This is a genomic window from Lacticaseibacillus zeae subsp. silagei, from assembly GCF_030770335.1.
GTDB classification, from domain to species: domain Bacteria; phylum Bacillota; class Bacilli; order Lactobacillales; family Lactobacillaceae; genus Lacticaseibacillus; species Lacticaseibacillus zeae.
This window is the reverse complement of sequence record NZ_CP132484.1, coordinates 2,363,913-2,420,792: the sequence shown is the minus strand read 5'-3', so window position 1 is coordinate 2,420,792 and position 56,880 is coordinate 2,363,913. Positions and strand designations below refer to the sequence as shown.

Sequence of the window (56,880 nt, the reverse complement as noted above, 5' to 3'; positions counted from 1 at the left end):
CGGTGATCATCAGCACCTTCCTTGAATCAACCACGCTGCTCACCCAAACCGTGACGAGTTTTACAACTAAGCTGGTAGCTCAGCTGGCCGTGAATGCGCCACGGATGAAAGCACTGGTGGCGCACTCGCTGATGACAGTAACCGCCCTCACGCCACACATTGGGTATGAAAAAAGCGCCAAAATTGCGCAGCTAGCCGAACGCGAAGGAACCGATCTCAAAACCGCCGCGCTTAAATCCGGCTATGTCACCAGCGCCCAGTTTGATGCTTGGGTGGATCCGGCAAAAATGACGGGCATCTGACACGCGTCATGACGATTGCAACGATTATTAGCGGCACATACGGAGGACAATATGAAAAATCAAAAAATGGGTTGCGCAGGTCTTTTTGCCATTCTAGTTGTCATCGCCATTCTGATTCAATTTTGGTATATTGTTTTGGCCATTGTTGTCTTGGGCATCGCGCTTTACTTGTACTACCACCGCAAGCAGCAGGAAGCGGCGGCCCAGGCAGCCAAAACTGCCCAGGAACAAGCAGATGAGCAGGCAACGATCGCTAAGTTGAAAGCGTATAAGGACCTGCTTGACACTGGGGCGATTACGCAAGACGAATACAACAAGAAAAAAGCCGAGCTATTACGGCTCGACTCGCATGATGAACTTAAATTTTAAATTGCAACGGCTTAGTGGTCGTCAGCTAGTGCGGTCGTCAAAGGAACACCCTTGGCGCCGCCGGAAATACTTTCGATGAAGTCAAGGAAAGTCGGGGCAATCCCTAATTCATCAAGATCTTCAGGGGCGATCTGGTAACGGATCGCCTTTTCGTCGTGGGCCAACACTTTTTGAACCCAGTGTGGCTCGCGGATCAGCTCGTGGCCGATAGCGACAAGATCAAATGCCTGCGTAGCTTTTTCGGCATCAGCAGGGGTTTTGACATCGCCGACCACGATGATCGGGAAGGCGCCGGCAACGTGATCCCGAATCACTTCGTTCACAATCGCCGGGTTATTCGGTTGACGCAGCGAAGTTCGCCAGACGTCGGATTGCGAAACATGCAGATAGTCAATCTTGGTGGCTTTCAAGGCGTCAATCAGCGCTAGCGTATCATCCAGCGTAATGCCCGGCTCTTCCAATTCCTCAGGTGAAATCCGGTAACCGAGCAAAAATGGCCGATTAGCGGTTGCCGCAATCACTTTTTCCGCTTCGTGGACAACGGCCAGCGGGAAGCGCATCCGCTTGTCGCGATCGCCGCCCCATTCATCGGTTCGGCGGTTAGAGTGCGGGGAAAAGAATTGCTGAATCAGATACGTATTGGCGCCATGCAATTCCACGCCGTCAAATCCGGCAAGAATCGCGCGCCGCACCGCCTGACCGAAATCATGAATGGTTGCTTCGATCTCGTCGGTCGTGAGTGCGCGCGGGGTTTCATAACCGGGACGCGGGGCGGCGACGGCACTGGCGCTGACAGGTTGTTCACCGCGCAGGATCTTGCTGCTGCTCATGCGGCCGGCACTGAAAATCTGCAGAATCGCCTTGGTGCCCCCGGTTTTCATGGCAGCGGCCAGTTTACTGAGACCGGGGATAAACCGATCGTCCGCAACACTTAATTCACCTTCAAAGCCCTTACCCAGCGGATTAACGTTGGCGGTTCCGGTAATAAAAAGCCCCACACCGCCAGCACGTTCTTGATAGTAGCGAATTTCATCGCTGGTGACCGTGCCATCTTCAAACGACAGACGCGTGGTCATCGGTGGGATCACAATCCGATTTTTCAACTGGATTGCTTGATGTTTAAAAGTGAATGGTTTCAAAAAAGAATACTCTGACATTTAAAGCTCCTTTTGCAAAAGACAAGGGTACAGGTTAACGCTGTTGGGTAACCGGACGCATCAGAACCTCATTAACGGCAACGTTGGCCGGCTGATCAATGGCATACAAGACAGCATTGGCGACATCGGTTGCGCTCAGGCCGTTATTCTTTTCGTCGGATTCAACTGCTTCGCGCCGTTTGGGGTCACTGATGGTGCTGAATAACTCGGTGTTAACAGCACCTGGGGAGATCATCGTGGTTTTGATATGGTTGGCCGCCTGTTCTTGCCGCAAGCCGTCCATAATCGCCTGAATGGCCCACTTGGTCCCGGAATAAACCGCGGTTCCGGGATGAACGATGTGGCCGGCAACCGAATCAGTCGTAATAATCTGGCCGCTATGTTGGGCGATCATATGTGGCAAGACGGCGGCGATCCCGTAAAGGACGCCTTTGATATTGACGTCGATCATCCGCTCCCATTCGTTGACCTTCAACTCAGAAAGTTCCGACAGCGGCATGAGGCCGGCGTTGTTATACAGCACATCAACGTGGCCGAAGGTGTTGATGGCCAAATCAACTAAGGCTTTAACTTGTTGCTGATCGGTGACATCGGTTGCTTGATAACGAACCTGATCGCCAAAAGGCTTAGCTAATTCGGCGAGCCGCTCCGTGCGCCGTGCCCCAATCACCAATTTGGCACCGGCTTGCGCCAATACTTGAGTGGTCGCGGCACCAATACCGCTGGATGCACCGGTAATAACAACGACTTTATCTTTAACAGTCATGAAATTAACCTCCTAATAAGGAACTTTTGCTGATAAAAAATAAGTGACTATATATTTAAATTACCGCGTGAAAAAGATGATGACAAGTCGTTATATTGAAATTCTAATAATGGCTTGACCTCAAGTGGACTTTAGGGGCTAAACTAGAGGCGGTTCTGGTTGTGATGGATGATATCACAATGGTTAAGTTTGCATTGAAAGGGGTTTTTAAGACATGAAACAAGTGCGATTAGGCGGTTCTAACTGGCAGGCTTCAAGCGTGGCGCTGGGTATCATGCGCATGAATGTACTTTCGCCGGAAAAAGCTGCGGTCGTTTTAGACAGTGCGTACAATGACGGCATCAACTTTATTGATTCCGCGGATATTTATGGTCAAGGCAAGTCGGAAGAAGTTTTCGGTGAAGCCTTGAAGCAATCCGGCGTTAACCGCGATCAACTATATATTCAGTCGAAGATCGGTATCGTGGTTGACCCAGACCGTTCACATGGCAGTCTTGTCTTTGGCCGGCGCTATGACTTTTCAAAGGAACACTTGCTGGGCGCAGTTGATAAGATCTTAGAGCGCCTGCAAATCGACTATCTCGATTCAGTGTTGTTGCACCGGCCGGATCCGTTAATGGAAGTGGACGATGTTGCGGCAGCATTTGACGAGTTGCAGCAAAGCGGCAAAGTTCGTCATTTCGGCGTTTCAAACTTTAATCCCGAGCAAATTGCCTTACTACAAAGCGGCATTCACCAGCATCTATTAATCGACCAAGTGCAATTCTCGGTCGCCCATACTGGCATGGTCAACGCAGGCATGCATACGAATATGGAAGACGACCGGTCCATCGACCATGATGGCAGTCTGTTGCCTTATCTCCAGCGCAAACAGATGACCTTGCAGGCATGGTCACCGTTCCAATACAGGATGTTTGAAGGCACCTTCATCGACAGTCCGAAGTTCAAGGATCTGAACGATGAACTGCAAAAAGTCGCTGACCACTACCACACCAATAAAAATGCCATCGCCGTTGCCTGGCTCTTGCGCCATCCAGTCGGTGTCCAGGTTATCCTCGGCTCCATGAACCCTGAGCATATTAAGGAAAGTGCAGCCGGCGCGGATATTACACTGACGCGGCAGGAGTGGTACAACATTTACTTTGCGGCAGGCAATGATTTGCCGTAAGCATCAGCCAGCGTGTCAAGGCGCGTAACTGAAGTATTTTAATTTTATGTGGCTTGTTAAAAAGTCCGACAAGATTTGACTGAGTGTCAAAATCTTGTCGGACTTTTTGGTTCGTTGGAATCCCTTAGCAAAAAGAAAACTTGCAGCCGTACACCAATTTTTAAACGTCAAGTAACTGTGTGCTGATTTTTATCATTCTTCATCGATTGATGAGGCAAAATACGAAATCAGGGTCGATAACGATAGCATCGGGACGACCAACTCAGCTGAAGGCAACAATTTGAAGGCAGCAGCAACAATATACAGAACCAAGGCAATGGCGCTGATCCATGTAATCACTCTTAGTACCATATCTGCGGTTATGATCATTTTAAAGTTCCTCCAGACTTCTTTACACCCAGTATACGATGTCAGCTTGATTTCGGGGATCAAAAAATTTTAACGTAGGTAATTTGGCAATTTTCGTCGTGTGAAGTCTTTAAAATGTCAATTGACGACGAAAAAAGAAGATTTTGCTGCGTTTAAAATTAATATCTCGCGCCTGTTTAACAACGCTGAGTTTGTACTTGCAATTATTAACCTCTCGGCGCATCCTATGAGTACTTGGAAAGTATACAAGATTTCAGAAAAGTGAAACTACGCAAGCCGATTTTCGTGAGGAAGTGCAAGATGCCAGACAAACGTGAAACCTTATTAGACTTGTTAAGCAAGGCCTATTCGAGTCCAACGATCAAAGCACAGGCAGATTTACAGGCGCTAATCAAAATCAATGCCAAGAAACTTGATGAAGGCGATGATGACAAAGCTTATGTGACTGCGGTGACCCAGTTGTCCCACGATATTTCAAAGTATTATCTCGTTCATCATAAGATGCCAAAAGAGCTGGTGGACATTTTCAACTTCATTAAGAAAGATGTCGCCATAAGCGAGGTTGATGCCGCCCGTTATCGAAAACAGGCGCTAGCAGCGGGATTAGGTGCCATGCCAATTGTTTGGGGTGGCCATTAGTATCGACACGAAATGATGGAGTGCGATCGGCCAAACCCGCTGATCTGGCTAAGGATTCAGACCACGTTTAATCGAAACAAATCGTTACAAATAACCACTTTATTCAAACCCAGCGCACAGGTTGGGTTTGGATGAAGTGGCTTTTTGATCTTATGGTAAATTTATGAATTGAAGATGGTGAATCTACTTTTCAATGAAGGCTGTTTAGGCGGAATTTGATGAACCGCTTAGAAGCCGAGTTTCAGGAAAGAGGGTGCCTTAACAGCGGACGAGGCAAAACAGTTAAAAGAAAAAACGTGGCGTGATACAATGGTAGTCCAAGTAGTTAACCCCATTGCCTAAGTAGACAAGGAGTAAGGCCATGAAGTTTTTCGCTAAAATCGCACTGATTTTTTTCATGATGACGGCTGGTTGGTTTGGACTTCAAATAAATCGCCAATCTTCAGTCGCACAAGGTCAAACAGGTAAGACCAATCAAGTGCCGACTTTATTTGTCCATGGTTTTGGCGGCAGCTATGCCTCGGAAAAAGGAATGATTGACGGGCTTAGTCAGTATGCCGGCTATCAGGAAGTGCTTTATTATCTGATTAAGAGAGATGGCAGGTTGGCGGTCAAGGGAAAATGGCGGCCAAACGTGAAGCATCCATTAATTGCGGTTGTTTTTGAGAGTGGCAATCCGGAAGATGCCTCTGCACTAGGCAAAATTCTCAAACAACTGAAGGCTCGTTATGGTGTCAGGCAGTTTAACGCGGTTGGCCATTCTGCCGGTTCATTGGCATGGACATACTGGGCAACGCAAGCGAATAAGACGGGTATGCCGAAATTGAAAAGATTCGCGGCCGTAGGTGGCCCGTTCAATGCCATTCCGGGAATGGGAGCCAATAGCGGTAAGACAGTTACCAAAAATTCGAAGGGGCAGCTTCAAAAGATGTCGAAGCAGTACGCAGATTTTTACCGCAACCGCCAGTTTTTCCCAAAAACAGCCAAGGTGCTCAATCTCTTTGGCAATCTTGGTGACGGCTCCGATGGCCGAGTGCCAATTGGCTCGGCCAAGTCACTAAGGTACCTTGTGGCTGATCGGGTCAGAGAATACACGGAACATGAAATAGGATATCGAGCGCAGCATAGTCAGTTGCATCAGCGGAATAAAGTTGTGAATGGGCATCTTTATGAATTTTTAAGTCAGAAATAGTGTTATGGTTTGTGTTTTGAGTTGAGCTGTTAATGCGACATGAAGGGTCAAGCTTTTCATGCTGTGTTTATTATTTTCGAAGCCGGTTGTTAACCAACTGCAACAAAGAGAAGTCAATAGTTTTGGGCAAGATTTCAAGAGACTGACACCGGTCAAAAATAAACGTAGTAAAAATCGCTTTTTTCGTCGTATTTTGGGCTTTTTTTAAAAAAAGAACTACGAAAAGTTGGAATTTTCTATCGTTTAAAATTTAAAAACCTATAGGTACTTATGGTGCATTATATTGTGTGTAGGGTAGCTAGCACCCATATGTTTTAACTAAGGTAAAGGAAGCAGTGGCTTTGGTGAAGAAAGGAGTTTCGTGATGAAACAATTAACAACGGAAGAGCTCTCAAATGTAACGGGTGGAGGCAACATTTTTTATGAGGCTGGCAAGATTATCGGAACAGGACTGTACTGGTTTTGCAAAGGTGCTTCTGCCATCAAGGGATAGGAGAAAAAGATGAACAATTTTCAGAGTATTGACACACAGGAGTTAATGGAAATTTCCGGGGGTGGGAAGCTTCCTGGTTGGCTTGGCTTGCTTCAACCTGCCGCTGATTTGGTTGGTGGCATTGCAAAGGGTTTTACAGACGGAATTAAGAACCACGGCTAGTTACAATATCCGTCAATTAAGTTACGGAAAAGCGTTCTGCATGTGGGCATGTAGACGCTTTTTTATAGAAGGGGAAGTTTCGTTGAATTCAAGAATAGATTATCATGGCGCGGTATACAGTTTAAAATTCCCAATATATTTTGGGGTAATTATGCCTCAAATAGCGCTGGGGTTCATTGGATTTATTCGTCCGAATAATCAGATCTTTTTGGTTATTTGGTATGTGCTCACTTTCTTTTATATGGTCGTTTCATTTAAGTATCTCACTGCAGCATCTTATTTAAGGCCTTCGCTCTCGAAAATATTCATCGGATTGCTTAGCGGTATACTCGTCTTAATCCTGGAGGTGATCTTTGCTGAACTTTTTCCGAATATCCAAGGCTCGCAACTGGATCCCAACATGACACCGTTTATTCCGCTGTTTGCATGTATTTGTGGACCGGTTTGGGAAGAAGTTCTGTTTAGAGGTATTTTGAACAAAAGGATCTTTCACGGATCAATTTTTGGACTGGTCGTGTCATCGCTTGGCTTTTCCCTGCTACATGGCTATCTTTCTCCGCTCATCATCTTGTATTTTTTAATGGCTTTGATTTTCAGTTTCTGTAATCGCGGTAAGACAGATGTCAGCGCATCGATTGTTGCCCACATAGTTGTCAACACAGTCGTATTTTTCCTTAATTTTTAGGCATATATAGGAGTTGCCTACCTGAAAAAGTTAAGTGAATCGTTATTGCCATGGCAAACTTGGCTGTCGATAGTGTCTAATTCCTGATGGTTCTGTTGTGCTACGGCGCATTATACCAACAGCATATTCGTTGAAAGTGGCGATTAATTCCAGCAAGGCGTTATCTGGTTGTCGAATTAATCGCCGCTTTTTTTAATACTCTGGTGGCGACTAAAGATGATCCAGCCAAAAAATAAACGTCGCAAAATCGGCTTTTTTCGTTGAATTTTGTCGTCTTTGGTTAAAGTCATTACGAAAGGTTCAAAAATACCGACGTTTAAAATTAATTAATCAGATGACCTCAAACCTATCGTATATTGTGTTTAGGGAAGCTAGTACCCTAAAAAGTTTAAATATATCGGCTGTGAATAAGTCGCAGAAATGGAGGAAACGCCATGCAACAATTCGTGACGTTGGATGATAGCCGCTTGGAACGGATCAGTGGTGGCAGCACTGATAATTTTTGGACTTACATTGGCATGGGACTTGGCGCGATCGCTCGAAGCTGGGCTCAAGGTGGTTTTGTGGCACCTGCAATGAGCCTTAGCATCGATGTTCTCAACGAGCTCAAACGAAAAGAAAACCTGCCATAGGATGAGTCAAAAGAAAGGATGAGCGTCATGACCAACTTAAAAGATTCCGAACTTTGCCAGATTACAGGTGGCTTCTTACCGTTCGCGATTCCGGTAGCAACGATTCTAGGTATTCTGGCAACAGATGCATTTAATCATGCTGACCAGCTGATTGACGGGTTTAAAAAAGGATGGGAGAGACCATAGCAAGCTCATGATAAATGTGCTTTTCAGGGAGACAGGGTGTAGCCGTTTAGGAAAACGTAGCTCTACCACTGCAGAAGCAGTAGCTGTTAGCTTTTCCCTTCCGGTGAATCTCTCGGTCTCTCTTTAGGTTTGTGGGCACTGTTGCACGAGCAGTTATTGGCGAAATCGAAGGTGAATTCACTTATATGCGAGAAATGGCTGTATTTGATCATAAGCGACTTAGACAGCCGCTTTTTATGTGGATAGTCCAGATTTGTTTGTTCACACTACTGTGGATCATGTCTGATGATGCGAGTTGGCAGGTGCATGCGATTATCCTCATTGCAATTCTATCCAATTCGTACGATTTTTTGAGAAAACTGTTCACATTGACAAGCGCGTATGATCGACAACGAAACGACAAGGAATGACCATATTTAAAAGTGTGTTTATAAAGGCAGAAGAATCACGCAACTGCGTGTAGGAGCAGAAAAATGCCATCTAAAGATGAGATAATTGTTGCAATGGAGAAGCTGGCCATTAAGTTGAGTATGTGTCACAAAAAACTCTGAAACAGCACTGTTTGTTAACCGAGAATTAGAAGTGTTGAAAACGTGCGATGGTCTTGCATTCCACAACAAGCTCCAATACTTCTTTAACACCGCACCGGTTATCAAATTGTCTGACGGTATTTCTTTCAGTGAGGCAGAAAAAACACTTTGGGATGCTGTCTTTGAGTACAAACAATTAGGCAACTATAATTGGATCGCAAGTGAATGAACGGCTGTTGCATTCCTTAATATGCTTTTTCAGCTGTTCTTTGAATCAGCGACCAATAGCCCGAGAATCAGCGAAAAGTCAGCTTAAATCAACAAGCTTTCTAAAGGCCCAGAAATTCCTTCTAAAACGGGAAAACTTTTGGGCCTTTTTTGCACTTGCTGCGAGGGTGACGGGCGTTTTTTAAGCGTCATCCGCCAGATTGTTAGCCTCAGCATGTGAACGATTAGCCGCTCCCATGAGTCTACGTAAAGCTGAAACCTTACGAATGCTGACGTCAAGCTTATCCTGATTGTCCATGTAAACAAACCGACCAGAGGCGTTTAATTTGTGAACGTGAAGGGGGTTAAGCAGGAAACTTCGATGGCATCGAAATAAGGTTGGATATCGACTTGTAACTTCTTTTAAGTTCCCCGGGAAAGTCGTGGTTTCATGTTTGGCGTGCAATTCGAGCGTGCTAGGTGTGCCAAGCACGGTTTGAATGTACAGCACGTCGTCTAGCGGAAGTGAAAAGAGATTGGCTCCGATCTGGTAGCTGAATAGCCGTGGAGATTCGAGTTGACGTGACCGTAATCGCTTTATCCCTTGAACAAGATTGGTACGCAGTCGCGTTTCAACTTCTGCAGGCACACTTTTATCCACTAAGTCTAAAGGCAGAATCTTCTGGGACAGAATGGTCAGTGCTTGTTCGGTGTGGCTGGTAATGAACATGATGTCTGCATATAGGGAATGTTTCCGGACAATGTTGGCAATATCAATACTATTGATAGAGGATCCGGGAATATCAATGTCCAGCAGAAAGAAGCTGTCATTAATTTGCTGCAGATCAATGGCGTTTAACAGATCCGTAGCAGATTGGGTAGCGATTTTAATTTCCGCATGCAATTCTTCAATCATGATGTAGTTGATTAGTGTCTTTTCGATGAACCTCAGGAAAGTAGCATCGTCTTCCAAGATGAAGATTTTCAAGGTCGTACGGTTAGTGATCATATTATGAGTCTCCTATGAATAAAGTGATTTTCAGCTGTTGGTTAATAACAGATTTTTTGATAAGGATATTTTTGTTTTGTTGCATGAGCTCATTGATGATGGACAAGCCATTGCCATGTCCGTCGCCCTTAGTCGTAAAGTCCTTCTTTTCGAGATTTGCCAGATTGAAATCAGAACCGACGTCGTTCATGACACTGACTTCTAGACCTTGCTCCAAGGCAATTAACGTGACGTTGAAGCGATGATGTTTAATTCTGACCGTTTCCTCTAGAGCATTGTCGATCAGAATGCCAAGCGCCCTGATAATGGCAAAGCCAAGACTGCTTTCTAGGGGATGAATGATTCCTTCAGTTTGGACATTCATGATGACATTGTGGTTCATTGATTCGGCCCATTTTAAATAAAGCAAGCTTCTTAAGGGATCACTTTTAATTGATGTAAAGGAACTTTTGCCTAATTCTGCCTGATTTAGCGATGCCTGGGCTCGCGAAAGGATGGCTTGGGTATCCGGTGAAATGGCCGCAGATGATTGCTGCAGAGACAGTTGAAGCGATGCTAACAGATTTTTGTAGTCGTGTAGAAGTTTGTTCGTGTTTTTTTGCTGTTGGCTCAACGTGGTGTAGTACGCCCGCTGAGAGGCCTCGGCCCGCTTGATCCAGGTGAGTTCGACGTAGTAGCTAAACGACTTCAGAATCAAGAAAAGTGAATATAGGTTGATGATGACTGACAGTGTAAAGATACCAAGAATAAGCAAGTCTAACATGATGCCTATGTTGACTAGATTAGATATCGCCTCAAAACAATATAGCGAGACACAGGTCGCACCTGTATAGATAATAATTGATTTCTGGAGATGGTTTTGCTCCTTGATGAGCGTTCGCAGCTGATCAAGTTGACTTCGCTTTTTTACTAGTAGCGAGATTACAATCGCTGCTAATGTTGAAGTGAGAATAAGTGTGGTGCCTACACTAATTAAAGTCAGTTGTTTCGTACCTGCCGCGGCAAAAATTCTTATGATACAGGTTTGAATCGTGATGATGATAAGGTTAACTTGCATAAAAATAAAGACCCAAAACTTGTCAGAACTCGCATTGGTTCTGGATATATACCAAGCGTATATTAAACAAAAACCAATTTCTCCGTAAGTCGACAGGAACAAAGAAAGTGATGTTCCAATAATTGACCATGAAGCAACGTGCAGCGGACGGATGAGGCCAAAGAAGATATACGAAAGAAATCCAACGCCAAAAAAGAAGATTGGCCAATTTATAAAAAAGTATATATGACTCGGCAGACTAACCATATCAAAAACTCCCACTTTCTTGAGGATGGGCCAAGTTATTTCTTGCATTTGTGTTATCACACGACGTTAATTGGCCAAAACACGACGTTAATTTTTTGTTGAACAACAATTGTGCCATACATGCTAGGCTGGTGGTATCAAATAAATTGTCTAGGAGGAATTTACCATGAATGACAAAATGAGTGGTCAGAAAGAGGCAATCATATCGGATTACAGCCTTTCACAAGTACGTGCAGGTGCTAATCGTGTCATAAGCCAACCATTTGAAGGTTTAAAAAACTGGATAGGCGAACTTTTTCGAGGAAGACATTAGGAAGTGCAAGAAAGAGAATTGCGTGAAGACATAATATCCTTGGAAGAGATGTGTGAATTAGGTAGTGGATAAATAAGCCTTTATTAAATAAAAAGTAAGCTTGAACTTTTATTTAATATTAAATTCTCTATTTTAAGATGCTGTTAACTCTCAACAGAGTCATATTACCATAGATTTGTTTTCACGGCAGTTAAGATGCTTAACCTTAATATCTATGATAAAAGGCTAAGCTCCGGGCCAACTTGTCGCGCCTGCTTCTGCGAAATGTTGACGTTGCATGCTTTACAATCTGAAATCCAATAAGGGGAGGCCGTGGATGTTCAAATACAAATTCAAACTAGGTCAAGCAACATACTACAAACGCTATTACACGCCTCAGGTAGATGAGCGTGATTGCGGCGTTGCGGCGCTTAATATGTTACTGAAGTTTCATAAGTCCGACTATTCCCTTGCGCATTTACGGCAATTAGCCAAGACGGATCAGGAAGGGACAACAGCGTTAGGCATTGTCCGCGCTGCCCAGGAACTTCACTTCGAAACCAAGGCAGTTAAGGCGGATATGACGTTGTTTGATTTGGATGATGCGCCATATCCGATCTTGGTACATGTTTTGAAGCGCGGTGAGTTGCTGCATTATTATGTCGTATTTAAGGCAACGAAGGATCATATCTTAATTGGTGATCCTGACCCTTCAGTCGCAATGACCTGGCTTTCAAAAGAGGAGTTTGCCAAGGAGTGGTCGGGGGTGGCTATCTTTATTGCTCCTGAACCGCAATATCAACCGCGCAAAGAGGACAAAGGCAGCTTGTTTGCCTTCGTGCCGTTGCTGGCGCGGCAAAAAGTGATCATTGCCAATATTATTGTTGCGGCTTTGTTGATCACCGTGATTAGCATTGTTGGGTCGTATTTTCTGCAATCGATCATTGATACCTATATTCCCAGTGCCATGCGGACAACGTTAGGGATGATCGCCAGTGGGCTGATTCTCGCTTACATCCTTCAATCTGTTTTGACGTATGGCCAGAATTTCTTGATGGCGGTTTTAGGGCAGCGGTTGTCGATTGACGTTATTTTGGGTTACGTTCGGCATCTGTATGAATTGCCTATGTCTTTTTTTGCAACACGCCGAACCGGGGAGATCGTGTCGCGGTTTTCGGACGCCAATAAAATTATCGATGCCTTGGCGAATACGATCATGACCCTGTTTCTTGATGTTTGGATCGTGCTTATTTTAGGCATTGTGTTGGGCATTCAAAATACTACATTGTTCCTGGTATCCTTAATTGCGGTGCCTTGTTACTTGGTGATTGTTTTCGCGTTTCAACGTCCTTTCAATCGGCTGAATCAAGAGACGATGGAAAGCAATGCCATTTTGAGTTCATCGATTATTGAGGATCTGAACGGTATTGAGACCATTAAGTTGCTGACAGGTGAAAAGGTCAGTTATGAGCGGGTTGACCGTGAATTTGTCACGTATTTAAAAAAGTCATTCAATTACACGAAAGCCGACCAGCTTCAACAAGCCACCAAGGGGTTGCTGAAGCTTATCTTGAATGTGGTGGTGTTGTGGATTGGGGCGAGTCTGGTGATGGCTAACAAGATGAGCTTGGGGCAGATGCTGACGTTCAATGCCTTGCTGTCATACTTCACCAATCCGTTAGAAAGTATCATTAACTTGCAACCAAAATTACAAATGGCCAAGGTGGCGAATAATCGGCTGAATGAGGTTTATTTGGTTGAATCTGAGTTTAAAGAACAGCGCCATCTGACCGATCGCCGCCTGATCGATGGTGCCATCAACGTGCATGACGTTTCCTTTAAATATGGGTTTGGGCAGGATATTTTAAAGCATGTCCATCTTGAGGTGCCCGCAAATGCTAAATACACGATTGTCGGCATGAGTGGCTCGGGTAAATCAACTTTGGCTAAATTATTGGTCGGCTTTTACCCGGTTGAAATAGGCAAGGGAAAAATTACCTTTAATGGCGCGCAGATCAGTGATGTGGCGCTCACGACGCTGCGGCAATATATCGAGTATGTGCCGCAAGAGCCGTTTATTTTTTCCGGATCGGTGATGGAAAACTTAACGTTAGGCAGTCGTGCCGATTTGACGCAGGCGCAACTTGAAGACGCATGTGCCGTTGCGGAGATTGCCACGGATATTATGAATCTGCCGCAAATGTGGCAGACCAAGCTCACGGAAAGCGGGAGCATTTTATCAGGCGGGCAGAAGCAGCGCTTGGCGATTGCTCGGGCGTTGTTGTCGCCAGCCAAAGTGCTGATTTTTGATGAGTCGACTAGCAGTTTGGATACCATCACGGAGCGGCGGATTGTGGATCGGTTGTTGGCAATGAAGGATCGAACGATTATTTTTGTCGCTCACCGGCTCACCATCGCGGCTAAAACCGAACAGATTGTGGTGATGGATCATGGAGAAATTGTTGAGCAGGGCAATCATGCCGAACTGCTGGCGAAGCAGGGATATTATGCGCGGTTGGTGAGTGAATAAGGAGGTTGACGATGATTGATCTTAAGAAATTAGAGACCACCGAGTTTTATAACCATCGTTACCGCAATTTTTCGACCATGATTATCTTGCCGACAGCGATTCTGTTTATAGGCCTGTTGCTCTTTTTAATTTTTGCTAAACGCGAGGTGACCGTGACAACGGCGGCGGAAATTACCCCAGTTAAAACTGCCGTAACCATTCAGGGGACAGCGGCAAATCGGATTGTGACAAATCATATGAAGGAGGGAAAGCGGGTCAAAAAAGGCGAGACGCTGCTGGTGTATCACGATGTAGCCAATCCTGCGCAATTAAAGGTGTTGAACCAACAGTTGGCCACGCTAAAAGATCAAAAAGGCCAGTTGGACACGTTCAACCGGAGTATTGCCGCCAATAAGGATCTTTTTACCAGTGCCGATAAGTTCGGCTATCAGCAACAAGTGCGCGACTATCTCAATCAGCGCCGGGTTTACGAACTGGAAAACGAAGCCGTGAATGCAACCCAAAACGTGGCAAATGCCAAGAACAAAGAAATTGATCAATTGTTACGGACCAGTATGCAAGCCAGTGAGGATAAAATAGAAGCGATTCGCGAAGCCCAAAACGCCATCCGAACCGATCAGCCGCTAAAAGCCGAGCATGCTTACGGTTATCTTTATGGGCAATATCAAGCCGAAGCGAAAAACACGGAGTCGGCGAATCTCGCCAACTTAAAAGGCCAATACCAGTCACAGCTGCAAAATCTGCTGACAAGTGAAAAAGAGGCGCTCGCTGCACTGAAAACCCAACGCGCCAACCAAAAGCAAGCTGATCTTTCTGCGCAACAAACAGGACAGAATGAGGCGAAGGTGGCTTCTTTACAAAATAAAATGCAGCAAACCATCGCGGCGGAGCAACTGAAGGTGCAACAGGCCATTCAGGAAGGCGAGGCAAAACAGACGGCACTCAAAGATCAGCGCAACAATTACCAAGTTAAAGCACCAGCCGCTGGTATTTTGCATCTTGAAGCAGCTTTAAGTGGCAACAAGTACATTCCTACTGGCACTGTCTTAGCACAGATTTTACCGGACCTGGCTAAGCAAAAAGAAGCTGATTTGAAGCTGGCAATTTCGCCAGCCGAGGTTATGAGCCTGAAACGCGGTCAAAACGTTCGCTTACGAATTGCTCGGAACGTTCCGACGCCTATGACGGTCACCGGCCGAATTTATGCAGTTGACGTTGCGCCGACCGTGAATCCCAAAACCTGCAACTACTTTAAAGCCCAGGCTAGGGTGCACTTGTCTAAAACACATCAACAGTCGCTCTACTATGGCATCGCTGGAGAGGCAACCTTGATTACCGGTACAAAGACGTATTGGCAGTATTTTGTTGATAAAATGTTCAATCGCCAGTGACAAGTGCGGCGATATTTTTAAAATAAGCCAGCAAAAGTTGTGCTAAAATAGTGAATGTTTCTTTTCATTTTTCAAAACGAATATTCCTATAAGAAGAAGGATTGGCACAAGTTATGACGTCAAAAAGTAATCAGGCGGCGCAGGGGAATCCACCGCTTTCAGAAAAACACCATATGCAGATTCCTTGGTATGACGTCATCGTTAGCGAAGAGCGTCAGGCGGATCATGCAACGCTTGAAGAACGGGCATCACTTGTTGGCCGGGTTGGCATTATGCTGCTGGCGTGCGGCACAGGAGCGTGGCGGGTTCGGGAAGCCATGAACACGGTGGCGCGAGCTTTGCGGATGTCGTGTTCGGCTGACATTGGTTTGATTTCATTGTCGTATACCTGCTTCAGCAATAACCACGCTTATTCCGAAGTGTTGTCGTTGCCGCAAAGTGGTGTGAACACGGACAAGTTGGATGCGCTGGAACGATTTGTGCGCGAATTTGATACGCAGTATGCCAAAGAGACGGTGCGGGATATTCATCACCGGCTCGATCAGATTCAGAAAATGTCTGGCAACTATGATCCGCTTCGTGCAGGTCTTGCTGCGGCATTGGCCTGCTGTGCCTTCGTTTTTCTGCTTGGTGGCGGTCCGATTGAGATGATTTGTTGTTTTGTCGGTGCGGGTATCGGTAACTGGCTGCGTGGAATCATGATTCGGCGCAATTGGACCTTGCTGGCGTGCATCGGGGTCAGTGTCGCGGTGGCCTGTCTGGTTTACTTTATGGTTTTCCGCGGCTTGGAAATGAGCTTGGGAATTGCTGCACGGCATGAGGATGGGTATATCGGTGCTATGTTGTTTGTGATCCCGGGCTTTCCGTTCATCACCAGTATGTTGGATATTTCCAAGCAGGATATGCGCTCAGGCATGGAGCGGCTGTTATATGCCTTGATGATCACGATTGTTGCTTCATTGGTTGGCTGGTTAGTGGCCATGCTGGTGCACTTGCGCCCAGAGAATTTTGCCGATTTAGGCCTTAATCCGGTACTTTTACTGGTTTTCCGACTCATGGCCAGTTTTTGCGGGGTTTTCGGTTTCTCCGTAATGTTCAACAGCCCGCGGCGCATGGCAGTTCAGGCTGGCTTGATCGGGGCCGTCGCCAATACGCTGCGGCTTGAACTGGTGGACTTAAATACGATTCCGCCAGCTGCGGCAGCGTTTATCGGCGCCTTGGTGGCGGGCTTGATTGCCTCGGCGATTAATCGTGTCGATGGCTATCCGCGAATTTCACTGACCGTGCCATCAATTGTAATCATGGTTCCGGGCCTTTATATTTATCGGGCTGTGTATAATATCGGTCTTAACAACATTGGCGTTGGCGCGGAATGGATGACCCGCGCGGCACTGATTATTATGTTCTTGCCGCTGGGCTTATTTACTGCCCGCCTGATTATGGATTCACGGTGGCGGAAAAGCGATTGAGTCTCTCATAATCCGAAGCACACAAACAACCCCACTTTGCCTGGCAAAGTGGGGTTGTTACGTTGTTTGTTTGAATGATTTGATTTGTCAGCAATGAAACAAATCGTTATGTCGCAACAGCGCTGTTGCCAAAGAAAGCTGCCGGCAGCGATGAGTGGTGCATAAATCCTGATGCCACCTAGCTAACACGTGAGCTGGCCTTGATCACACTTGGGTGGCGTGTAAAAGTACCCTTACATCGATATAAATCGGTGAGCGGCAGCTTTTGACAACAGTGATTAAGCTGTTACCATTCGTATCCAACCGGATTTTTGATCAGGCGGTCATACACATCTTTAACCACTGCCATTTGTTCAGGCGTCAGCGGCGGTACATCCGCAGCATCGGTGTTGCGTTCGATTTGGGTAGGGTTGCTGGCACCGGGGATGACGGCTGAGACGGCATCGTACATTAGGATAAATCGAAGTGCCGTTGCGGCGAGGTTGTCTGAACCGAGACGTTCTTTAAGTTCACGGGCAGCTTTAACCCCGGTTAGATAATCAACGCCGGAGAAGGTTTCGCCTTTGCTAAAGTGTTCGCCGTGGCGATTGTTGGCCCGTTGATCAGTCGGTGCAAACTTAGTATTCTCATCAAACTTGCCTGTCAGCAGACCACTCGCCAAAGGGACACGGGCGAGAATGCCAACATCATGCTGCTTAGCCAGCGGGAAGAAGGTTTCAGCCGGGCGCAGGCGGAACATGTTGAAAATCACTTCAACGACCGCTGTGTCATAATCCAAAGCTTTAATGCCTTCTTCGGCGCGTTCGATGCTGACGCCATAATGCCGAATCTTGCCGGCTTTTTGCAAGGCATCCAATGCGAAGAAGGTCTCAGGTTGGTAGTAGACCTGCATTGGCGGGCAGTGCAACAAGACAATGTCCAGACTGTCCAAGCCCATATTTTGTAATGATTCATCGACATAGCGGCGTACATGATCAGGATCAAAATGCTCTGCAGTCAACGGTTCTTCTTTACGGCCGATTTTGGTCGTGAAATGAACGTCAGGATGCTGTTTGACAAAAGCGCCGACCATTTTTTCGCTTTCACCGCCTTGATAACCATCGGCAGTATCAAAGAAGTTGACGCCATGAGCGTATGCTTCTTCCAAAGTTTCGCGCGCAACCTTGGCATCAAACGGTGCACCCCACTTGCCGCCCAGTTGCCAAGTACCAAGGGAAACTTCACTGACTTTGTAGCCGGTTTTGCCTAATAAACGATATTTCACTTGAAAGATCCTTTCTTAACCTGAATGCGATTTCCAATTTTTGTTACAGCAGGCGCGACACTGATTAAAAGCGGATCGCGCTGTCTTGGTGGCTATCCAATACACTAAGGTTCGTTCCCCAAAAACTTAACGAAGCGAGACATAACACCATCTCAACTTTACAAATAATTTTGTGTCGATGCAATACGGATTTAATAGGATTGGCTGTACGAGGATTAGGGAGTTTCGGGCAGACACCAGAACTGGACATTCAAAAACCCATCGCAATAAAATCCGCGATGGGCTCAGGCTCGAACAAGATTTACGCCTCCTTATGGAATAGGTATCCCGAGATCCAGACGATCAAAAAGAACACGACTCCAGTAAACAGATTTCTGAAGACCTGAAAGTGGCCACCTAAAAATAAATCAACGCCAAAAAGGAAAACCGTGAAAACACAGGTACTGATAAGCGCTTCTTTTGCGTTCATGATGAGTGGCCACCTCGTAAATTTTGCCCTAGGGTTGGTTCGACAGCGAATTTGTAGGTTGAATCGGTCATATGCGCCCTCCCGTTGCTTTGCAATGAATGCTTTTACTAACCCTCAGTTTGCGACAAAACCGCCGCGTTGTGACAAAATTTAAATAAACGTTGGGTTTTCCCAAATAAACGTTGCGTTATTTTTCAAGTTGTCAAAACGACACGTTCTTCTAGACAAAAAGCGATGTAACATTGCATCAAGTACAGTAACGCGCTAAACTGCATTCATCCTGGAGGTGCCCAAAATGAATAAAAAAGAAACCCAGTTATTTCAGGCGATCGACACAGCTTACAACGATCCTGAAATGACGGCCTACCCACAAATTCGGCGTGACTTATTAATGGCGGCCCAAGAATTGCAAAACGGGACAGCTTATCAGATAGTTGCCGTCAAGTTGAAGCGGACGATTTCGCGGTACGTTTTGCTGAACCATTTGCAAATGCCGGCTGCTGTGCATCGGTTATATATGGCGATTGGGCCGATGGGCGAACGGTATGATGGCGAGGCGAGTGTTTTCAGCCTATTTTTTAGATAGGATTGGAAGCTAGCAACTAAGGGTGGATGCCTGTGCTTTTTGTTGACGAATGCAACGGATCGGGCCGGTAGAAAAGCAAGCCAAGCGCGCAAACGATTCCGGCGATGCCCAAGATGACCGTTAATTCAGAAGACGGCAAAGCAAGGCCGAGCACGGCGATTAGCCACACGCCGGTCCAGCCGAGGAAGATGAGAAAAATCGGCCGTAACCACAGTGCGCAAGCTAGATTAATAGCACAAAGAATCGCAGAAAATCTGATGAGTGTCGGACTGGAAATAGCAAAGGGTGCCACGCCACGGAACAGATATCCCGTCAAAAAAGGCACCACAAACATAAGCACTAATAATATCCATAATCCAGCGATTGTCTTGCGCGAAAGTTTGTTAAAGAAAATGCCACGGGCAAACGAGGCGCCAATCATGAGTAAGGCAAAGAAATTAATGCCGATCACATCGCTTAGGCTAAAACGCAAACTGGGGCTAATCAACATGATTAATATATTTTGAATGAGCAGAAACATGAGGAGTGGCCAGTACATCGAAAAAAGGTAAGTGACTGAGATGTGCGGCAACTCTTTTAGAATATTGTCGGCTGCCGCCTGAGGATCGTCACTAAAGAAGGATGCTACTTTATGGCCATTCTGTTGTGCGTCAATCAACGTTGCCAATAAGTCGCTAATAGCCTGTTCAATGGCATAAGGATCCTTGCGCAGATCACCGCGTAAATATTGGATGACTGTTTCGGTGTAGGTATAGTCCGTACCGTGAATCTTTTTGAGTTGTTGATCATTGGCGGCTCGGAGTTGGGTTAATTTTTTCATGACGATTCGCCTCCTTGGTTGAGATTGGCCATGGCTTGAACCAGTTGATGCCATTGTTGTTGAAAAATGGTGAGCGTCTTTTCTCCGTCATCAGTGAGATGGTAGTATTTGCGATCGGGACCATTGCCGGTTGGTCGCCTTACTCCGATGATGAGTTTATTTCTTTGAAGCTTCAACAGCAAGGGATAGATGGTGCCTTCAGGAATGTCGCCAAACCCAAGCGCGGCCAGCTTTTCGTGTAAAGCGTAGCCGTAAATATCGCCTTGCTGAATAATCTTCAAGATGGCGCCTTCTAGAATGCCCTTCAGCATTTGCGATGAAGGTTGCATGGCCTCGCCTCCCTTGATACCTTGTTAAGCATAGTATAATCATGGTGGGATACCTTGTAAAGCAAGATATCTCATTTTAAAAAAGCCAGCGCAATTGGCTGGCTTTGGGATGGGCTGTGAATGCGGGGGTTAAGGCTTTTCTTTGAGTTCGGCGAAGCCAAAGATCATAAAACAGATGCTGAAGACCCATAACAGGCTTGCTATTAGTGTTCCTATATAAAATCCGGCAAGAGAGGCTAGGTGATTCGTTCCAGGATACAGCCGTGGAATGAATCCGGATATACAGATTTGCATTATTAAAGAAATGATGCCCAATGCGAGGAAGATTCCCAACAACATTCTATGACTTTTGCCTTCGATCCAAGCGTGGTAGTTTGGATAGTGGGTCGCTAAGACCATTAAATTGATAATTGATGCGAGTAGAACCCACCTTGATACAGTCTCTAGGTTATTCGGAACGGTTTTTAAAGCCAAGGTGCTTAAAACAAAGATGACATTTAGATAATATGTAATTTTGAAATACCATTTGTCTCGTTGCGCCTGTTTGCTGATTGTCTCGTAATGATCCATCATTGTACGATCCTCCCTAAGTAATCGATCCAAAGAAATGTTATAAAAGTCACTGATGCTGACCAAAGTTCCGACGTCGGGGAAGCTACGCGCATTCTCCCAGCTGGAAATTGTTTTTGCTGAAACATGTAGTTGCTTGGCAACTTGGGTTTGGGTCAAGTGCTGTTGTTGCCGAGCCAATTTCAGCTTGTCGCTAAGTTGCATATTCTTCACCACCTGTTGCTATTGTTAAGGTGTGACTAAAAATGCACAAGTCTTTTTGTGAAATAGTGGCTCTAAGAATCGTAGAGTTGTTGGTGTGACGCGGATTGTGGCATCTTTTCTTCGGATTATTCAAAACCGTGAAGAACTAAAAAAAAGCCCGGTCAATGCCGAGCCTAAGAGACGTCTGTGTGTAAACTAGTCAAATGTCATTGTGTTTAACGGCTAATTCTTGTCTAGAATTTCTTCGAAACCGAAGATGGCAAAAATGGTACTCAAGGTTTGTATGATAGGAAGTGTGACCATTCGTAGTTGTGCCCCAGCTATATAACCAGTTTGGTAATAGCTGTCACCCGAAGAAACGGTTATTGGCTCTTGAATAAGAAGAAAGAAGATTGTAGCAAAGCTCAAAGCAAGAATGATTAGCAAAATTCGCCGCGGCCATGAACGAATCCATAGCCGGTAATCTGGATAATGCGTTGCCAGGACAATTAGATTAACAATAAATACCAAACCTACCCAACCACTATATTGACGCAATAGGGGTGATGTGTTGCCGAGCATTTTAAAAATCACAAATCCCAATAGAAGCACAAGGTTAACAAAGTAAGTGACTTGAAAAATCCGCTTGTCGCGTAGTGCATGTTTGTCGATAGCTTCATAATGATCCATCATGGTTTGATCCTCCCTCAATAGACGATCCAATGAGATGTCATAGAGATCGCTGATTCTGACAAGTGTGCCGATGTCCGGGAAACTGCGCGCATTTTCCCAGCTGGAAACGGTCTTGGATGACACGTGTAATTGCTCGGCGACTTGTGTTTGCGTGTACTGATGTTGTTGGCGCGCCAATTTGAGTTTGTCGCTGAACTGCATACTTTTTACCCCCTTGTCACTATTGTCAAAGCGTTATTGATTTTGCACAAGTATTTTTAGCTGAGAGCTTGTCTAAGAATCATAGAGTGCCGGCGTGACGCGGTTTTGGAACTTGTCTCGGGTGGTTGACGAGAGCATATCGTTCAAAAATTGGTTCGGCGTCGAGTACAAAAAACGTTCCGCAAGACAGCTCTTTGTCTCACGGAACGTTTTGGCTTAGTATCATCGGCGGGTTTCAATACGCACGTTGCAACCAAATCATGGCATTTAATGGGTTTGCACCAACGATCCCGCCATTGCACCAAGCAGACCGCGGAATGAACGGCCTAGCTGTTTGCGATGATGCTTGTCCAAACTGCGGAAGGCGTGGAAATAGTGGCGCCAATGGTTTTTGGTTTTCGCCAGATCATCAAGTGTAATGGCATTGCCGCTGCGAAGGATTCGGTACAAAGCGTCGACCGTGATGGCAGTTGCCTTAGCATCAAGGCCGGCTAACCACAGGGCGAAGGTTTTTTGAAAATAGCGCGAAACCCAAGTCGTTGTCGGCAAGTGCGTGAAGGTATCGTCTGCAATGCTCCAGGTGAGCACATCATGCTGACCGAATAATTTGACGCGGCTTTTAACGACTTCAAAGTTGGTTGCCGGATCCAAACTGACGCCGATGAGCGAACTTTGCGGCACAAGCTTGGTCACGCGGTCACGATGGCTGGGGTCGAGTGGGACACCACTTGGCCCATCAAAACTATAAACATGCGCAACTTGATCGGCGAGCGGTTCTGGCAGATGGTCGAACGCGTAAGTGGCGAGGCTGCCGCCCTTGGAGTGCCCAGTCAGATAATAAGTGCCAGGGTGGCGGCTGATTTGCTTAGTCAGATAGCTCAACGCCCGTCGCTGTGCCGGAATGGTTGGCATGAAGCTCATATTGAGATCTTCTTTCCAGCCGACCAGTTTATTCGTCGTGCCGCGGAAACTAACGCAATACACATCCGGTGCCAGCGTAAAGGTGATGGCCGCAAAATCTTCTTCATTGCGGTGGCTGCAGGTTTCAAGCCAGTTGGTCCATGCAACGCGGGCAAATCGCTTACTCTGATGCATCGCATGCAGCATGGCTTGATGTGTCGGGATGGCCCATGTCGTTAAGGTCGCTTTATGCAGCCGCATACTGTCATTTAAATCGGCAAACCGGGCATACGGCTGGCCAATGAGGTAATTAAAATTCAAATAACCAAGCTGCGCAAATAAACCGGCATCAAGCTCAGTCAGCGGAGCCTGTTGAAATGACGCCAAACTCGGGCGTTGTGGGTAATCAGCAATTGAAGGCATATGAAGTACTCCTAGTTCTTGAATAACAGTTCAAACTCGTTACTTATAGTTTAACCACTTTATATGAATAAAGTATGTGATTTGCTTTACAGATAGGTTTCTTTTAGTGTTCTTTTTAAAAAGTTACCTCATTCAACTAACTGGCGAAGACGTGTGGCAACTTAATTTGAAAATGCTATATTAATTTCGGAGGTGCTCATATGCCGGACTTAGCGCAATCAACGTTTATTTTGCCCCAGGACGCGGCTTTGACTTCAGCACAGGCTGCCTTGAAGCAACACATTCACGACTTCATTACCACCAATTATCCAGCGAATCAGACGCATCTGCTGATCATTTCAGGCGACGCGGGATCTGGCAAAAGTGTGGTACTGGACGCGGCGTTTGCCCAGTTGCAACAAGCCGCGCGTACAGATAGTGGGCCACTTGCAGGAACAGACAATAAGCTGTTGGTGAATCACAATGAAATGTTGAAGATTTACAAAGAAATTGCCGGGACCAAAGCGTACTTCCATAAAAAGGACTTCATGAAGCCCACTCCTTTTATTAACGCTTATCGAAAAGCAGGCAAAATGGCTGATATTGTGTTCATTGACGAAGGCCATCTGCTTTTGACCGCGCCAGATCCATATAACAATTTTCGAGACACCAATCAGCTGGCAGACATCCTTCACCTGGCGAAGCTGGTGGTGCTGGTCTTTGATTTTCATCAATTGGTAAAATTGAAAAGCTTTTGGACCCCAGCGCTGCTCAAACGGATTACTCGCGATTATCCCGTGACGCATTATCGGCTAACCGAGCAAATGCGGGTAGGGGATGCGGCGGTGAATCGCTGGATTGATCAGTTTGTTCGTGGCCGGATCGCGCCACTTCCGCAACCGGCAACTTTTGACTTCCGGATTTTCGCGGATGGCCAGCCAATGTATCAACTGATTCAGCAACGCGATGCCGCGGTGGGATTGTCACGCATGATTGCGACTGCGGACTACCCGTTTACGGTATTGGACAACAAGACCTGGTATGTCACTGCCGGATCCTTGCGCCTGCCGTGGGACAAAATCAACTTCACCGATCGGCCATGGGCGCAACGGCCGGAAACGCTCCATGAGGTTGGCTCGATTTATACCATACAGGGGTTTGACTTAAATTATGCCGGCGTGATTTTGGGACCCAGTCTCGGTTACGATAAGCAACGCGATCGGCTGACTGTCAACTTAGCACAGTACCAAGATAAAGAAGCGTTCAAAAAGCGGCCGGATCTAGCAGACACGCAGGATGCCAAGGCCGCGATTATGATGAATGCCGTCAACATTTTGCTAAAAAGGGCAAAGCATGGCTTGTACCTATATGCGGCCGATCCGGCACTGCGGGAACGACTGTTGGCGGCAGCAAAGCGATAAGTTGGTAAAAGAATTTTAGTCGATCAATTACCCAAGACAAATGCCGAGGGAAGCAGTCCTTAAAAATTTTCTTTTAAAATTTGAGCAATTAAAAAATAAACGTTATTCTAAAGGTGTTCCAAAAATCATAACAGGAGCTGATTTATATGGCTGAGAAATACACGGCAGAGATTGTACCGTTGAATGCAGAGAAAATCGGTACAAAGCCGCATGGCACCGCTGAATTTACGGTTGATGGTGCGCAACTGCGGATCCATATTGAGATGTTTGATACACCAGCAAACGTCCAGCATTGGGAACACTTCCATGGTTTTCCTGATGGGAAGCCGGCAGAAATTGCTACGGCGGCGCAAGATGCTAACGGTGATGGTTTCGTTGATTTGCCAGAAACAGAGCCAGTTTCCGGTACGACCATGGTGCCGTTTGATGCTGAACCTGCCAAGATGCATGTGCCAAATGACAGTTATCCGGTTGCTGATGCGGAAGGGCATTACGCCTATGAGAAGCTCGTTGATTTGAAGGAACTCCAACAGGCTTTCAAAGCCGCATTTGGCAGCGAAGATTTGCAACTCGACAAACGTGTGATTTATATTCACGGTGTTCCGGATTCACTGAAGTTGCCTGATACGGTCAAGGGCACAGTCATGAACTACGACGCGCACGTGACCCTGCCAATTGCGGTTGGTAAAATTGTCCGCGCCTAGTTACGATTTATAAATAAACAACCCAGTCCTGATTCATCATTGCTATAAAGGCTTTGACGGATCGGGATTTTTTAATGTCGTTAAAAGGTGACAAATTCACAGAATGGCACGGTAAGAATGCGATCCTACTTGTTTTCAAGTTACTGCGCTGCACTATTTTGTGGGTTGCAGAATCATTTTTAATAACATGTGTATTATTAGCGGATCATCTAGCCAAACTGATAAGCTTATTGTTAATATATTTAAAAATTAATACATGGAGGCGGGGAAATGCGGGGGAAACACATCATCATTAAAATTTTGATTGCGGGGGCAGCCATTTTAGCCGTCATGGGGTTACAAGGCGGTGGCGTCAAGACCAAACCAATATCACTCACGGCACAGCAAACAGTTGTGGCGCAGCAGTCGCAAAAGTCGGTGCCGCTATTCCAACAAATGGCGGTTTTCCCGGATGGGTGTCAGCGACCGCTTGCCGGCGGAATTTTTGCTTTTTACCGCTTCGACATTAAAGGACGCAAACAGTACCGAATGAAAAACGGCGATTGGCAGCTTGTCGGCAACCCACTAACGGCTAATGGGGTTTACCTAGCCCAGGCGGATCAACTAGGTGTTGTCGGCATTACCCGGAAGCTGAATGATGGTAGGTTTTACGTTGAAAGACTAAAACTACCGGAGCGTTATGCAGTGAGGCTACCTTCACCAGTAAAAGTATCCGTGAAGCAGGGGGCGTTAACAGTCAATGGCCAACCGGTACGTGGCCGCGACTCATTACCGCGAATTTATGCATTGCGCGTGCCGGTGACACGGCAGTAAGTGTGAAATATATAAAAGCAACTTCTCTGGGTTGACAGACAGCGATGTTAACGTATAATCAACAAACATAAGATATATAAATTTACTTATAAGTATAAAAGGCTGAGGTGCTTTTTAGTTTTTTTGTAAGGAGCATCACGTTTGGGGTATCAGCGGCTACACTGACGCCAGGTTTAATACAATCATAACTGGATTACCGCGGCTTACACCCAAACAACGATCTTATTAGCTTTCAGTTCTCCGAAGAGGTGATGGATACTTGAAACATTATAATTTTACAGGATCTCTTGTCGCTGGCGTAAGGACAGGATATAACTTTCTGCGTTACCTTGTCGTTGTTTTAGCGATAGGTTATTCGCTAGCGTCAATTTTCCGTGTGCCTTTCCGCTGGTGGGTTTTGGTTGCTTGCGTATGCGGTACCTTTTTTAGTCAGTGGTGGTTCGGCACGCGAAAAGCGAAGCACAAACATTCCACGTGAACAATTGGAGCAAAGCGCTCGATAAAGATACATAATGGGTAATAACAAAGCTGTCAAGCGATTTTCGACTTTGACAGTAAATTCCATAAAACATGCGTCCGAAAACTGGACGCGAGATGATCCTGATTAGACTTGAATCGCTTGTGAATTCTTGTATGGATATCGTTCGGCGACCAACTGTTTAACCCTTGTACTGTTAATGCCAAGAGAATCAAGGTAATCGCGATAGTTAGCACGGCGCCACGGATGCGTAATTGCCGGGATTTTCTTGGTTCGTTTAGGAGTTGGTGCCGCGGCTGGCGTAAGATCGAATTTAGCTGACATGAACTGTTCTTTTGGCACACAGAAAAGGTCGTACACCTGGTCGTCATCAGTGGTCATATAAAGTCTGCCAGTGAAGCTTTTGATGACTAAGACCTTTGTATGCGGCGGTAAGTAAACCAATTCGCCATTTCGATGTGGCAGATAGCGCTTGTTGTCAAAGCGAACACAGTGTCCGTGGCCGATGCTGCGTTCATTGGCAATGATCAAAATATTGTCAATTTCCTTGGGTGTTAGTTGCTTATCAAACACCGACATGCTACTTTTGATGGTAGATGCGAAGCGGTCATTGTAACGCTTGATAAAGCCGACCAAAAACCGATTGGCATCTGCGATTGTGGTGATGTTATGCAACCGCAGTTCACTTGTGAGCCGATCTTGAAAAGTCTCCAGAAGACGTTCTATGCGGCCTTTGGCTTGCGGAATACTGGTGACCGAAAGTTCTGTTCCAAGTGTCTGGCAGGCATAACCGAAACGTGTGAGAGGGTTCTCGGTCGAAGGTGAGCCCTCTTTTTTGTTGCTATTAAACACGGTGCGCCGATCCGTTAGGAATTCTGCTGGAGCGCCATAATCGCGAAGGACTTGGGCAAACACGTGATAATAGCCGCTGAGTGTTTCCTGTTTGGCAAAGTAGCCGCCGACAACGTTCCCGGACTGATCATCAATGGCTGCGTGTAAGGTGGTTTTTTGAGTACCAAACCAATACTCCCATGAAGCATCCATTTGTACCTGTTCACCAGAATAATGTTTCCGAGGACGTTCTGGATGGGCTTTGATGTTTTCAACGACTTCGATGGCTGACAAGGTGGCTTCATCACGTTTGGATAGGAGCTTGGCCTTCTTTTCTTTTTCTTTTAACTCACGCTTGACCCGACGCTTGGTGGCTTTATGGGCTTTGGGTGACAGAATGTGGTGGTGTCTGAATAAGAGCCGAAGTGAGGATTCGGAGATAGCGATTTGTTCGGCAGTGGTTAAGAACTCGTGGAAATGAGCGATGTTGAAACCGGCATACTTGTTGGTGTACAGATGAATGATCCGACGTTCGAGTTGCGCGTTGCGTTTGTTGGCAGGCTCACGGCCGGCATTACCATGGATAAAGCCGTCTTTGCCTTGTTGCTTGTAAAGCTTGATCAGTCGGTAGATGGTTCGTTCGGAGCGCTTGAGCTTAACGGCTGCGCGTTGCACGGAGGTCTTACCATTGACCACTGCTTTGATGACTCGGTAACGTTCTTCTTCTTTCATTGTTAAGACAACCTTCTTCATGTGATTCCTCCTAGATGTATCTTCTAAGAGGTTACAGTTTTTGTGACACTTTGGCTAACTGCTTACTTAAGACAATATCGCTTGCGGTCGACAAAAGATACATAATGGGTAATAACAAAGCTTGACTTTTCCTGGTGCGCCGCATACAATTCACTTCATCAAGTCATAGTAGCGGCTCACAGAGATCAGAACACTAGCTGAAAGTTCTGAATGGTTCGCGAATCCAAGCTTGAGGTTGATGCTCAAATTAATTAAATCATGAAAAAGCGCAAAGCACTGCTTTGAACGAGAATGGTACCGCCTTAACGGGTGTCTCGATCAAAACGGTGCTTTTTTGAATGCTGAGAAAGTTGTAGCGTGCGGAGGTAACGATGGTAAAACGGGCAATGCATTGTAAACGAATCGTGGTCAAAATCGGAACAAGTAGTTTGATTCATCGAAATGGCAAAGTGAATTTACAGACGATTGATCGGCTGGCGTATGCCTTAACTGCGTTGAATAATCAAGGCTATGAATTGGTTTTGGTCACTTCTGGGGCGATTGGCGTCGGAATGGCGAAGCTTGGGGTGAGTATGCGACCTGCCGCGATCGCCCATCAACAGGCGCTTGCGGCAATCGGCCAGTCAGAGCTGATGACCTTGTACACGCAACGGTTTAGCGATTACGGCGCCAAAATCGGACAGTTGTTGCTCACGCATGATGTGTTTGATTATCCGCAAACGCGCCAGCATGTGCTTGATACGATTGATGCTTTGCTTGCCCAACAGGTCATTCCGATCATCAACGAGAATGATAGTGTGGCTGTGGATGAGTTGGATCATCGGACAACCTTTGGCGATAACGATCAGCTTTCGGCCTTGGTCGCAAAGCAGATTGATGCGGATTTGCTGATGGTACTTTCCGACATTGACGGGCTTTATGATCAGGATCCTAACCGGCATCCGGGTGCGACGCTGATTCCGGAAATAACCCACTTGTCTGCCAAGGTTTTAGCTGGCGCCGGTGGCAGTTCAACGCGTTTTGGAACCGGCGGAATGGTGACCAAACTAAAAGCCGCGCAAACGATGATGCGTGCCGGCAAACAGATGGTGCTGGCAAGCGGCCGTGATCCGCGGATCATCCTGCGCATCGTCGCTGGTGAGCCAGTCGGAACTTGGTTTGGCAACGTTTTGGAGCAGGTATCACCTGATAACCAAGCTTCAAATAGTTGAATTTAAAACCACACGTATAAGATGACACGAGGAAAAAGGCAGCCATTTTGTCAGCCGCTGCGGCTCGCAATCGGTAAAGGAGACGACTTAAATGGATACAACGACGATCGATCTTGAACAAATGGGGAAAGCGGCTAAGGCGGCCGCGGCAATTCTTGGCCAATTAACCACGGCGCAGAAAAATGCCGGCTTACTGGCCATGGCTGATGCGCTGGAGATGCACACGGGAACCATTTTGGCAGCTAATCAGGAGGATCTGAAAGCTGCCAGCATGATGCCGAGCAAATTCAAGGACCGGCTGGTGTTGACGGAAGCACGGATTGCTGACATGGCGGCGGGCGTGCGGCAGGTGGCGGTCCTAGACGACCCCACTGCCCAAACCGATCGCGCATGGGTGAATTATGCTGGGCTGACGATTGCTCAAAAACGGGTTCCTTTAGGCGTTGTCGGGATGATTTATGAAGCGCGGCCGAACGTGACGGTGGATGCTGCGGCGTTGACATTTAAAAGTGGTAATGCCGTCATTCTACGCGGCGGCAAGGAAGCCTTGCATAGCAATATGGCATTGGCAACGGTTTTGCAAGATGTATTGGCGACGCATGGCTTGCCGAGCGATGCGGTTCAGCTGGTGACAGATACGCGGCATGAAGTGGCCAATCAATTAATGCATCTCAACGATTACCTCGACGTGTTGATTCCGCGAGGCGGGCGTGGCCTGATTAAAGCAGTTGTGGAGCAGGCAACGGTCCCGGTGATTGAGACGGGTGCTGGCAATTGCCACATTTATGTTGATGCCCAGGCGCAGCTGGACATGGCGGTGGCGATTGTGGTCAACGCCAAGGTTCAGCGGCCATCTGTTTGCAATGCTGCCGAGAAGCTCTTGATTCATGCAGATGTGGCTGACGAGCAGCTGCCGGTGATTGCCAAAGCGTTGCAGGAACACGGCGTTGAGCTGCGCGGCGATCAGCGAGCGCGCGCCATCGTGCCGAGCATGCACGCGGCGACAGACGAAGATTGGGACACGGAGTATAACGACCTCATCATGGCAGTCAAAGTCGTGGATTCCGAAGAAGCGGCCATCGCGCATATCAACGCGCACAACACGAAGCACAGCGAAGCCATCATCACGGATAATTATCAAAACAGTCAGCGATTTCTCCAACAGGTTGATGCTGCGGTGGTGTATGTGAATGCTTCGACGCGGTTCACGGATGGCTTTGAGTTCGGTTTCGGCGCCGAGATCGGCATCAGCACTCAAAAGCTGCACGCCCGCGGACCGATGGGCTTAGCCGCGTTGACGACGATTAAGTACCAGGTGCTGGGCAATGGCCAGGTACGTGAAGATTAGTATATTGTTTTACCATTAAAAATGTTGTCATCAAGTGGCGTTTTTACAAGCAAATGAGCTTCCAACACGCGGAAGCTCATTTGCTTTTTATGCTTCAGCATCAGTTGGCTGTTTTGACGTGCAACCAGCGCTTAACGGTCGTGCGATGGCTAAGCAAGGTTGGGATGACTAACACCAGTGCCAGCAAGCCACAGGAAGGAAAGCCCCATAAGCCGCCGGCAACATCCATCAAGCCACCGACATACAAACTGCCAATTGGCGTCGAGCCTTGGTTGAGCAATACGTAGACACTCATGATGCGACCGCGCAGCTCGTTGGGAATCGAGAACTGAAATGCCGCATTGGATTGATTCAGAAAAACCATATTGCAAAAGCCGATGACGATCATAAAAATCATGGCTAACCAGTAAACATGGACAAAAATCATTAACGTTTGAATCAAGGCAGTTCCCAGTGCGACTAGGAGATATAAATCGCGCCGCAGACCGAATCGCGCGAGGTAACTCATGAGAAATGCCGCGATGAGCGAACCGATGCCGGTGGCCGACAACAGGTTGGCATAGCCTTGGGCACCGCGGCCCAGAACTTCCTGGGCATAAATGGGGATGATGACATTATTGTTGAAATTTAACGTGCAGATAATCAGCATGAGTTCGGCACTCAGTTTGACATTGTCATGATGCACAATATAAACGAGGCCCTCTTTGACATCGGCAATGATGTGGCGCGGCGTATGCCGGGCAACCGGATGCTCCTGGTGAATCATGAACAAGCCAATAATAATCGCAATATAACTCAAGGTGTCGATCAGAAAACACGGCGCCACGCCGATGGTCACCATGAGGATCCCGGCCAAAGACGGACCGGCAATTTTGGCCAGATTGAAAATGGACGAATTCAGCGAGATGCCATTCATAAGATCTTTTCTGCCGACAAGTTCGATCACATAAGATTGCCTGGTGGGCGTGTCAAAACTTTGAAGAATCCCATAGCCTAACGCGATCGCAAGGATCTGCCAGTATTGAATGATTTTCAAAAAAGTCAGCGTTGTCATGATGGCGCCCAGCACCAAAAAGCCAAACTGTGTCAGCAAAAGAATCTGACGTTTGGGATAGCGGTCAATCAGCGTACCGGCAACTAAAGTGAGTGCCATAATCGGAACAAATTGGGCCGCAGCCAGTAAGCCAACCAGAAAAGCGGACTTGGTCATCTGGTAAGCCAGCCAAGTTTGGGTGGTCCGTTGAATCCAAGTCCCCATGACCGAAATACACTGACCGATCCAAAATCGGCGGAAGTTGGTTGAACGTAGTGAAGAAAAAGTTGCTCCAAAAACGTGCCTGTCCACAAAAATCATCGCCTTGCCAAGAGTTTACTGCACATCATCGTTGGCTTTTTTAGTGCGAATGTCAATATTGAAAATGGCAGATTAGGTGATCTATCTTTTGCTTGGCATTCTTAAAAAAAGGTTTGTTGTCAAGATGAATCTGGGACAAAAAGGGCCTAATTGACGTCAAAAGAACGTCACAATCACCTGCTACTGCGGCTATTTGTGACGAAAACATGAATATTTATATATAAATTAATAACTATATTGACAATAAGATATTTGTGTTGATAATCTTAACTAAATTCATTAACGCGTGCGCTGGCGCAGGAGCCAGCACACGCTCACAAGGAGGCAATTAAGATGAAACACGCAAAAGCAGGAATGACCGTTTTGTGCCAAGCCAATGGCAATATGGAACATGCTTTCATCGGCCAAATCGAAAAATGTTACGAAAACTCGGCGCTCGTGAAGATTCTGGATTATGACAGACGCGATCGCTTCAACGTGCAGGATTTGATTGGCCGGACCGTCATTGCGTTCAATAAAATGAAGCAGAGTAAAAGTGATCGTCTGGAAACAACATATGATAAGCCGTTTCAAAGAGATGTCGGGTAGCAGTCGACGTTTAAAAGAGGAAAAATTGAAATCGCTAAACCATTGGTGTTACTGGTGTCTCGTGAGCTGCGGACAACTGTAACATCTTTTTTTGCCGAAGTGGTTGAAACGGAACCGATTAGGGTGTATAAATGCATTTTGTGATACAAATACGCGTACCGAATCATGGTACAATTAGAAAAGGTGGTTAGGGGAATCATGTTATTTGCAGCGCATCTTCGTGATTATGCAGTTGTAGGTCAATACACGGACAAGTGGGGTCATCGGCACGATTCTTCGCGGATCTGTCATCAGATGACCAAGAAGGAAGCACGTGAAGCCATGCAACGCTACTTGTTGCAACATTACAGTGATTCGGTTGATCTGAACGCACCGATTAAGGTCAAGGTGCAGGCAACTAAGTGAATCTCCCCACCTTAACTTGGTTTATTTAAGTTTTTGTCCCAGTGCGATGTTTCGCAGCCAGTTGATGGTTTCAAAACACCGCGTTCAAGAGGAGGTTTTTGTGTGTCACAAGATATCGTTGTAGGCGACAAAGTTTCAGTGCGCAAGACCAAGGATGTGCCATTGAGTTTCAAAGGAACCGTTGAAAAGCTATACGCCAATGCAGCGATGCTGACCATTGACAGTTTTTCGCCTGATGATGCTTCGTTAGTTGAAGATATGAAGAACAAAACGGTTGTGAACTATAAGCATATTAAAAAAGGCGGTAAGGCGGTAATTCCGCCAGCGCCTGAAGAAAAACGGCCGGGTGCACGGCACTAATGATTAGAGGCTCTCTGTGTGTGATATACAGAGGGTCTTTTTTTGAATTCAAAATTGAATGAATTACATTTACATAGATTTAATCCGTTCATTGGTCTATACCGTTATGGCCTAATGCTTTCCTTGCTTAAGTGTCTGTATAATCACAGCAACGTATAGTCTGAATTTGTCATCGGTTTTTCGATAATCAAGGCCTGTGCGAGTGGTGATCTCTTTCAATCGATAGCGAACGGTATTTGGATGAGTATATAGTTGCCGGCTGGTCTCTTTAATGGATTCATTGTTTTGAAAATAAGCTGCTAAAGTGTCGAACATTTCGGAACTTTTAAAAATACCTTGGATTTCTTGTGATAATAATTCGGACTTTTTCGATTGGAGACTACTGTTGATGAGTGACCATAATGCAATGGTGTTAAAAGAAGTGACTTGATTTTGCTGGTTAAAAATTTTAGCAATTTTGATACTGAAGACTGCTTCTTGATAGGATTCATGTAATTGCTTAGCGGGGTGCAAATTTGAAAGGCCAATGTATAAAGCTTTGTGCGGAATACGAATCTGAGATGTTACCTGGGAGTAACGAGCTTTAGTATCCTCATAGCTAATCCCTTCACTGGTAAATAAGACAACATTTGCGCCAGTGGAAGTTGGTAGGATGAAGTGGCTAAGTAACAATCCATTGTGGATGAAGACATCAAAGACGGATTGCAACTGTGTGGTTAGCGCGAACAAATCGCGAAGACGCTTATCAGGGCTTGATTGCGTCATGAGAACAAACTGCATGACGCATACTTGTTGTTTATAGAGATCAATATTTTTCAAACTTGAAATATAATCAAAGTCGCTGTCGTGCGGATGATCCGTTTTCAGAAGATGGTTGAGATCTAATTCCGCTAGACGAACACTTTGCCGGTCTTTAAAGAGCATTGTGTTCACATCGTTCATTAATTCTAAGTAGGTTACATTTGTGGCTAGTTGAAAGACAGGTAAATCAATTTTTTCGGAAAAATGGATTAAGAACTCCTGATTAGCAGTGAATGGAACAACATGTTTGATTATTAGACAACATGCTTGGTTTATCTTGAGCTGAGACAAAAGCTCTTTTAACTTATTTTGGTCATTTGGTAACGTGTGTGATCCTACGAGTACGATTTCGCCACCTCTTAGCCATTGTTCAACCGCAATGTTGTCCATAATTGTGATAGCGCTAACCAGTCTGCTTGCAGGATTTGTTCGATTAATTGGAGTTATTTGCTGATGCTGGCTATTTAAAACCGATTTGAGATCAATCATATTAATTTGGCTCCTTTGTAGGGATGGACATAAAATCGAGAAGACTTTTGTAGCATACCACAAAATGAAGCGCTTACAAATATGATAAGCTTTTTCTGTCAAAGAACATGAGGAGGTTTTAAAGGTGGAAGAACGTTTAAGTTCAGTTAATCGTGAACAACGACGAGCATTATTTGTAGGAGGGAGTGGCCTTTTTTCTCAGTCTGCTAGCACGATGCTCTTGTCATTTGTTTTGGCAAGCATGATGACAAGCTTTCACATTAGTGGAACAGCGGGCGGTTTTATTTCAACAATCACTAATCTTGGTATGCTGGTTGGTGGCTTGGTTTTTGGACCGATGGCGGACCGGAACGGACGGGTGAAGATTTACGCCGTAACAACGATCATTTACGCAGCTGCTACGGGAATGATGGCATTCGCTAATAGCATTGCTGTAGTTTATTTCTTCCGCTTCCTAGTTGGCGTCGGTGGTGGCGGTGTTTATGGTGTTATTATGTCAATGGTCGCGGATGTTTTTAATAGCGAACAAAGAGGTCGCGTTACATCGTACGTGACGATTCTGGGCCAAGTTGGTAGTATCGTTGCCGCTTTGGCCGCGGCGATCATTATTCCGATTTCGGGGTGGCGTGGGTTATTCATTTTTGGCGCTTTACCTATTTTCTTGGGTGTCTATGTTTACTTTAAGATGCCGGAGTCAGCAGAATGGCTGAAAGTAAACAAAGAAACCTCAAAGCAGGAGGATGATAAGCCAGGTTTGCTAGATTTGTTTAGAAACGGTAATGCTAGCAACACTATTAAGTTAACAATTATGGCAACCGTTCAGATAGCTGGCTATTTTGGTTTGATGAACTGGTTACCCTCAATTTTACAAAAGAAATCCGGCTTGTCAGTTTCCAGTTCATCAATTTGGATGATTGCAACGATTGTTGGGATGTCATTAGGCATGTTAGTCTTCGGACAGATTATGGACAGAATTGGTAGTAAAGTTGCTTACTCTATTTTTTTACTTGCATCTGCAGTTTCGGTTTTTCTGTACAGCTTTGCAGATACACAGGCTGCGTTACTAATTGGTGGAACGGTGGTTGGCTTCTTTGCTAACGGGATGAATGCCGGATATGGTGCTATTGTGGGTAATCTTTACGAGACAAAAATCCGTGCAACCGCCAATAATCTGATTTTTAATATTGGACGGGCAATTGGAGGATTCTCATCAGTGGTGATTGGCTTCTTGCTTGATCATTCAAGTTTAGTTGTGACCATGGGCTTTTTATCAGTTCTCTATATTGTCTCTCTGTTAACAGTTCTCACATTAAAAGGTAAAGAAGGTCGAGCCGCATGAGCAGTGAACATTTAACACACCTTCAAAAAGGTGACTTAGGAGAGGTAACCTTGATAGTTGGCGATCCTGGTAGAGTTGATTTGATCTCTAAAGATTGGGAGTCGAAACGTAAAATAGAAGATAGCCGCGAATTTGTTTTGGTTGCAGGGAAATTTAAAAGTCATCAAGTCTCCATCTGTTCGACGGGAATGGGTGTTGGATCGACAGAAATATGTATTATTGAGCTTATCGAAAATGGTGCCAAACAAATTATTCGCTGTGGCGGCTGTGGCTCATGGCGTGATGATATTCATCCTGGAGACATCATTATTAATCGTGCAATGGCGCGTACAGCTGGGCTGATGGGGGACTATGTGCCTGATAATTATCCTGCTGTTGCTGATCCTCTGCTTGTCAATAAGATTTATCAAGGCGCTCTAAAAAGTGGGTTTAGGGTTTATACCGGGATTGGTTTAACCACCGAGACTTATTTTTTTGGTCAGTATCGACAGCCCAATATCGCAGGAAGTCAACTTAAGGCAGATAAAACCAAAATGCAGTTCTGGCAGGAACGAAACATTATTAACGCAGAGATGGAATCCGCAGTTCTGTTTTTATTAGGGTCTCTTTACAATATTCCTGTGGCTAACTGTCTTGTTGTTCATTTGAGTCGTGCAACATATCAGTGGGAGGAGCCCGAAGATTATAACCGAATTCATCAGAAGTCTGCAGAATCTGTTTTAAATTCTGTCTTAATATGATTCTTTAGAGAGGGGCATTGTAATGCACGAAACCGGATCATATCAGAAGAAAATATTGGTTTCATCTATGCTAGGGCTGGGTCTTGAAGGTATGGATGTTCTATTGTTATCCTTTGCACTTAGTTCGATCATCAATGAATTCCATATTTCTTCTGCAGCAGGAGGAGTTTTACCTTCAGTCACAAATATTGGCATGATGGTAGGCGGTGTGATTTTTGGGTATTGGGCAGATAAGAAAGGCAGAATTAAAGTCTTTACCTATACGATCTTTGTCTTTGCGATCGCGACCTTATTGATGGCTTTTGCCCGAAATATTTTTGAAATCTATATATTAAGGTTTTTAGTTGGATTAGGCGCGGGTGGAGAATATGGAATAGGTATGGCATTAGTTGCAGAAGCCTTTCCAAAAGATCGTCGAGGTCAAATGTCATCTTGGATTACCGTTGGCGGACAAATGGGAACTCTGATTGCTGCGTTAATAGCAGCAATTGTTATTCCGCTAGCAGGATGGCGTGCTGCTTTTATATTTGGCGTTATTCCTGTATTTTTAGCTTATTTTGTTCGTCGCCATCTTCCGGAAACTAAGGTCTGGCAACATGCACATGCGGAGGATCTAGAGAAAACAACGAGTCCACGAATAAGCTTGCTTTTTAACCGGCCTAAAGTTGCGTTAATTACGCTGGGATTGACGATTATGTCAGCCATTCAAGTCGCGGGATATTACGGTTTAATGAATTGGCTACCTTCATTGCTTGAAAAGAAGCAGGGCTTGTCAGTTTCCGGGTCGTCTTTATGGATGATTTCAACCATTATTGGGATGTCACTCGGCATGCTGTCTTTCGGCAAATTGTACGATAAATTTGGATCCAAGTTGACTTATTCAGCTTTCTTGATTATGTCTGGTTTGTCAGTGACCTTATATATATTTGTACACAGTTCTTTTCTAATGCTAATTATCGGAGCAGTTGTTGGATTTTTTGCCAACGGTATGAATGCCGGCTATGGGGCGCTTATCAGTAGCTTTTATCCAACGGAAATAAGAAGTTTTGCCAATAATGCCATTTTTAACACTGGCAGGGCGATTGGCGGGCTTTCGCCAATTCTTATTGGATACATGATCGATCGAAGCGGATTTTCAGCAGCATTATTATTGCTAGGATCCTTGTATTTTGTTTCGCTCATTGTTGTTAATCTCATCCCTAATCCGCTAAAAAAAATTAAACCTGAAAGTCGGGAGCGTGTTGCTGAGTGAGAAAATTTGAACGAATTATTACAATTGTATTGGATTCAGTTGGGATTGGTTCAGCACCGGATGCCACAGCATTTGGTGATCAAGGAGCAGATACACTGGGACATCTTTGCTCGTATTGGGAAGGTGAATTAGCGCTGCCTCAATTAACGGAATTGGGGCTTGGCCGTATTTGTCGTGATGAACCACTAAAAGGCGTTAAAGCGCGAAGTAAATTATCAAGTGCAGTTGGAAAGATGCGTGAAATTTCGGCTGGAAAGGATAGCATGGATGGACACTGGGAAATGATGGGAGTTCCTGTTAAAGAGCCTCTGGATACTTTTCCCAATGGATTTCCATATGAATTAGTCGATAAAATTGAAAAGTTCTCAAATCGTAAGGTGCTCTTGAACCAACCCTATTCCGGAACTCAGGCTATTAAAGATTACGGTGAGAAACAGATTGCTGAAGGTGGTTTGATCGTATATACGTCAGGGGATTCGGTGATCCAAGTGGCGGCTCACGAAGCTGTTGTGCCGGTCGACGAACTATATCGAATTTGCCGCTTTATACGATTTACGCTTGATGATAGTAGTTGGAACGTTGGCAGAGTCATTGCACGTCCATTTGTTGGCCAGAATCCTGATGATTTTGAGCGGACAGCCAATCGACACGACTTTTCAATGGTACCTAAACAAGCGACAGTGTTAGATCTATTAAATGCAAATGGAGTTTCCGTCTGCGGCATCGGGAAGATTAACGATATTTTTTCCGGCAGAGGCATTGATTCTCAAGTTCATACAACAAGTAATCTGGATGGACTAAATCAAATCCTGGCTGCTCTTGACAATCAAAAATATAAGTTTGTTTTTGCTAATCTGGTTGATTTTGATTCTAATTATGGACATCGTCGTGATGCAAAGGGGTACGGTATAGAACTAGAACAAGTCGATCAAAAATTACGTGACGTGGTCTCCAATATATCAGAAACGGATTTACTGATTGTGACAGCAGACCATGGCAACGATCCGACATTTAGAGGCAATGATCATACACGTGAGTACGTGCCTTTGCTTGTGTATTCCACGAATTTATCTAACGCTGATCTTGGAATCAGAGAGACCTTCAGTGATCTTGGTGCGACGATTCTTGACAATTTTGGAATAGAAGATAACTTGATAAATGCTACTAGCTTCCTTAATCAGTTGAGATGAATCTTGCTTGATCTTTTGGGATGCAAGCCAATCGGCCCGCGTCGTCATTAAAATAGCGGATCAAAAATAAGTTATTTGTTGATGAGCTTAATAGTGGAACAATGATCAGTCAACTTGGTACACTTAAAGTAAGTAAAAAAGAAGGGACTGATCATATGGCGGATTTTGATGCAGCAAAAGACAAAGTTAGCGGTAAAGTAAAGGAAACTGCTGGCAAGGTGACTGGTGACGAATCAACCGAGGCTAAGGGCAAGACCGAACAAATGGTAGGCGAAGCGAAAGAAAAGCTTAGCGATGCCAAGGACAAGATTGCCGAAAAGTTCAATGACGCGGTTGATAAGGCCAAAGGGAAAAAAGAAGATTAACGGCTGAAACAAGACGGCCGATAGTTACTTAAGGAGAAGACGCAGTAGCGGGCTTCTCCTTTTTGCTTCTCATTAGGCGCCTGCACGTTGATTTTTAAGCCTTTGCACCTTCACTTACAAAAAATCAGCAAAACGCATTTACTTACTAATTATAAGTGTTACACTAATAAGTGTTCTAATAAGTAAGCAATTTGGGAGGCTTTTTGACACATGACAGTTGTTAATGGTTACGAACAGAGCGATGCAGAGAAAAAACTGAATATTTTGAATTTGCCGTCATTGGCGGATGAAGCAAAGAAGATTATTCCAACAGGCGGATTCGGGTACATTGTTGGCGGATCCGAGGATGAATGGACTTTAGCCGAGAACACCAAGGCTTTCAATCATGCACAGATTGTTCCAAAGGCGTTGTCGAATATTGACTCACCGGACTTGTCGACCAGTTTCTTGGGCATTGACTTGAAGACTCCGGTCATGATGGCGCCGACAGCGGCTCAAGGACTGGCACACAGTCAGGGTGAAAAAGATACCGCCCGCGGTGTGGCTGCAGTTGGTGGCTTGATGGCACAAAGCACCTACAGTTCAACATCAATTGCTGACACAGCAGCAGCCGGCAACGGCGCACCGCAACTGTTCCAGCTTTACATGAGCAAGGATTGGGACTTTAACAAGAGCTTGCTTGATGAAGCCAAAAAGGCCGGTGTCAAGGGGATTATCCTCACCGTTGATGCGACCGTTGATGGGTATCGCGAAGAAGATATCATTAATAACTTCCAATTCCCAATCCCAATGCCGAACCTGGAAAAGTATTCCGAAGGCGACGGCAAAGGTAAGGGTATCGGCGAAATTTATGCTTCTGCCGCACAGAAGATCGGTGAAGACGACGTACGCCGCATTGCGGAGTACACGGACTTGCCGGTGATCGTTAAGGGCATTCAGTCACCAGAAGATGCTTTGCGGGCAATTGGCGCAGGTGCAGCTGCTGTCTATGTTTCTAACCATGGCGGCCGGCAGTTGAATGGTGGCCCGGCTTCCTTTGATGTTTTGCCGGCCATCGCCAAGGCTGTCAACAAGCGCGTTCCGATCATCTTTGATTCCGGAATTCGCCGCGGCAGCCACGCTTTCAAGGCGTTAGCAGCCGGTGCTGATCTGGTCGCATTTGGTCGTCCGGTTATTTATGGCTTGGCTTTAGGCGGTGCTCAAGGGGTTCAAAGCGTGTTCGAACAAATTGATCACGAACTTGAAATCATCATGCAGCTTGCCGGAACCAAGACCATTGAGGACGTCAAGCATGCACCATTAACCCATTTTAACTACGCTGACTAGTTTCGGTGTCAGTAGAGCCTTAAGACGCAAAAAAGAATCCGCTTTGGCTTTGAGCCGAGGCGGATTCTTTTTTTGGCGTGCTTGTGAATTAAGCGAGTCAGCCATATGTTCATTCATCATAGAAACCGCGTCACTGTATGATTGGGTTTCGATAATCCATCTACAGGCCGATTTGACTCAGTGTGTACATGGCATTACGGAACTCATCGCGTCGATTAGCGCGTTTTTCGATATCACTTGGCAGTTCCGTCATATCGATTCTGACAACGGCTCGCCGCAGTAGGCTGACCATTGTCTTATCATTCATTTTGATGTAAAGGTGATCAGCGTCAAACCGTTCCACCGCGTCTTCCCAAACTCGGGCATTTTCGTGGTCGCTTTCGACGTTACGCTTGATCAGTGATTTGCCATCAACTGTGTTGAAGGTGACATCATAGGTTGTCATGTTGAATTCCCCTTTCTTTGATGCATTGACCAGTTCAGATTGGACTGGTTTACACTTTTTAATTATACATCCTAATAGGTCGGTCCATTGGGATGTAAGATGAATTGCCAAAGATAAAGCGTGTCGGCGAGGAGATAGGCGGTTAAGCCGAGCAGGAAGGGCAGGGGCATGACAGATGTCATCAAGCTGTAGACACCAAAGATCAAAAGCGAGAAGCCTAAGTAGAACCAGCGTTTGAAGCCAATATCAATCCGCTTGACCGGGTAAGCACTTAGGTAACCGATGAGACTAAAATAGTAGACAGCCAAAGTGAGGGTGATGGCAAAAGCAAACCACTGGGGATCAAGCGAATGCGCCAACCATAAGTGGATCAATGTGCTGAGACTGAGAATCGCGGCCATGAGCGGATAATGCAGATGGATCACCGCTAAACCGCCATTTTTCTGCCGGCGATTGAGGCCGTTATCATAAACAAGTTGATAAGCCACAAGCAACAGCATGACGACCAGGAAGAAAAGTGCTGCCGGCAAGGAAAGACCGGAATAGACCGTGTCCGCCACGCCAATAATTGATTCACCGAAGATTAACAAAACCAGCAACGCGTACCGTTCACTTAAATGGGCGAGATCGGTTAATGGTGCCTTGTTTGAGCGCCAAACCAGCGATGGCATCAGGCCAGCACCTACAATCCCCACAAAAAAGACAACGAACGAGAGGGTGTAAGGTTTTAGAAAAAGCGATATCAAGGCGATTGCGCTACCGGTCGCAAGTGTCAGTCCGGATATTTTGGCGAAAGTCGCATGATTTTTTCGCCAGGCCAAGCCATATTCGCTTGCTAGGCTCAAAAATAAAACTGCTGTGCTCAGTTGACACGGCCACTTGGTTGTGGCGAGGTCGCTGGTGATCGCGGTGCTCAAAACAATGACCCAGAACATGTTGAACAGGCTAAAAAGGTTGTGGCGCCATTGGGGATGGGAAAACTGATTCGTTAAGACGGTCTGGTAGGTCCAAATCACCCAAAATACCAGCAGCATCAATAAAAATTCTCCGATTATTTGCGGTGCGATCCTGCCATGCACCGGCAATGCCAGGGTTTGCGCCATGCGACCAACGGCATAGGCAAAAATCAAATCATAAAAAAGCTCGACCATCGTGACCGATCGAAGCGACTTGGCCATGAGCATCCTTCTTTCTAAAAGCTAAGGCAGTACTCGCCTTGCTTGTCTCAATATATAGTAGCCTATCATTTTCGTGACTTGGCGGCAAAGCAGTTGCTGCCAAGCCAGGCTACACTAATTCAGCTGAGATTGTTATACTAGTTTAAATAGGGAGGTCGAGATTTGGTCAAACTAGTCCTTTTACGCCATGGCGAAAGCATTGCCAATCAACAAAATACTTATACCGGCTGGTCCGATGTGGGGTTAACCGCGCATGGTAAGGCTCAAGCAGCCGAGGCCGGCAGCAAGATCGCGACAACCGGGATCCTGTTTGATCATGTCCACACCAGTGTGCTGTCGCGCGCGATCATGACTGCTTACATTGTGCAGGATAAGATCGGGCAGAATTACCTGCCGATTACCAAAAGTTGGCGACTGAATGAACGGCATTATGGGGCACTGCGCGGGATCAACAAAGACCTGACCCGCAAACTTTTTGGCCCGGATCAGGTTGCCAGCTGGCGGCGTAGTTTTTACGCGCATCCGCCGTTGCTGGCGCATCCCAGTCGTTCGCGCCGTTACCACCAGTACCCGGCCACCATTATTCCGCGGGGTGAAAGTCTTGCGGATGCGAGTGAACGCTTGCTGCCGTACTGGAGTGCCGAGTTGGCGCCGCGGCTCATGGCAGGCAAGAATCAGCTCATCGTGGCACATGGATCAACGCTACGGGCGCTGGTTAAGTACATGGAAGACATCAGCGACGCCGGTATCAACAAAGTCGAGATCGGCAATGCGCAGCCGATTGTCTATACACTTGATGATCACTTGAAGATTCTTAAAAAACAAACGCTTTGAAAATAATTCCGGCCAGGTCGGCTTACCCGATGTGCCGGATTTCTTTTGGCATATTCCAACTTTTTAAGGTTGAATATCACGTCATATATCTCAAAAATGTTATACTGTTGATTATAAAAAGGAGGGGGCACCTACGCAACTTACCAAACGTCAACGTAAAATTGTTCAGCTGTTGAAAGCTGACAGCCCCATGACCGGGGAAACATTAGCGGCCAAGTTAAAAATCAGTTTGGCCACGATTCGGGCCGATTTGCGTCTGCTGACAACGATTGGCATTCTGGATGCCCGGCCTAAAGTAGGTTACGCTTACCAGGGCGCCAGCATTTTACCGGCCGGTAATGAGGCGTTGTTTAAAACGGCCATTGCCAAAATCCTGCTTCCACCAACGGAAATCAAGCTCACGACCTCGATGGAAGAAGCGGTGACCAAGCTTTTTATCGCCGATGTTGGCTCCTTGTATGTGCTGGATGATGACGGCGCCTTGGTTGGCTTGATTTCGCGTAAAGATTTGCTGCGAGCCAGCTTTACCGATCGCGACACGACACTGCCCGCCAGTATCGTGATGACTCGGATGCCCAATGTTGTCACCGTGACGGCTGATACCACGATTATGGACGCCAGCAAGTTGCTGCTGAAACACAACGTTGATTCATTGCCAGTAGTCCAAAACCGTGGTGACACGCATGTCATTGGAAAAATTACCAAGAATCGCATTTTTAAATATCTGATCGAAACTCTTGCCCCATAAGCTGTTTGGCGAATACTGCCAGCAGCTTTTTTCGTGCTGTCATAACGCGTTCACCGGCGCAGAAGTCTGCGTGTAAGGACCTTGGTCGCAATGGTCAAACCCGGACCATCACGCCCAAGGCCGCTTACACTCCGACTTCTAAGCGCGCCGGCTCACGCTCAAAAAAACTTAAAACAAATAGGCCATTTTTAAGTGTAAACGCTTGCAATTTTCAGGGCTAAATAATACATTATATAGCGAACATATATAACGTCATATTTAACGAATGGGAGGATTTGTGATGAAACAAATCTATGCGTTTGCAGAAGGCAACATGGAGATGCGGGCTTTATTGGGTGGCAAGGGGGCTAATCTTGCCGAAATGACGAATCTTGGTTTACCGGTTCCTCCGGGATTCACCATGACAACAGCGGCCTGCCATGACTATCAGCAGCAACATGCTCTGTCAGATGCCTTGTTGGCCGAGCTGGATCAGCATTTGCAGGCATTGGAACAGGCTACCGGGAAGCGTTTTGATGATCCGACCGCGCCACTGCTGGTTTCGGTTCGTTCCGGCGCACCGATTTCGATGCCGGGCATGATGGACACGATTTTGAATATCGGGTTAAACGACCAAACCGTGCAGGCGCTGGCAACACTGACGGCGGATACGCGTTTCGCCTATGATAGTTATCGCCGGCTGCTGGCCATGTTCGGGAATGTCGTCTACGGTCTATCGGAAAGTGCGTTTGATGATGTTTTGACCGCGATCAAACAGGAAAAAGGGTACACGTCTGATCTGGCCTTAACCACAGATGACCTGAAGCAGATTATCCAGGCCTTCAAACAGCTGTACACAGATGCAGGCAAATCGTTCCCTCAATCGCCCAAAGCTCAGATCTTAGCGGCGATTGTTGCAGTGTTTGAATCGTGGAACAATCGGCGCGCAGTGATTTATCGGCGGGAAAATCATATTCCCGAAGACTTGGGCACGGCCGTTAATGTGCAGACCATGGTTTTCGGCAACGCTGGTGAAGATTCCGGTACCGGGGTGGCCTTTACCCGCGATCCGGCGACCGGCGAACGCGCCTTGTTTGGTGAGTATCTTTTAAATGCTCAAGGTGAGGATGTTGTCTCCGGCGTGCGGACGCCGCAACCGGTGGCGGTCTTGCATGAGCAGATGCCGGAAGTCTACGATCAGCTGGCTGCGATCGCCACGACTTTGGAGCAGCATTATCGTGACATGCAGGATCTCGAATTCACGATCGAACATGGCGAACTCTATCTATTGCAGGCGCGTAACGGAAAACGGACGCCAGCTGCTGCGGTTAAAATTGCCGTTGATTTGGTCAATGAAGGACTAATTGATCGGCAGGAAGCCTTAATGCGGATTGATCCGAAATCGCTCAGCGACATGTTGCATCCGGAGTTTGATCCGCAGGCATTGGCCGCCCATGACGTTTTGGCCACTGGGTTGCCGGCATCTCCCGGCGCAGCAACCGGCGAAGTTTACTTCACGGCTGCGGAGGCCAAAGCCGCGCACGAAGCCGGTCATCAGGTCATTTTGATGCGGCAGGACACCTCACCGGAGGATATTGAAGGGATGATCGTCAGTCAGGCAATTGTCACCGCGCGCGGCGGCATGACCTCGCACGCAGCAGTGGTTGCCCGCGGCATGGGAGCCACCGGCGTCGTGGGGATGCACGCGCTGAGTGTCGATGAACACGCTAAAACAGCCACGGTCGGTGACATTGTGCTCCATGAAGGCGATTGGGTATCGGTCGATGGCACAACCGGGCATCTTTATCGCGGGCGCATCACAACCACCGCCGCCATGGTTAAGGAAAGTCTGGCAACCTTGCTGGATTGGGCCAAAGCAGCAAGTCGGATGGGCGTTTACACCAATGCCGACACGCCTAAGGATCTGCAGCAGGCGCTCACTTTTGGTGCAGATGGCATCGGACTAACCCGAACCGAGCACATGTTTTTCCAGCCAGAGCGGTTGTTGCAAATGCGGCGGCTGATTTTGGCAAAAGATGCGGAAGGCCGTAAAGCACCGCTGGCTGCCTTAGAGAAAATGCAGGAACAGGATTTCTACGATTTATATCGTCTGGCAGCAGGTAAAAGTGTCACAATTCGCTTACTGGATCCACCATTACATGAATTTCTCCCGCATGACTTACGCGAAATTAACGAAGTGGCGAATGAACTGGGCTTAGAACAGAACCAGTTACGCGAGCGGATGGCGGCGCTGAAAGAAGTCAATCCGATGTTGGGCCATCGCGGCGATCGGTTGGCCGTTACTTTCCCCGATATCTACGCGATGCAGGTTCGCGCGATGATGCATGCGGTCTTCCGGTTAGCCGATGAAGGCGTCACGGTGGCCCCGCATATTATGATTCCGCTTACTAACTCGGAAACCGAATTGCGTTGGGTACGCCGACTGGTGGTCAATGAAATCGAACAGATGGCCTCCGCTAAAGGCATTCAGGTGACGTATGAAGTCGGAACGATGATCGAAACACCGCGCGCATGCGTCACCGCTGATGCTATCGCCAACGTCGCCGATTTCTTCAGCTTCGGCACCAACGATCTCACCCAGTTGACCTTCGGCTACTCGCGTGATGATGTCGGCTCATTCCTGCCAGCTTACCTTGAAAAGAAAATCCTGCCAGCCGATCCGTTCCAAACGGTTGATACAGAAGGTGTTGGCACGTTGATGAAGATGGCAATCGACAAAGGCCGCGCGACAAAATCGCAGTTGCTGATCGGTGTCTGCGGTGAAGTCGGTGGCGATCCGGATTCAGTTGCCTTCTTTGACAGCATCGGCGTCAGCTACGTTTCCTGCTCACCATACCGCGTCCCCGTTGCGCGACTGGCCGCAGCCCAGGCAACGCTGCGAGCCACGAAAAAGGCAAAGGCCCGTTCGTAATCCGCAATGACCGATGTAAAAATAATCGCAGTCAAATGATCGCGATTCAGACCATATAAAAAGATGCACCCAAGTCAGCAGCAAAATTTGCTTCATGACTTGTGGTGCACCTTTTTAATTAATTTGATTTTCGACTTAATCGTCTTCGTCTTCAGCCTGAGCATTAACCTGCGACCGGCTTAGGCGCGTTAACTTGGTTATCGGAATCTTACCAAGCACAAGCGGTACGGTCTCATCTAAAGTGTCGGCATATTCCAGGCCGAACCACTGAGCCGGCGAAACGGTGACGCGCTGGAGCCACAGCCGCGCCTGAATGATGGTTTTCTGGAAGCCTTTGATCTGAGTCTGCGGTGACAATTCTTCATGCAAAAGTACAAACGTCCAGTCACCGACCTGCCGATCCGGGATGGTGGTGTATTTCTGCGGCTGGGTTGGCAGTTCGCCTTCGCGCATCATGTCATTGACAATCTGCCGCAGGAAAACGTTGACCTGTTGCTCCATCCGGAAGCCTAGGAACAGCTGGACATTGACCATGTAGTCGGTGCCGTAAGTGTCAGTCGTGTATTCGGCTGTGTAGGGTTCATCGGTAACGTTGACCGTTACAAACCAATAAACTTGGGCACGTTTCGGCCGTTTGTCCAGAATCGAGTACAGGATTTCTTTTTTAATGTAGTGGTCATTGGCAATCTGGGTCATATACACCAAATTAGTGGTATAAGTCGGATAGTTCGGATCGCTACGTAATTCGGAAAGCTGTTTTTTATAAGCGAACAGTGAAGCCATTTCTGCCCGGTACGTGTTGTCGTCGCGAATCCGACCGCCGTATTGCCAGACAAACATAATCGCTAGGATCACAAAGGCAATCATTGCGGTGACATAGCCACCATGGAGAAACTTAACGGCACTGGAAATGAAGAAGACCGTTTCGATGGCACCAAAGAAGATCAAGGTGCCCAATGCGATCACAGTCGGCGCGTGGTGTACCCGTAAGTATTGATACAGCAGCAAGGTGGTCATCAACATGGTAATCGTGATGGCCAATCCGTAGGCGCCTTCCATTTCAGCGCTGGTCTTGAAGTAGGCGATGATTGCCAGGCACGCCACCCACAAAATGGTGTTGACAACCGGGATATACAGCTGACCTTTAAGCCGGGTTGGATAAACAATGTGCAACCGCGGCAAGAAGCGCAGTTTGATGGCTTCGGAAACCAATGTGTAAGAACCGGAAATCAAGGCCTGTGACGCAATAATCGCAGCTAAGGTTGCCAAAATAATCGCACCCAGCCGGATACTTTCCGGCAGCATCTGAAAGAATGGGTTGAAATCACTGATTTTGTTAAACGCCGTCACATGCGAATTGCGGTCCAGCCACACTGCCTGGCCAAAGTAGTTCAACACTAGACAGATATTAACATAAGGCCAACTTAAGTAAATATTGCCACGCCCCACATGGCCCATGTCCGAATACAGCGCTTCGGCCCCGGTGGTCGCCAGGAAAATGCTGCCTAAAATAAACAGACCCATTTTATTATCCGGGCTAACCAGCAAACGCAGCGCGTAGTATGGATTCAAGGCGCGTAACATTGACCAGTCTTTTGACAAAGCCAAAAAGCCGGCAACGCCTAAAAAGGTGAACCACACAAACATAATGGGGCCGAATGCCTTGCCGATGAGATCGGTGCCAAAGCGCTGGATGAAGAACAAAAAGGTGATGATAAAAATCGTGACCCAAATGACTTGTTGCTGATTGTCAATCAGAATATTGCCATTGATGTGGACACCTTTGAGCCCTTCAATTGCCGTTGTCACCGTCACAGCCGGCGTTAACATGCCATCAGCCAATAAAGCAGCCCCGCCAATCATGGCTGGTAAGACTAACCAGCGAGCGCGCTGACGAACAAGCGTGTACAAGGCAAATATACCACCTTCACCGTTGTTATCAGCTCGTAACGCGATCAACACATACTTGATCGTGGTAATGATGAGCAAGGTCCAGAAGATCAACGAAACAGAACCGACCAAAAAATCGGTATCAAAATGTCCCATGCCGCCGTTTCCGGCAACGATTGACTTCATAACATAAAGCGGTGATGTTCCGATATCTCCGTAAACAACACCGAGTGTTACAAGTAAAGCCGCGGCAGAAATTTTATGCTTCAGCTTCTTATTAGCAGCCAAGCCTGACGCCATTCGTGCACCCCCTGAAAAGTAATAACGCCATTGTAGCAGAAACATGCGCCAATGTAAGGTACATATGCTTAATTCATTTTACGAAATTCCACGTGATCGCCGTCATTAAACAAGAAAAGCCGCCGATGAGCGGTTTTCGGTGGTTAAGACGGACTGAACATTAACGTTCGGCTTCGTAAAACTCGTTGAAATAAGTGTCGAGATCCAGCGGTGCCAATTTAAAGGCAATGTGATGTGCAGCAAGTCCCAGCAACAACTGATTGAAATGTTGGCCGGGAAGTTCATTAACCGGCAAAACCAATAGGCCATTCGGGTAATGTTGCCACGGCATCCGCGGCAGACGGTTGGCGTTGTCGGCTGCCACTTGGATGTATAGCGGCTGCTGTTCATGCTGATCGATCGTTTTGATGATTTTACCATCACGCATAAAGTAGATCAGGTCAGCATAACCCTGAAGATTGTTCAACAAGTGCGACACGGTGATGATCAGCTTGCCTTCCGCCCGTAAGCCACGCAGAATTCGCGACATGCGCGCAACATTGATGGTGTCCAGACCGTTCATGAACTCGTCCAGTAGCATAATCGGCGTATTTGCCGCCATGACCATGCCAAAACAAAGCCGCTGTTTCATCCCCATCGAGTAAGTCCGCACTGGCTGATTGACATAATCATGCATATCCAGTGCCGTGATGATTTGCTTGATGCTTTTTTTCCGGTTATGCCAAAGTCGCGCGTAATAGTCAAGATGGGCTTTACCTGACAAGTCGGGATACAGGTCGTCTTGAACCGGAAAAAGACACATTTGGCGATGCATTGCAAGGCTTTGCTTTTGACTGCCATAGGTTTGCCCGTCTAAGACAACTTTACCGGACTGCGGCTTGAGGTCATTGAGGATCAGGCGCAACAAGGTGGTTTTACCTGTCCCATTAGGCGCCACGATGCCCACAATCGAGCCACTGCTCATGGTGAGACTGATGTTGTCAATGACGTGCGGCTTATTTTTAAAACTCAAGGCGAGACTTTGTAATTGCAGTTCCATTGTGAGACCTCCGTTTACTTGATAATGGCGGCGCGCCGACGATGCGTGACGATGAACAGCACGACTTCAAGAATGAGAATCACGCTGCCAACAACGACCGCGGCAGCCAGCGGACTCATGCGACTGGTATCGTAGCGAAAATTCTGTAAGCCGCTAACGATTGCTGCCGGATTCATGTAACCCGGCAGATAATATGCCGTTTGCGGAACTGAAAAGGCAATGCCGTGCATGAAATAAAGTGGCTCCCCAAATAGTAAAAAGGCACTGACGACCAGTCCGACCAACTCGTTATGGAAAAGCAGCTGGCACAATAGGTTAAGGCGAATGAACAGCCACATTAATAAGAGGGTTAGGCCCAGAATCGTCGGCAGCGCAATGCCAAGTGCTAAGGGATCCAATTTAATCGACATGCCGTCTTTCGCATAATACGCAATCGTAGCTGATAATGAACCTAGGCCGTGTTGCGGGATGACAAAAGCCGCAATGATGGCGACTGCCAGCACTAAAAAGCCGGATAATGCTGTGAAAACCGTGAATGTTTTGGTATTGACAGCGTGCCAGGGACTGACCGGCAATAAGCGGGCAATGCTGCGGTGGCGTTGTTCGCTCGTCAGCAAGTCGTTGGCAAACAAAATCGTGACGATCAATAAAGCTGTCAGCCAGCCGCCTGCCGCACCGCGAAACAGCGTTTGCCAAAAAGTCTGTTGCTGAACCGTGGCCGTGTCGGGATGGGCTTGTTTGGCTAGCGGTTCCAGCGAACGGTACATGGTCGCATTGGCAAAGGCCGCATCGGCATCAGGATACTGGCGATTTTCAAAATAATAGGAAAGCGGATAGTGAAACGGGCTGGATTGGGCATCGGGATTGGCGGCATTTTGACCTAAAAATGCCAGATAATGCAGGGTTGCCTTCACATACGCCTGAGTGTGCTGTTGCTTTTGGGCGTTTAACATGCGCGTTTCGATGTTGGCAAACTCACGGGTAGCTGGTACCCACTTGGCTGTCATGAAACCATGAGGCTCATTGACGAAAGCCACATTTTTATCGCGATCGCGGGTCAGCGCATTTCTTGTCGGCAGCTCGGCAGGTGCTTTGTTGGGCGGGAAAAAGATAAATTGACACAGTAGCGCAACCAAGGCAATGCCGATGACGGCTAAGTTTTTGCGGTTAGTGAGTAGTTGGTGGAGTTGAAACCGAAAATAGCGCATTATGCCACCTCCTTCTTGACCCGATAACCGAAGAGTCCAAGATTGACAATAACCCAGACAAGTAGCAGGCCGGCACCGATCCACGTGCTGGCAAGCGGCTGATTGAGGCGGTCAATCAATGTACCGCTCACGGTGGCGTAACTATCAAGGTAAGGAAATGGCAAGAACCAAAGAAAGCGGAAGACTTGCGGCAACATCAGTGGCGAGATGGCAACTGCCGCCGCAATGAAGGTCGTCAGATAGGCATTTGTGACCCATGTGTTAAGCAGCATACAGAAACTAATGATCCAGATGCCGGCTAGTAGGGTTAGGCCGCCGAACAGAAGGAGATATTGCCATAACGGTAATAATGTTTTCCCCATGACGGCCAGTGGATAGGCAGTATCACCGATGCCGTTGAATAATGCCGGCAATGCAACGATCGCCAGCAAGCCGGCCGCCAGAATGAGCAGATAAAATCCGGTTAACGTCAGGAGCCGACTGCTGCCGGCCACGCCAGCCGTTAACGGACGTGCGGTCATCAGTGTTTGGTGGCGCCGCCGTTCGACCCAACTATCGCAGGCAAGCAAAATAGCCGCTGCGCCGGTGAGCCAACTGAGATAAGGCAAGATAGTGACTATGTAAGAACTGCTGGTTGTCACCCCGGTAACGGCAGGTTTGTCAGTATTCTTTAGTTTTGTGAGCGTCAAAACGTCGCCTTTTAGCTGATGAAGCGGCGGCAATGGCATCGTGTTGATCGCTTTAAAATGTCGCTGCCGCATCTCCAGCTGCGCATTGCGTAAGCTCAGCAAGCCGTTCCGCGTTGTATCGAGCTCGCCAAGCTTAATCCCCAAGCCAATCACGCCGGTTGCTGAATTCTGCGCGTCCAGATTCGCCAACAACGGCTTCTGCGACTTACTCAACGTGTCCAGATTATATTCGGCGTAATTAGCCACCGCCGCATTTGCTGTCGCCTGCGCCGTCTGCCCGACATCCAAGCGATGCGTCCACATCAAAGCAAAAAAGCCAATGATAAAAGCCGCAACAAACAACCCTGCCAAGGCAAGATTCTTCCGCGAATGAACCATTTGACGCCAATCAAAACCCAACTGCGTCCCCATACCCAGCCTCCATTTCGAAAATGACTTTAATTCGGTTGCCATCAGAATACCACAATTCAGGCAGAGCGCGAACAGGCCCGCTTAGAAAGCGGAGTGTACGTGGCGGAGGACAAAAAGCTCTGTGATTGTATGTCTAGTGATGGAGAATCTCAGCTAGATAATACAAGTGGAAAAATTTCCGTTTAGAATGTATACTGTGTGTATACGAGGAGGCGATCCTAGTGACTATTAAAGCAAGAAAAGTTGGGAACTCAATCACATTGACAGTTCCCAAAGAAATCAAAGTGGCTGATGGAACCGAATTCACGGTTGAACAGCGACGCGATGGTGCGATTCTCTATCTACCTAAGCATCGCAATCCATTTGAAGGTAATTGGTATCAGCACGATTTAAAACAGAAGGATATTACTCTGGACAACGAGGTATTGCCTAATGAGTGGGACTAACAGTTACCTGCCACACAAAGGGGAAGTTGTAAGTATTGATTTCATGCCGAGTCGCGGCAAAGAGATTCAAAAAAGACGTCCGGCAATGGTTATCAGTAATCAGCAATATACTAAAATGACGGGATTAGCGTTGGTTTGTCCGATTACTCATGCAACCAGGAATCGACTGACACACACGGGGCTAATGGTTCCGATAAAGACTGACAAAACCTCAGGATATGTTAATCCGCTTCAGTTCCATACTTTTGATTTTATCCAAAGACGTATGCAATACATCGAGCAGGCACCGGAAGATGTGTTAAGTCAGGTATTGCAGACAGTTAATGACGTCATTAATGCAAAAGAAACCTGACGAAGTTAAAAATGTTTTTTGAAAAATTGGTGCACTCTTTGGCACCAGAAAAAAGGACAAAAGCCTTTCGAGCATCAATGCCGAAAAACTTTTGTCCCTATTTTTATCGCCTCCAGTTCAAATGACTGACACTATCTTGATGCCAAAGCACCCATTGGATCCCATGGTGCCAGAACCGTTGGCTTAGTGTATTCGTTTTTGATGACATCCTGTAATTCAGTTGGCAGGTACTTTTTGGAGATGACAACTTGGTAGACAAATTGATCGAACCAGTCATCGCTTGCCACGAAGTAACCTTTTTCGCCGACCTTGTCACCCCAAGAGTTTTCGACCTTCCACTTGGTTGGTTTGCCGTCAACAATGTCAACGCCAGTCAGAACCATGGCGTGGGTCATGAGGCTTTCACCATAGTCAAGGCGTTCTGCTTTTGTCATGGTGAAGTCGGTGTTGAAGAGGTCATCTTTCTTGTAGATGTTGGTGTCCAGAATACCGAGTTGACGATCAGAACTTTGACCGACATCGGAACCGAACCAGACAGACTCGCCGGCCTTTAACTGCTTGATAGCTAAAGCTTTGAAGGTATCGATGTCGAGGTTCAGATGGCGGACTTCGCGACCGCCGACCACGTTACCAAGCATTTCAACGGTATAGAGGTGGTTGTATGGCTTGTCGGCCGTTGGTGCGTTGATAATACTTTGATAGTCATCAAGGTTCCAACCAACGTACTTCTTGAAGAAAGTTTGTGGGGTCAGTTCACGATCGATGTGGTAGTTCTTGTCATCGTCGCGATACTCAAAGTCGAATTTAGTTGGCGGGTTGCCTAAGGCGTAAGCCAAAATCCGGTAGTCTTCCGCTAACATCTTTTGCTTAGCAGCTTCAATATCAGCATCGCTGGCTTTGTCAGCCACTAACTTGCGCAGTTTAACCGCGTCTTTGCGCAGCTTCAGGTTGAGCAAGCCGTTTAATTCGTTACTCTTACTTGAGTTGTAGGTTTCCGGCATCACTGACTTCGGCACGATGCCGTATTTTTCAATCAATGCTGACAACATGTCCCATTGGCCGCCGTCTTGTTGCGGGGTGGCCAAGAGGAACGCAACTTTACGGCTGTCCAGTGGTTGATCAGCGGTTTTCAAAACATTTTCATAAAAATAATTGGACTTTTCAAATTTATCCCAGAAGTTGGTATAGTTTTGGGAAAGTTCAAAGTCTTTGATCTTGAACTGGGCCTGGATGCCGTGGCGCATCGTATTGAGCGCGGCAAACATCCAGCAGCGGCCGCTTTGCTTTTGGTTGGCAACAGCGCCGGTCTCAAGTTCGATCGAGAAAGTCGGCGTCATGGCCACTTTGCTGTCGGTGTTTTCGGCAGTGGCGTTGATGCCATTGTTCATAACCGCTTTTTGTAAAGCAGCGGCACCGGGTGTGGCTTGCAGATCCTGTTTGAACTGATCCAAATCGCTGGAAGTAATTTCTGCAGACATTGAAATAAGCACTCCTTTTTATTAAACATTTGATGATGAAGCAGTCGGCAGTCAAAAGGTTGCAATATCCCGTTGGCCGCCCATGTCGCCTGAATGAAGCGACAAGCATAGTCTAGCATATAACCCGTGTTTAATTCAGAAAATCCCACACAGGCAGGTTGATTGGCGTGGTTTGAAGGGCGGCTTGCTCGGCTTCGGTCAGGAGGCTCTTGCGAACGACGACCTCGTAGACGTACTGGTCAAACCAACTCGCATCGGCAACAAAGTAACCGTCATGGCCGTTGTCTTTGCCCCACGAATTTTCGACCTTCCATTTTGTTACCTTGCCATCAACGACATCTGCAACGGTGAACGTCATGGCATGTGACATTTCGGCTTCGGTAGTCACGATTCGATCCGCTTTGTCCACGTGAAAATCAACGTCGAACAAGTCGTTGTAATTGAAAAGACCACCTTTGAGCGTACCGGATTTTCGGTCCATATCGGCCAAGACATCATTACCGAACCATACGACTTCACCGGCTTGCAACTGTGCCAATGCCAGTTGCTCCAGGCGCTCAGGCGGGAGGTTCAGGATCGTTAAAGGATGCCCTTCAACCACGGTGTTGGCCGCTTTGATGGTATAGAGCTGTTGATATTTTTTGCTTGGCTCAGGATCGCTGGCAACCACGATGTAATCATCAAAATGCCACTTGACGTACTTTTTGAAGAAAGTTTGCGGGGTCAAACCGGTATCGCGGTGATATTGTTTTTTGTCATCGCGATATTCGAAATCGAACGTTGTCGGTGGGTTGCCGAAAGTATAAGCGAGGATACGATAGACCACACTGAGTAGTTCACGTTTTTTAGCGGCAATCGCGTCGTCACTGGGATGTTGCTGCTTCTGCGTGCGTAATACTTTGGCGTCTTTGCGCAACTTCTCGTTCAAGACGCTGTTTAATTCAGCCGTTTTGTTGCTGTTGTAGGTTTCCGGCATAACGGACTTTGGAACCAAGCCATACTTTTCAATGAGTGCAGCGGCTTGATCATAATGGCCGCCGTCTTGATCCGGTCCGCTGAGGTAAGTAGCGACTTCGCGATCATCGAGTGGCTTGTCGGCCGTTGCCAAAATATTTTCATAGAATAAGTTGGCTTTCTCCAGCCGGTCGAAAAAGGCATTGTAGTTTTGTGAGAATTCGAAATCTTTCAGGCCGAATTCATCCGCAATGCCGTGGCGAACCGTGTTTAATGTGGCAAATAGCCAGCAGCGGCCGCTTTTCTTCTGGTTGGCAACACTGCCGGTGTCAAGGTCGAGCGAGAATACCGGCTTCATGTCCTCGCCGTCGATGGCTTCGCGACTAGCCGCCTGTGGTCCGACATTTTGGACAGCGCGACTGCGGGCAGCGGCGGCGGGATGGTGCGCGAGCTGCTCTTGAAACGCCTTAATCTGATCAAATGTAATTTCTGACATAGCGAGCCCCTTTTCTTGTGCATTAAAGAAACCTTACCTCAATTTAATTAGAATTTAAAGGTGATCAAAGGCATGACTTAAATTGATTTCCGCCAAAAGTTGCTACTTCAAAAGTTCCATGCCGTGCCAAACTCCGCAATCTCCGGCGGGGGCAAGGGCTGGCGACCGCGAAGCTAGAGGGGTGGGCACGACTTAGAGCCTCTGCAAAACCGGCAGAGTCTCTAAGCTCGGCCTTGTTGTAGGCGGGGCAAAAAGCGCCCCACCAACAACAATGTCACCCCTGAGCCCATCTGGCCTCCGATTGCTCCGCTTTGGCACTAAGATTTTTAAAGTTTAAACCAAACTATTTACCCGAAACGAAAAGAAAACGCACTTCCAATTTTTAACAATCGGAAGCACGTTCGCTTCTGTAAGCTTGACGTTTTGACCGTGAGTTACGCTCTGGCCTCACTCAGCATTCAGTTA

The 56,880-nt window shown here is 46.8% G+C and carries 58 protein-coding genes (2 of these 58 running past the window's edge); 34 read left to right on the top strand and 24 right to left on the bottom strand.

Annotated features, from left to right (window positions below; genetic code table 11):
* Together LACZS1_RS11285 and LACZS1_RS11280 are read left to right on the top strand one after the other, a co-directional pair.
* Positions 1-302: the 3' end of a class II fumarate hydratase gene (locus LACZS1_RS11285; RefSeq protein WP_070650614.1), read on the top strand. 1,075 nt of this gene lie to the left of the window's left edge; the window shows 302 of its 1,377 coding nt (coding positions 1,076-1,377); its start codon lies beyond the left edge, outside the window; its stop codon occupies positions 300-302.
* A gap of 51 nt (positions 303-353) precedes the next feature.
* Positions 354-671 (top strand): SHOCT domain-containing protein, encoded by a 318-nt coding sequence (locus LACZS1_RS11280; RefSeq protein ID WP_070650613.1) that lies wholly within the window; start codon positions 354-356, stop codon positions 669-671.
* Positions 672-682: 11 nt separating this feature from the next.
* Here LACZS1_RS11280 and LACZS1_RS11275 read toward each other — a convergent pair whose 3' ends face one another.
* Together LACZS1_RS11275 and LACZS1_RS11270 are read right to left on the bottom strand one after the other, a co-directional pair.
* Positions 683-1,828 carry an NADH-dependent flavin oxidoreductase gene (locus LACZS1_RS11275; RefSeq protein ID WP_070650612.1) on the bottom strand — a complete coding sequence of 382 codons (1,146 nt, stop codon included), beginning with the start codon at positions 1,826-1,828 and terminating at the stop codon, positions 683-685.
* Positions 1,829-1,862: 34 nt separating this feature from the next.
* Positions 1,863-2,594, bottom strand: coding sequence for an SDR family oxidoreductase (locus LACZS1_RS11270; RefSeq protein WP_047105472.1), 732 nt, complete (start codon positions 2,592-2,594; stop codon positions 1,863-1,865).
* 214 nt (positions 2,595-2,808) lie between these two features.
* On the opposite strand from LACZS1_RS11270, the gene LACZS1_RS11265 reads away from it, so the two are divergent.
* Complete coding sequence (locus tag LACZS1_RS11265) at positions 2,809-3,762, top strand: aldo/keto reductase (RefSeq protein ID WP_306402858.1); 954 nt, start codon at positions 2,809-2,811, stop codon at positions 3,760-3,762.
* Positions 3,763-3,954: 192 nt separating this feature from the next.
* On the opposite strand, the gene LACZS1_RS11260 is transcribed toward LACZS1_RS11265, so the two are convergent.
* Positions 3,955-4,131 (bottom strand): hypothetical protein, encoded by a 177-nt coding sequence (locus LACZS1_RS11260; protein ID WP_158280538.1) that lies wholly within the window; start codon positions 4,129-4,131, stop codon positions 3,955-3,957.
* A gap of 300 nt (positions 4,132-4,431) precedes the next feature.
* On the opposite strand from LACZS1_RS11260, the gene LACZS1_RS11255 reads away from it, so the two are divergent.
* The 7 genes from LACZS1_RS11255 (at position 4,432) to LACZS1_RS11230 (ending at position 8,120) form a co-directional block, all read left to right on the top strand.
* Positions 4,432-4,770, top strand: coding sequence for a bacteriocin immunity family protein (locus LACZS1_RS11255; RefSeq protein WP_070650610.1), 339 nt, complete (start codon positions 4,432-4,434; stop codon positions 4,768-4,770).
* A gap of 361 nt (positions 4,771-5,131) precedes the next feature.
* A complete protein-coding gene (locus tag LACZS1_RS11250) occupies positions 5,132-5,962 on the top strand; it encodes an alpha/beta hydrolase (protein WP_070650609.1) in 831 nt (276 codons plus the stop codon).
* Positions 5,963-6,326: 364 nt separating this feature from the next.
* Positions 6,327-6,455: a lactococcin G-alpha/enterocin 1071A family bacteriocin gene (locus LACZS1_RS11245; protein WP_115656742.1), complete on the top strand. Its 129-nt coding sequence runs from the start codon at positions 6,327-6,329 to the stop codon at positions 6,453-6,455.
* Positions 6,456-6,464: 9 nt separating this feature from the next.
* Complete coding sequence (locus LACZS1_RS14160) at positions 6,465-6,617, top strand: lactococcin G-beta/enterocin 1071B family bacteriocin (protein ID WP_115656741.1); 153 nt, start codon at positions 6,465-6,467, stop codon at positions 6,615-6,617.
* Positions 6,618-6,657: 40 nt separating this feature from the next.
* A complete protein-coding gene (locus tag LACZS1_RS11240) occupies positions 6,658-7,302 on the top strand; it encodes a CPBP family intramembrane glutamic endopeptidase (RefSeq protein WP_083311569.1) in 645 nt (214 codons plus the stop codon).
* 434 nt (positions 7,303-7,736) lie between these two features.
* Positions 7,737-7,934 carry a ComC/BlpC family leader-containing pheromone/bacteriocin gene (locus tag LACZS1_RS11235; protein ID WP_093997888.1) on the top strand — a complete coding sequence of 66 codons (198 nt, stop codon included), beginning with the start codon at positions 7,737-7,739 and terminating at the stop codon, positions 7,932-7,934.
* Positions 7,935-7,961: 27 nt separating this feature from the next.
* Positions 7,962-8,120: a bacteriocin leader domain-containing protein gene (locus tag LACZS1_RS11230; RefSeq protein WP_070650607.1), complete on the top strand. Its 159-nt coding sequence runs from the start codon at positions 7,962-7,964 to the stop codon at positions 8,118-8,120.
* 939 nt (positions 8,121-9,059) lie between these two features.
* Here LACZS1_RS11230 and LACZS1_RS11225 read toward each other — a convergent pair.
* The gene (locus LACZS1_RS11225) at positions 9,060-9,866 is read right to left on the bottom strand and encodes a response regulator transcription factor (RefSeq protein ID WP_070650606.1); all 807 of its coding nucleotides are present in this window, start codon (positions 9,864-9,866) and stop codon (positions 9,060-9,062) included.
* Position 9,867: 1 nt separating this feature from the next.
* Entirely contained in the window at positions 9,868-11,169 is a 1,302-nt protein-coding gene (locus LACZS1_RS11220; protein ID WP_070650605.1) for a GHKL domain-containing protein, read from the bottom strand.
* 166 nt (positions 11,170-11,335) lie between these two features.
* Between LACZS1_RS11220 and LACZS1_RS11215 the strand changes: the two genes are divergently transcribed.
* The 4 genes from LACZS1_RS11215 to LACZS1_RS11200 all read left to right on the top strand — a co-directional run bounded on the left by LACZS1_RS11215 (position 11,336) and on the right by LACZS1_RS11200 (position 16,851).
* Positions 11,336-11,482: a bacteriocin-like peptide, LSEI_2386 family gene (locus LACZS1_RS11215; RefSeq protein WP_168165295.1), complete on the top strand. Its 147-nt coding sequence runs from the start codon at positions 11,336-11,338 to the stop codon at positions 11,480-11,482.
* Positions 11,483-11,798: 316 nt separating this feature from the next.
* A complete protein-coding gene (locus tag LACZS1_RS11210; protein WP_070650604.1) occupies positions 11,799-13,991 on the top strand; it encodes a peptide cleavage/export ABC transporter in 2,193 nt (730 codons plus the stop codon).
* A gap of 11 nt (positions 13,992-14,002) precedes the next feature.
* Entirely contained in the window at positions 14,003-15,382 is a 1,380-nt protein-coding gene (locus LACZS1_RS11205) for a bacteriocin secretion accessory protein (protein ID WP_070650603.1), read from the top strand.
* 113 nt (positions 15,383-15,495) lie between these two features.
* Positions 15,496-16,851, top strand: coding sequence for a threonine/serine exporter family protein (locus LACZS1_RS11200; RefSeq protein ID WP_306402857.1), 1,356 nt, complete (start codon positions 15,496-15,498; stop codon positions 16,849-16,851).
* A 286-nt stretch (positions 16,852-17,137) separates the two neighbouring features.
* On the opposite strand, the gene LACZS1_RS11195 is transcribed toward LACZS1_RS11200, so the two are convergent.
* Entirely contained in the window at positions 17,138-18,115 is a 978-nt protein-coding gene (locus LACZS1_RS11195; RefSeq protein ID WP_047105493.1) for an aldo/keto reductase, read from the bottom strand.
* A gap of 301 nt (positions 18,116-18,416) precedes the next feature.
* On the bottom strand, positions 18,417-18,584 hold the full coding sequence (locus LACZS1_RS11190) for a hypothetical protein (protein ID WP_155807535.1): 168 nt from the start codon (positions 18,582-18,584) through the stop codon (positions 18,417-18,419).
* A gap of 295 nt (positions 18,585-18,879) precedes the next feature.
* Here LACZS1_RS11190 and LACZS1_RS11185 point away from each other — a divergent pair, with 295 nt between their 5' ends.
* Positions 18,880-19,170, top strand: a complete 291-nt coding sequence (locus LACZS1_RS11185; RefSeq protein WP_070650601.1) for a bacteriocin immunity protein — start codon at positions 18,880-18,882, stop codon at positions 19,168-19,170.
* A gap of 16 nt (positions 19,171-19,186) precedes the next feature.
* Here the strand turns inward: LACZS1_RS11185 and LACZS1_RS11180 are convergent, their stop codons facing one another.
* The 5 genes from LACZS1_RS11180 to LACZS1_RS11160 all read right to left on the bottom strand — a co-directional run bounded on the left by LACZS1_RS11180 (position 19,187) and on the right by LACZS1_RS11160 (position 23,289).
* Positions 19,187-19,990 (bottom strand): hypothetical protein, encoded by an 804-nt coding sequence (locus LACZS1_RS11180; protein ID WP_070650600.1) that lies wholly within the window; start codon positions 19,988-19,990, stop codon positions 19,187-19,189.
* On the bottom strand, positions 19,987-20,319 hold the full coding sequence (locus tag LACZS1_RS11175) for a PadR family transcriptional regulator (RefSeq protein ID WP_070650599.1): 333 nt from the start codon (positions 20,317-20,319) through the stop codon (positions 19,987-19,989). The genes LACZS1_RS11180 and LACZS1_RS11175 overlap by 4 nt, the downstream gene beginning before the upstream one ends.
* A 129-nt stretch (positions 20,320-20,448) precedes the next feature.
* Complete coding sequence (locus tag LACZS1_RS11170; protein ID WP_070650598.1) at positions 20,449-21,093, bottom strand: helix-turn-helix domain-containing protein; 645 nt, start codon at positions 21,091-21,093, stop codon at positions 20,449-20,451.
* 222 nt (positions 21,094-21,315) lie between these two features.
* Positions 21,316-21,966, bottom strand: coding sequence for a helix-turn-helix domain-containing protein (locus LACZS1_RS11165; RefSeq protein WP_070650597.1), 651 nt, complete (start codon positions 21,964-21,966; stop codon positions 21,316-21,318).
* A 267-nt stretch (positions 21,967-22,233) separates the two neighbouring features.
* The gene (locus LACZS1_RS11160) at positions 22,234-23,289 is read right to left on the bottom strand and encodes an Mbeg1-like protein (RefSeq protein WP_115656740.1); all 1,056 of its coding nucleotides are present in this window, start codon (positions 23,287-23,289) and stop codon (positions 22,234-22,236) included.
* A gap of 200 nt (positions 23,290-23,489) precedes the next feature.
* Here LACZS1_RS11160 and LACZS1_RS11155 point away from each other — a divergent pair, with 200 nt between their 5' ends.
* The 3 genes from LACZS1_RS11155 to LACZS1_RS11145 all read left to right on the top strand — a co-directional run bounded on the left by LACZS1_RS11155 (position 23,490) and on the right by LACZS1_RS11145 (position 26,206).
* Complete coding sequence (locus tag LACZS1_RS11155; RefSeq protein ID WP_070650595.1) at positions 23,490-24,689, top strand: DUF2075 domain-containing protein; 1,200 nt, start codon at positions 23,490-23,492, stop codon at positions 24,687-24,689.
* Positions 24,690-24,835: 146 nt separating this feature from the next.
* Positions 24,836-25,393 (top strand): hypothetical protein, encoded by a 558-nt coding sequence (locus LACZS1_RS11150; protein WP_010492305.1) that lies wholly within the window; start codon positions 24,836-24,838, stop codon positions 25,391-25,393.
* A gap of 270 nt (positions 25,394-25,663) precedes the next feature.
* Complete coding sequence (locus LACZS1_RS11145; protein ID WP_070650594.1) at positions 25,664-26,206, top strand: hypothetical protein; 543 nt, start codon at positions 25,664-25,666, stop codon at positions 26,204-26,206.
* A gap of 604 nt (positions 26,207-26,810) precedes the next feature.
* Here LACZS1_RS11145 and LACZS1_RS11140 read toward each other — a convergent pair.
* Positions 26,811-28,268, bottom strand: a complete 1,458-nt coding sequence (locus LACZS1_RS11140) for an ISNCY family transposase (protein WP_070650230.1) — start codon at positions 28,266-28,268, stop codon at positions 26,811-26,813.
* Positions 28,269-28,639: 371 nt separating this feature from the next.
* On the opposite strand from LACZS1_RS11140, the gene proB reads away from it, so the two are divergent.
* On the top strand, positions 28,640-29,479 hold the full coding sequence (gene proB / locus LACZS1_RS11135) for a glutamate 5-kinase (RefSeq protein ID WP_070650354.1): 840 nt from the start codon (positions 28,640-28,642) through the stop codon (positions 29,477-29,479).
* A gap of 91 nt (positions 29,480-29,570) precedes the next feature.
* Positions 29,571-30,827 (top strand): glutamate-5-semialdehyde dehydrogenase, encoded by a 1,257-nt coding sequence (locus tag LACZS1_RS11130; protein WP_070650353.1) that lies wholly within the window; start codon positions 29,571-29,573, stop codon positions 30,825-30,827.
* A gap of 100 nt (positions 30,828-30,927) precedes the next feature.
* Here the strand turns inward: LACZS1_RS11130 and LACZS1_RS11125 are convergent, their stop codons facing one another.
* On the bottom strand, positions 30,928-32,172 hold the full coding sequence (locus tag LACZS1_RS11125) for an MFS transporter (protein WP_070650357.1): 1,245 nt from the start codon (positions 32,170-32,172) through the stop codon (positions 30,928-30,930).
* A 342-nt stretch (positions 32,173-32,514) separates the two neighbouring features.
* Between LACZS1_RS11125 and LACZS1_RS11120 the strand changes: the two genes are divergently transcribed.
* The 3 genes from LACZS1_RS11120 to LACZS1_RS11110 all read left to right on the top strand — a co-directional run bounded on the left by LACZS1_RS11120 (position 32,515) and on the right by LACZS1_RS11110 (position 33,534).
* On the top strand, positions 32,515-32,769 hold the full coding sequence (locus LACZS1_RS11120) for a hypothetical protein (RefSeq protein ID WP_070650352.1): 255 nt from the start codon (positions 32,515-32,517) through the stop codon (positions 32,767-32,769).
* 198 nt (positions 32,770-32,967) lie between these two features.
* Positions 32,968-33,174 (top strand): hypothetical protein, encoded by a 207-nt coding sequence (locus LACZS1_RS11115; protein WP_010492293.1) that lies wholly within the window; start codon positions 32,968-32,970, stop codon positions 33,172-33,174.
* 102 nt (positions 33,175-33,276) lie between these two features.
* The gene (locus tag LACZS1_RS11110; RefSeq protein WP_010492291.1) at positions 33,277-33,534 is read left to right on the top strand and encodes a hypothetical protein; all 258 of its coding nucleotides are present in this window, start codon (positions 33,277-33,279) and stop codon (positions 33,532-33,534) included.
* A gap of 111 nt (positions 33,535-33,645) precedes the next feature.
* On the opposite strand, the gene LACZS1_RS11105 is transcribed toward LACZS1_RS11110, so the two are convergent.
* Positions 33,646-34,824, bottom strand: a complete 1,179-nt coding sequence (locus tag LACZS1_RS11105) for a helix-turn-helix domain-containing protein (RefSeq protein WP_070650351.1) — start codon at positions 34,822-34,824, stop codon at positions 33,646-33,648.
* A gap of 124 nt (positions 34,825-34,948) precedes the next feature.
* On the opposite strand from LACZS1_RS11105, the gene LACZS1_RS11100 reads away from it, so the two are divergent.
* The 6 genes from LACZS1_RS11100 (at position 34,949) to LACZS1_RS11075 (ending at position 41,036) form a co-directional block, all read left to right on the top strand.
* Complete coding sequence (locus tag LACZS1_RS11100) at positions 34,949-36,163, top strand: MFS transporter (protein WP_070650350.1); 1,215 nt, start codon at positions 34,949-34,951, stop codon at positions 36,161-36,163.
* Positions 36,160-36,903 (top strand): nucleoside phosphorylase, encoded by a 744-nt coding sequence (locus LACZS1_RS11095; RefSeq protein ID WP_070650349.1) that lies wholly within the window; start codon positions 36,160-36,162, stop codon positions 36,901-36,903. Before LACZS1_RS11100 ends, LACZS1_RS11095 begins: the two co-directional genes overlap by 4 nt.
* Positions 36,904-36,925: 22 nt before the next feature.
* The gene (locus LACZS1_RS11090) at positions 36,926-38,155 is read left to right on the top strand and encodes an MFS transporter (protein ID WP_070650348.1); all 1,230 of its coding nucleotides are present in this window, start codon (positions 36,926-36,928) and stop codon (positions 38,153-38,155) included.
* On the top strand, positions 38,152-39,345 hold the full coding sequence (locus LACZS1_RS11085; RefSeq protein ID WP_093997905.1) for a phosphopentomutase: 1,194 nt from the start codon (positions 38,152-38,154) through the stop codon (positions 39,343-39,345). The genes LACZS1_RS11090 and LACZS1_RS11085 overlap by 4 nt, the downstream gene beginning before the upstream one ends.
* 155 nt (positions 39,346-39,500) lie before the next feature.
* Positions 39,501-39,710, top strand: coding sequence for a CsbD family protein (locus LACZS1_RS11080; RefSeq protein ID WP_070650346.1), 210 nt, complete (start codon positions 39,501-39,503; stop codon positions 39,708-39,710).
* A gap of 210 nt (positions 39,711-39,920) precedes the next feature.
* A complete protein-coding gene (locus tag LACZS1_RS11075; protein WP_047105506.1) occupies positions 39,921-41,036 on the top strand; it encodes a lactate oxidase in 1,116 nt (371 codons plus the stop codon).
* A gap of 160 nt (positions 41,037-41,196) precedes the next feature.
* On the opposite strand, the gene LACZS1_RS11070 is transcribed toward LACZS1_RS11075, so the two are convergent.
* Positions 41,197-41,481, bottom strand: coding sequence for a chromosome partitioning protein ParB (locus LACZS1_RS11070; RefSeq protein ID WP_047105507.1), 285 nt, complete (start codon positions 41,479-41,481; stop codon positions 41,197-41,199).
* Positions 41,482-41,552: 71 nt separating this feature from the next.
* On the bottom strand, positions 41,553-42,659 hold the full coding sequence (locus LACZS1_RS11065; RefSeq protein ID WP_070650345.1) for a low temperature requirement protein A: 1,107 nt from the start codon (positions 42,657-42,659) through the stop codon (positions 41,553-41,555).
* Positions 42,660-42,821: 162 nt separating this feature from the next.
* On the opposite strand from LACZS1_RS11065, the gene LACZS1_RS11060 reads away from it, so the two are divergent.
* The 3 genes from LACZS1_RS11060 to ppdK all read left to right on the top strand — a co-directional run bounded on the left by LACZS1_RS11060 (position 42,822) and on the right by ppdK (position 47,152).
* Positions 42,822-43,493 carry a 2,3-bisphosphoglycerate-dependent phosphoglycerate mutase gene (locus LACZS1_RS11060; protein ID WP_025013311.1) on the top strand — a complete coding sequence of 224 codons (672 nt, stop codon included), beginning with the start codon at positions 42,822-42,824 and terminating at the stop codon, positions 43,491-43,493.
* Between the two features lie 160 nt (positions 43,494-43,653).
* The gene (locus tag LACZS1_RS11055) at positions 43,654-44,241 is read left to right on the top strand and encodes a CBS domain-containing protein (protein ID WP_087912716.1); all 588 of its coding nucleotides are present in this window, start codon (positions 43,654-43,656) and stop codon (positions 44,239-44,241) included.
* Between the two features lie 280 nt (positions 44,242-44,521).
* Entirely contained in the window at positions 44,522-47,152 is a 2,631-nt protein-coding gene (gene ppdK / locus LACZS1_RS11050; RefSeq protein WP_070650343.1) for a pyruvate, phosphate dikinase, read from the top strand.
* 135 nt (positions 47,153-47,287) lie between these two features.
* Here the strand turns inward: ppdK and LACZS1_RS11045 are convergent, their stop codons facing one another.
* The 4 genes from LACZS1_RS11045 to LACZS1_RS11030 form a co-directional block, all read right to left on the bottom strand.
* A complete protein-coding gene (locus LACZS1_RS11045) occupies positions 47,288-49,342 on the bottom strand; it encodes a KUP/HAK/KT family potassium transporter (protein ID WP_047105515.1) in 2,055 nt (684 codons plus the stop codon).
* Positions 49,343-49,502: 160 nt separating this feature from the next.
* Entirely contained in the window at positions 49,503-50,381 is an 879-nt protein-coding gene (locus tag LACZS1_RS11040) for an ATP-binding cassette domain-containing protein (RefSeq protein WP_306402856.1), read from the bottom strand.
* A 14-nt stretch (positions 50,382-50,395) separates the two neighbouring features.
* Positions 50,396-51,589, bottom strand: a complete 1,194-nt coding sequence (locus tag LACZS1_RS11035) for an ABC transporter permease (RefSeq protein WP_070650341.1) — start codon at positions 51,587-51,589, stop codon at positions 50,396-50,398.
* A complete protein-coding gene (locus tag LACZS1_RS11030) occupies positions 51,589-52,689 on the bottom strand; it encodes an ABC transporter permease (RefSeq protein ID WP_070650340.1) in 1,101 nt (366 codons plus the stop codon). Before LACZS1_RS11030 ends, LACZS1_RS11035 begins: the two co-directional genes overlap by 1 nt.
* A 221-nt stretch (positions 52,690-52,910) precedes the next feature.
* Here LACZS1_RS11030 and mazE point away from each other — a divergent pair, with 221 nt between their 5' ends.
* Both mazE and LACZS1_RS11020 read left to right on the top strand, forming a co-directional pair.
* On the top strand, positions 52,911-53,135 hold the full coding sequence (mazE, locus tag LACZS1_RS11025) for a type II toxin-antitoxin system PemI/MazE family antitoxin (RefSeq protein WP_047105520.1): 225 nt from the start codon (positions 52,911-52,913) through the stop codon (positions 53,133-53,135).
* Complete coding sequence (locus tag LACZS1_RS11020) at positions 53,122-53,487, top strand: type II toxin-antitoxin system PemK/MazF family toxin (protein WP_070650339.1); 366 nt, start codon at positions 53,122-53,124, stop codon at positions 53,485-53,487. The genes mazE and LACZS1_RS11020 overlap by 14 nt, the downstream gene beginning before the upstream one ends.
* A 131-nt stretch (positions 53,488-53,618) precedes the next feature.
* Here the strand turns inward: LACZS1_RS11020 and LACZS1_RS11015 are convergent, their stop codons facing one another.
* The 3 genes from LACZS1_RS11015 to LACZS1_RS11005 form a co-directional block, all read right to left on the bottom strand.
* Complete coding sequence (locus LACZS1_RS11015) at positions 53,619-54,965, bottom strand: C1 family peptidase (RefSeq protein WP_070650338.1); 1,347 nt, start codon at positions 54,963-54,965, stop codon at positions 53,619-53,621.
* Between the two features lie 130 nt (positions 54,966-55,095).
* The gene (locus LACZS1_RS11010) at positions 55,096-56,415 is read right to left on the bottom strand and encodes a C1 family peptidase (protein ID WP_070650337.1); all 1,320 of its coding nucleotides are present in this window, start codon (positions 56,413-56,415) and stop codon (positions 55,096-55,098) included.
* 458 nt (positions 56,416-56,873) lie between these two features.
* Positions 56,874-56,880, bottom strand: partial view of a GNAT family N-acetyltransferase gene (locus LACZS1_RS11005; protein ID WP_070650336.1) — the 3' end only. It continues 284 nt past the right edge of the window; the window shows 7 of its 291 coding nt (coding positions 285-291); its start codon lies beyond the right edge, outside the window; its stop codon occupies positions 56,874-56,876.

Bases quoted from the DNA above. Each gene is read 5' to 3' on its own strand.
- LACZS1_RS11190 (WP_155807535.1), bottom strand. From the start codon at position 18,584: ATGAACGCAAAAGAAGCGCTTATCAGTACCTGTGTTTTCACGGTTTTC.
- LACZS1_RS11095 (WP_070650349.1), top strand. From the start codon at position 36,160: ATGAGCAGTGAACATTTAACACACCTTCAAAAAGGTGACTTAGGAGAG.
- LACZS1_RS11080 (WP_070650346.1), top strand. From the start codon at position 39,501: ATGGCGGATTTTGATGCAGCAAAAGACAAAGTTAGCGGTAAAGTAAAG.
- LACZS1_RS11120 (WP_070650352.1), top strand. From the start codon at position 32,515: ATGAAACACGCAAAAGCAGGAATGACCGTTTTGTGCCAAGCCAATGGC.
- LACZS1_RS11200 (WP_306402857.1), top strand. From the start codon at position 15,496: ATGACGTCAAAAAGTAATCAGGCGGCGCAGGGGAATCCACCGCTTTCA.
- LACZS1_RS11045 (WP_047105515.1), bottom strand. From the start codon at position 49,342: ATGGCGTCAGGCTTGGCTGCTAATAAGAAGCTGAAGCATAAAATTTCT.
- LACZS1_RS11225 (WP_070650606.1), bottom strand. From the start codon at position 9,866: ATGATCACTAACCGTACGACCTTGAAAATCTTCATCTTGGAAGACGAT.
- LACZS1_RS11140 (WP_070650230.1), bottom strand. From the start codon at position 28,268: ATGAAGAAGGTTGTCTTAACAATGAAAGAAGAAGAACGTTACCGAGTC.
- LACZS1_RS11180 (WP_070650600.1), bottom strand. From the start codon at position 19,990: ATGAAAAAATTAACCCAACTCCGAGCCGCCAATGATCAACAACTCAAA.
- LACZS1_RS11165 (WP_070650597.1), bottom strand. From the start codon at position 21,966: ATGCAGTTCAGCGACAAACTCAAATTGGCGCGCCAACAACATCAGTAC.
- LACZS1_RS11145 (WP_070650594.1), top strand. From the start codon at position 25,664: ATGCGGGGGAAACACATCATCATTAAAATTTTGATTGCGGGGGCAGCC.
- LACZS1_RS11280 (WP_070650613.1), top strand. From the start codon at position 354: ATGAAAAATCAAAAAATGGGTTGCGCAGGTCTTTTTGCCATTCTAGTT.
- LACZS1_RS11075 (WP_047105506.1), top strand. From the start codon at position 39,921: ATGACAGTTGTTAATGGTTACGAACAGAGCGATGCAGAGAAAAAACTG.
- LACZS1_RS11255 (WP_070650610.1), top strand. From the start codon at position 4,432: ATGCCAGACAAACGTGAAACCTTATTAGACTTGTTAAGCAAGGCCTAT.
- ppdK (WP_070650343.1), top strand. From the start codon at position 44,522: ATGAAACAAATCTATGCGTTTGCAGAAGGCAACATGGAGATGCGGGCT.
- LACZS1_RS11030 (WP_070650340.1), bottom strand. From the start codon at position 52,689: ATGGGGACGCAGTTGGGTTTTGATTGGCGTCAAATGGTTCATTCGCGG.
- LACZS1_RS11250 (WP_070650609.1), top strand. From the start codon at position 5,132: ATGAAGTTTTTCGCTAAAATCGCACTGATTTTTTTCATGATGACGGCT.
- LACZS1_RS11090 (WP_070650348.1), top strand. From the start codon at position 36,926: ATGCACGAAACCGGATCATATCAGAAGAAAATATTGGTTTCATCTATG.
- LACZS1_RS11040 (WP_306402856.1), bottom strand. From the start codon at position 50,381: ATGGAACTGCAATTACAAAGTCTCGCCTTGAGTTTTAAAAATAAGCCG.
- LACZS1_RS14160 (WP_115656741.1), top strand. From the start codon at position 6,465: ATGAACAATTTTCAGAGTATTGACACACAGGAGTTAATGGAAATTTCC.
- LACZS1_RS11020 (WP_070650339.1), top strand. From the start codon at position 53,122: ATGAGTGGGACTAACAGTTACCTGCCACACAAAGGGGAAGTTGTAAGT.
- LACZS1_RS11240 (WP_083311569.1), top strand. From the start codon at position 6,658: ATGTGGGCATGTAGACGCTTTTTTATAGAAGGGGAAGTTTCGTTGAAT.
- LACZS1_RS11035 (WP_070650341.1), bottom strand. From the start codon at position 51,589: ATGCGCTATTTTCGGTTTCAACTCCACCAACTACTCACTAACCGCAAA.
- LACZS1_RS11130 (WP_070650353.1), top strand. From the start codon at position 29,571: ATGGATACAACGACGATCGATCTTGAACAAATGGGGAAAGCGGCTAAG.
- LACZS1_RS11235 (WP_093997888.1), top strand. From the start codon at position 7,737: ATGCAACAATTCGTGACGTTGGATGATAGCCGCTTGGAACGGATCAGT.
- LACZS1_RS11230 (WP_070650607.1), top strand. From the start codon at position 7,962: ATGACCAACTTAAAAGATTCCGAACTTTGCCAGATTACAGGTGGCTTC.
- LACZS1_RS11010 (WP_070650337.1), bottom strand. From the start codon at position 56,415: ATGTCAGAAATTACATTTGATCAGATTAAGGCGTTTCAAGAGCAGCTC.
- LACZS1_RS11275 (WP_070650612.1), bottom strand. From the start codon at position 1,828: ATGTCAGAGTATTCTTTTTTGAAACCATTCACTTTTAAACATCAAGCA.
- LACZS1_RS11270 (WP_047105472.1), bottom strand. From the start codon at position 2,594: ATGACTGTTAAAGATAAAGTCGTTGTTATTACCGGTGCATCCAGCGGT.
- LACZS1_RS11260 (WP_158280538.1), bottom strand. From the start codon at position 4,131: ATGATCATAACCGCAGATATGGTACTAAGAGTGATTACATGGATCAGC.
- LACZS1_RS11150 (WP_010492305.1), top strand. From the start codon at position 24,836: ATGGCTGAGAAATACACGGCAGAGATTGTACCGTTGAATGCAGAGAAA.
- LACZS1_RS11175 (WP_070650599.1), bottom strand. From the start codon at position 20,319: ATGCAACCTTCATCGCAAATGCTGAAGGGCATTCTAGAAGGCGCCATC.
- LACZS1_RS11160 (WP_115656740.1), bottom strand. From the start codon at position 23,289: ATGCCTTCAATTGCTGATTACCCACAACGCCCGAGTTTGGCGTCATTT.
- LACZS1_RS11245 (WP_115656742.1), top strand. From the start codon at position 6,327: ATGAAACAATTAACAACGGAAGAGCTCTCAAATGTAACGGGTGGAGGC.
- LACZS1_RS11185 (WP_070650601.1), top strand. From the start codon at position 18,880: ATGAATAAAAAAGAAACCCAGTTATTTCAGGCGATCGACACAGCTTAC.
- LACZS1_RS11115 (WP_010492293.1), top strand. From the start codon at position 32,968: ATGTTATTTGCAGCGCATCTTCGTGATTATGCAGTTGTAGGTCAATAC.
- LACZS1_RS11170 (WP_070650598.1), bottom strand. From the start codon at position 21,093: ATGCAACTTAGCGACAAGCTGAAATTGGCTCGGCAACAACAGCACTTG.
- LACZS1_RS11155 (WP_070650595.1), top strand. From the start codon at position 23,490: ATGCCGGACTTAGCGCAATCAACGTTTATTTTGCCCCAGGACGCGGCT.
- LACZS1_RS11205 (WP_070650603.1), top strand. From the start codon at position 14,003: ATGATTGATCTTAAGAAATTAGAGACCACCGAGTTTTATAACCATCGT.
- LACZS1_RS11210 (WP_070650604.1), top strand. From the start codon at position 11,799: ATGTTCAAATACAAATTCAAACTAGGTCAAGCAACATACTACAAACGC.
- LACZS1_RS11065 (WP_070650345.1), bottom strand. From the start codon at position 42,659: ATGGCCAAGTCGCTTCGATCGGTCACGATGGTCGAGCTTTTTTATGAT.
- proB (WP_070650354.1), top strand. From the start codon at position 28,640: ATGGTAAAACGGGCAATGCATTGTAAACGAATCGTGGTCAAAATCGGA.
- LACZS1_RS11215 (WP_168165295.1), top strand. From the start codon at position 11,336: ATGAATGACAAAATGAGTGGTCAGAAAGAGGCAATCATATCGGATTAC.
- LACZS1_RS11015 (WP_070650338.1), bottom strand. From the start codon at position 54,965: ATGTCTGCAGAAATTACTTCCAGCGATTTGGATCAGTTCAAACAGGAT.
- LACZS1_RS11105 (WP_070650351.1), bottom strand. From the start codon at position 34,824: ATGATTGATCTCAAATCGGTTTTAAATAGCCAGCATCAGCAAATAACT.
- LACZS1_RS11265 (WP_306402858.1), top strand. From the start codon at position 2,809: ATGAAACAAGTGCGATTAGGCGGTTCTAACTGGCAGGCTTCAAGCGTG.
- LACZS1_RS11220 (WP_070650605.1), bottom strand. From the start codon at position 11,169: ATGGTTAGTCTGCCGAGTCATATATACTTTTTTATAAATTGGCCAATC.
- LACZS1_RS11070 (WP_047105507.1), bottom strand. From the start codon at position 41,481: ATGACAACCTATGATGTCACCTTCAACACAGTTGATGGCAAATCACTG.